Here is a 56,640-nt window from a genome sequence, read left to right on the forward strand (position 1 = left end):
GCGCGCTTTGCGCCCATCTTCCAGCGTCATGGAGCCAGAAGCGCTGCATGAAATCATGGTTAGCTTATGCGTCCAGTCCCAGCGGCTAATTTGCCGCGCTTTTGAAAAATAGCGCCGCACTGTAGCGGCGTCCGGATGAAATGTATTGCAATCCGGCTCCCCTATTCCCTTTTTGCTCTCACTATAACGTTCCACCTGAATTGTCTTGATGGGCGGCAGTGACGAAGGGCATAGCGTGATCCTATCGTCAGCAAAGTCCTCTTCCAAGACTTTTACACAGGAATCATGAATAGTCATTTGCTGGGCCAAAGATATGTTGCCAGACGCCAGAATGAAAGGCAGGAAAGCTAGCCATTTGAAATTCATGACGATTTATCTCCATCGAGTTGTCAGCGCTTCCGAACCTGTTTTGCGAGAAACCGTTGAATGAGCAAAAACTTCCGATTCTGGTATTGAATATTCACCGTGCGGATTTCTGGCGGGGCATTGGGGCTTATGTGTCTCATCGTCTCCAAAATAAATTGCCTTCATGCACTGCGCATGAAGGCCATGGTTGAAATAGCCGCTTGTTACCAGAATGGCGGAAAACCGCAATCCGCTTTCGAGCAAAAGAGGAAGAATTTCTGGTATGGCTCTCCTTCAATAGTGACGAGTGCCGAGCGGTTGGGGCTAAGGCCCCAGCGCGCTTTGCGTCCATCTTCCAGCGTCATTGAGCCAGAAGCCTCGCATGTAATCCAAATGAGCTTATGCATCCAGTCCTGGTCACTGATTTGCTGCGCTTTCGAGAAATAGCGCCGCACTGTAGCGGCATCTGGCCTGAATGTATTGCAGTCTGGCTCTTGCGCCTTTGCATCACCACTGCTGCCTTCCACGTGAATGGTCTTGATGGGCGGCAGTGACGAGGGGCATAGCGTGATCCTATCGTCAGCAAAGTCCTCTTCCAAGACTTTTACACAGGAATCATGGATAGTCATTTGCTGGGCCAAAGATATGTTGCCAGACGTCAGAATGAAAGGCAGGCAGACTAGCCATTTGAAATTCATGACGTTTTATCTCCATCGGGCTGTCAGCGCTTCCGAACCTGTTTTACGGGAAACCGTTGGATGAGCAAAAACTTCCGATTCTGGTATTGAAAATTCGCTGCGTAGCTGCTGCGTCAGCCATTGAAGGGACTCATTCTGCTGGGCTGTAACTTGCTCAAATACCAAATATTTGTCCTTGGTTTTACTTTCTTTAATTTCGTGCCTCATCTGGCTAGCAGCATCAGCCGACAGATTTTCATATTTCAGCGTCTTCCCGTCTGTGGTGGTGGTAATCAGGAAGTTGAAACTGCCATCCGGATTACGGGTTTCCTGATGACTTTTGGCCTTGTAAGCCATGCCTACCAGTTCAATTCCAATGGAGTCGCTATTGGAGGGGAAGCGCTCCCCCGCCGGTTTCTTGCTTTCCCGCTGGTTTTCTTTTGTAGGGTTGTGTTTTTCATTCAGCTTCGTTTCTTCAGGCGAGCAACTCTTTTCTTGTGCGCAGCGGCTTCTAAGTGGCCCCACATGGTTTGTTTTCCGCTTCAGCGAAGCCGTCTGATAAATGGTTCCGTCCTTGTCAATCAGAAAGTGCGCGCCATTGGCCTCGTCCTGTGCATAACTATTCAGGGTGGAAGAAACCGATGGCGAGTTCGTCTGGTGGACAATTAACCCATTCACCTTTGGCATTTCCATACGCTCAATCTTCGGGCTGATGGTTTCGCGCCCTGCCGCCGTTTTCAGCAGCACCCTTTCATGCTGGACGTGGCCTTTGTCGTCAATGTTGAGCTGGGAGGCGCCGGTTGCCGCGCCTTTGGCGTTTGCCGCTGCGGCTTGCTGCTGGGCCAGGGGCGGGCGGGCATCGCGCGCCATTCGTGTGAGCGTCTGGCTGTTGCCGGGCGTGGAAGTGCTGGAGGCTGGCTGCGGGCTGGCTGCGCCGGTGGGCTGCGGCTGGGGCGCATCGGGCAGGGATTGAAGGCTGCCGCGGGAGGCAGTGCTGGATATTCCGTTCATGGCCATGATTGCTCCTTGATGAAAAACCCTGACATTCGGGCAGGCTGAAGGTTATACGTAATATTTATTCCTTGCAATATGTATGTTTCATTTATTGTTTATTTGTTTGTGAAGTTTGTTAACCGTCATTTTTTGCAAGCCATTCTGGCATTCAGCTTCTTTGCCACCGCTTTTGTGGAATTCGATTTCAAGGAGAAAAGGCGAAGGACTTGAATGGCAAGGCGGAAGCCGGACGGAACGCGCGCTGTCTGGCTCCATGTCGGGTGCCCCGCATCAATGACGCAAGGAGCGCCGGATAGCCGCGCGCAAGGCTGGCCTCACAGGCTGCCCTTGGTGGAAGGCACGCTGCCTGCCGCGCGAGGGTCAGGGGCCACGGCCATGCGCAGGGCGCGGCCAAAAGCCTTGAACACGGTTTCGATCTGGTGGTGGGCGTTGTCGCCGCGCAGGTTGTCGATGTGCAGGGTGATGAAGGCGTGATTGGCCAGGGCCTGGAAAAACTCGCGCACCAGCTGCGTGTCGAACTGGCCCACCATTGCACTGGTGAGCGGCAGGTGGGCGAAAAGACCAGGGCGGCCTGAAAGGTCGATGACCACGCGGCTCAAGGCTTCGTCCAGCGGCACGTAGGCATGGCCGTAGCGGGCAATGCCGCGCTTGTCGCCCACGGCGGCCTTGAGCGCCTGGCCGATGGCGATGCCCACGTCTTCCACGGTGTGGTGGCCGTCAATGTGCAAATCACCCACGCAGTCCACGTCCAGATCAATCAGGCCGTGGCGGGCGATTTGATCAAGCATGTGGTCAAAAAAGCCGATGCCGGTGGCCAGCCTGGCGCGGCCCGTGCCGTCCAGGTTCAGGCGCACGGCAATGCGGGTTTCGGCGGTGTGGCGGGCGATTTCGGCGGTGCGGGCAGTATTCATGATTTCATCGTGATTCAGATTATTGAAAAATGCCGGTCAAAATATTCAGGCGGAAATTTATTTTGACGGCGCTCCATTTTGACGGGCTTGCGTTTTCAGCGGCAGGCGGTTTTCTTTTTTGGATTTTGCCTTGGGCGCAGGCAATTCATCATGCAGGGCGGCTGCCAGCCGGGCCAGAAAGGGCCGGTTTTCAAGCTCCTGCACCAGCAGCATGGCTTTTGCGCCCGGGTAAGGTATTTCACGCGGCGCATTGGGCATGAGCGATTGCGCCGATTTCGCCGGCTTGACGAGAAACCGGTTATCGTAAATGCCGCCGATAACCTTTCCCCGGCAGTAAATAATGTACTCTCCCATCATGGCCCGGTGGCTGATGCCTTCGGCTTCCGATAATTGGTCCAGCACAAAATCAAGATATTGCCTGCTTGATGGCATGTTGACGATCCTGCCGCGCTTTCATTCAGTTTTGCATTCATTCAGGCAGGCTGAATGGCCGCATTCAGGGCGTCAGCCAGCGCGGCCGTGAGGGCGGCGAGCATCCGCGCGTTGTCGCTGGCGCTGCCCACCGTCAGGCGCAGGCAGCCCGCCAGCATGGGGTGCATGGCTGATACATCGCGCACCAGCACGCCGCGTGCCTTCATGCCCTCGAACACGCAGCGGGCGAAGGCGGCGGCCTCGCTGGCGGGCGCGCCCTCAGGGGCCACGCGCAGCAGCACCATGTTGCCCTCACTGGGGTAAGGGCGCGTGCCGGGCAGGCGGTGCAGACTGGCTTGCAGGCGCTCGCGCTCCTGGCGAATCAGCCGGGCCTGCTCGTCAAACACGCTGGCGTGCTCCAGCGCGAAGAGCGCGCACTCAATATTCAGGCTGCCCAGGTTGTAGGGCGGGCGGGCTTTGTCAATCTGGCTGATCAGGCGCTCATCGCCCATCAGATAGCCCACGCGAACGCCGGCCAGGCCGAATTTGCTCAAGGTGCGCATCACCAGCACATGGGCGTGCTCGGCGGGGCGCTGGCGCGCGGCGTCCAGCCAGGTGCGCGCAGCAAAGGGCTGGTACGCCTCGTCAATGACTGCAATGCCGCCTGCGCGGCCCTGTGCCTCGATCAGGCGGGCCATCGCTGCCTCGTCCCACAGCGTGCCTGTGGGGTTGTTGGGGTGTGACAGCCACAGCAGCGCGGGGCGCAGCGATTCAATGGCGGCGAGCATGGCCGCTTCATCCAGCTGAAAGTCGGGCCGCAGCGGCACGGCGTGAAAGTCCATGTGATGCAGGTGCGCCGCCAGCGGGTACATCACGAAGCTGGGCATGGGCGCCAGCATGGCGGCGGGCTGCTCGCCGTCCTGCCGCGAGCAGCACAGCGCCAGCAGGGTGATCAGCTCATCCGAGCCATTGCCCAGCATCAGCGCCCAGCCCTCGGGCAGGCGTGCGTGGCGGGCCAGGGCCGCTTTCAGGTCATTGAAGCGCGTGCCCGGATAACGGTTGATGGCCACGCGCCCCAGCCGTTCGCCCAGCGCCTGCTGCAATTCAGGCGGCAGGCCGTAGGGGTTTTCCATGGCGTCCAGCTTCAGCAGCCCTTCGGAAGACTGAACCAGGTAGGCGTGCATGGCCTGCACGTCAGCGCGGATGCGCTCCAGCGCGGGCAAAGGGGCGGAAAGGGCGGCAGAAGAAGAAGGCGTGGGCGAGGTCATGGCAAGGCGCGCGAGACGGCAGTCAAAGAAACGAATGTTACAGAGGCAGCAGGCGCCAGCCGCCCAAAGGCGGGTTCAGCAGCGCTTGCGCCATCCGCCAAAACGAACCAAAAACAGGAGCAAATTTAATGGGGTTAAAAAGCCGTTCTGCGCAGGATTCACTAGGACCTCATGCTATTTATTACAGAGCAAAAAAAGGGCTGCGGCCTTGCGGCCAGCAGCCCTTGTGTGCGGGAGGAGATGGCGCGGCTCAGGCCAGTTGCGCGTGCATTTCCTGCACGGAGATGACGCCGAGCTTGTCCATGAATTTCATGCCTTCGACCACAGCTTCGGCGCCGGCGATGGTGGTGAAGGTGGTCAGGCGCGCCTGCAAGGCGCTGGTGCGGATGGCGCGGCTGTCGGCAATGGCGTTGCGGCGCTCTTCCACGGTGTTGATGACCATGACGATTTCGCCGTTTTTGATGGCATCGACGACGTGCGGGCGGCCTTCGGTCACCTTGTTCACGGTTTCGCAGGGCAGGCCAGCGGCTTCAATGGCGGCGGCGGTGCCGCGTGTGGCGATGAGGGCAAAGCCCATTTCGTGCAGGGCGCGGGCGATTTGCACGGCTTGCGGTTTGTCGTGGTTTTTGACGGTGAGGAAGACTTTGCCGGGGGCGCTTGCTTGTTGCGCGCCTTGTTCGCCGTGCGCGCGCGGCAGGCGTTCGCCCGCGCCGATTTGGGCCTTGACGTAGGCTTCGCCGAAGGTTTTGCCCACGCCCATGACTTCGCCGGTGGATTTCATTTCGGGGCCGAGGATGGGATCGACGCCGGGGAATTTGGCGAAGGGGAAGACGGCTTCCTTGACGCTGAAGTAGGGCGGCGTGATTTCGCGCGTCAGGCCCTGCTGCGCCAGGCTTTGTCCGGCCATGCAGCGGGCGGCCACTTTGGCCAGGGAGACGCCGGTGGCTTTGCTGACAAAGGGCACGGTGCGGCTGGCGCGGGGGTTGACTTCGAGCACGTAGATGACGTCGCGCAGGCTGCCGTCTTCGGTTTTTTGCTGCTGGATGGCAAATTGCACGTTCATCAGGCCGACCACATGCAGGGCCTGGGCCATGGCGCGGGTCTGGCGCTTGAGTTCTTCCACGGTGGCGGCGCTCAGGTAGTAGGGCGGCAGCGAGCAGGCGGAGTCGCCGGAGTGCACGCCGGCCTGTTCGATGTGTTCCATGACGCCGCCGATGAGCACCTGGCCGGCGGCGTCGCGCACGGCGTCCACGTCGCATTCGATGGCGTCGGAGAGGAAGCGGTCGAGCAGCACGGGCGAGTCGTTGCTGACTTTGACGGCTTCGCGCATGTAGCGCTCCAGGTCGCGCTGTTCATAGACGATTTCCATGGCGCGGCCGCCCAGCACGTAGCTGGGGCGCACGACGAGCGGGTAGCCCAGGGCGTCGGCTTTTTCCAGCGCTTCGCTTTCGGTGCGGGCGGTGGCGTTGGAGGGCTGGCGCAGGTCGAGCTGTTGGAGCAGTTGCTGGAAGCGCTCGCGGTCTTCGGCGGCGTCGATCATGTCGGGCGTGGTGCCGATGATGGGCACGCCCGCTTTTTCCAGGCCCAGCGCCAGTTTGAGCGGGGTTTGTCCGCCGTATTGCACGATGACGCCGGCGGGTTTTTCCTTGTTCACGATTTCCAGCACGTCTTCAAGCGTGAGCGGCTCGAAGTAGAGGCGGTCGGAGGTGTCGTAGTCGGTGGAGACGGTTTCGGGGTTGCAATTGACCATGATGGTCTCGTAGCCGTCTTCGCGCATGGCCAGTGCGGCATGCACGCAGCAGTAGTCGAATTCAATGCCCTGGCCGATGCGGTTGGGGCCGCCGCCGAGAACCATGATTTTTTTGCGGCTGGTGGGTTCGGCCTCGCATTCTTCTTCGTAGGTGGAATACAGGTAGGCCGTGTGGGTGGCGAATTCGGCGGCGCAGGTGTCCACGCGCTTGTAAACAGGGCGCACGCCCAGCGCGTGGCGGCGCGCGCGCACGGCGTGCTCATCCGAGTGCAGGAGCTTGGCCAGGCGCCGGTCGGAAAAGCCTTTTTGCTTGAGGGCGCGCATGGCGGCGGCGTCCAGCGAGGCGAGGGCGGCCTGGCCTTTTTCGGCCACGAGGCGGTCGATGTCCAGCTCGATGCGCACGATTTGCTCGATTTGCACGAGGAACCATTTGTCGATTTTGGTGAGCTGGTGCACTTCGTCCAGCGTCCAGCCGGCGGCGAAGGCGTCGCCCACGAACCAGATGCGCTCCGGGCCGGGTTCGCCCAGCTCTTTTTCCAGCGTTTCGCGGTCTTTGGTTTTTTCGTTCATGCCGTCCACGCCCACTTCCAGGCCGCGCAGGGCTTTCTGGAAAGACTCCTGGAAGGTGCGGCCAATGGCCATGACTTCGCCCACGCTTTTCATTTGCGTGGTCAGGTGGCGGTCGGCCTGCGGGAATTTCTCGAAGGCAAAGCGCGGGATTTTGGTGACGACGTAGTCAATCGCCGGCTCGAAGCTGGCGGGCGTGGCGCCGCCGGTGATTTCGTTTTTCAGCTCGTCGAGCGTGTAGCCCACGGCCAGCTTGGCGGCGACTTTGGCGATGGGAAAGCCCGTGGCTTTGGAGGCCAGCGCTGAAGAGCGCGAGACGCGCGGGTTCATCTCGATGACGATCATGCGGCCGTCTTTGGGATTGAGGGCGAACTGCACGTTGGAGCCGCCCGTGTCCACGCCGATTTCGCGCAGCACGGCAATGCTGGCGTCGCGCATGCGCTGGTACTCCTTGTCGGTGAGCGTTTGCGCGGGGGCGACGGTGATGCTGTCGCCGGTGTGCACGCCCATCGGATCGAGGTTTTCGATGGAGCAGATGATGATGCAGTTGTCCGCCTTGTCGCGCACCACTTCCATCTCGAACTCTTTCCAGCCCAGCAGCGACTCTTCAATGAGCAGCTCGCTGGTGGGCGAGGCTTCCAGCCCGCGTTTGGCGATGGTTTCAAACTCTTCGGGGTTGTAGGCCACGCCGCCGCCCGTGCCGCCCAGCGTGAAGCTGGGGCGGATGATGGTGGGAAAGCCCACGCTTTTTTGCACTTCCCACGCTTCGGCCATGCTGTGGGCGATGCCGCTGCGCGCCGATTCAAGGCCGATGCGCGTCATGGCGTCCTTGAACTTCAGGCGGTCTTCGGCCTTGTCGATGGCCTCGGGCGTGGCGCCGATCAGCTCGCACTTGTATTTGTGCAGCACGCCGTTGCGCCACAAATCCAGCGCGCAGTTGAGCGCCGTTTGCCCGCCCATCGTGGGCAGGATGGCGTCGGGACGCTCCTTGTCGATGATTTTTTCCACCGTCTGCCAGGTAATCGGCTCGATGTAGGTCACATCGGCCGTGGCCGGGTCGGTCATGATGGTGGCGGGATTGCTGTTGATGAGGATGACGCGGTAGCCCTCCTCGCGCAGCGCCTTGCACGCCTGCACGCCGGAGTAGTCGAACTCGCACGCCTGCCCGATGACGATGGGGCCTGCGCCGATGATGAGGATGCTTTTGAGGTCGGTTCTTTTGGGCATTTTCTTTGGGGAACGTGGTTTTTCAGGTTTCTGACATCAGTTTCCGGATTCTCGGAATATCGCCGTCCTGGCTCGTGAATTCGAGGCGGTTGTTTTCGGCGCAAACGCAGTGGAAAAGATCGAATTGCCGCTTGTCCAGCGACACATTCTGTTTTCTGGCCAGCCGGAATATTTCGGCTGCGCGCGTGGCATCACGCTCGCGAATGTCGAATTCCTCGAAATCGTTGAGAATGGCGGTCAGCGTTTTGGCATCAATGTTTTTGATGCCGCGCAAGACTTCATAGCGAATCAGCGGGGTAATGGCGAGCCTGATTTCCGGGTCATTCAGCAATTGCGCCATGTGCTGCCGGGCCTGAACGTGGCAGGGGTTTTCGCAGTCATGGTCAAACGCGCCAATCAGCAAATTGGCGTCCAGCAGCACCATGCGCTTCATGAATCCACTCCGGAATGTGGTTGCTGCATCAGCTTGAGCAATTGGCGCTTGGCATGATGCTGGTCGCTGTTTTCCATGCGGTGGCGTTTGAGCACGTTCAGATTCACGTTCAGCGCATCGTCCAGCACGTCGGCAAAAGCGCGGCGGTCGGGCGAATCAATCATGCTGCTGCGCACCACGCCGTCTGCGTCGCGCCGCAGCAAATAGGCTTCGCCTTCTTCCAGTTGCGACAGCACGATGGGCGAATGGGTGGCAACGTAAAAAATGGTGTTGGGCAACAGCCGCTTGAGCGTGGGAATGATGCGCGCCTGCCAGCTGGCGTGCAAATGGCTTTCGATTTCGTCAATCAGCACGATGCCGGAAACTTCATGCAAATTCGGCGTGTTGATGAAATGGGCATAACCGGCGACGATGGCCTGAATCAGTTTCACGAGCGAAGCAAAGCCGGAACTCAATTCATCCAGTGCCCGAAATTGATTTCCGATTTTCAGATAAACCCGCTCGCTGGCGTCAATCTGCATGGTTTCGGCATCGATGCTGTCATCAAATGCATGCAGCATGCGCAAAACGGCATGGATTTCATGCTTGAAATTGTCTTGCGCTTTCTGGTAGGGATTGACGGTTTGCGCGCGGCGCACGAGCCATTGCTGCACATTGCCATCCATGTGGAGCGTAAGCAAATTTTCTTGACGGAGAAAATTTGCGATTTTCTCGAAATAAGCCAGCTGCCGTTTTTCAAATGAACCAAGCGCAGCTGGATTTTCATGGTCGACTGCATTCATTGAAGCGCGCGCCTGTGCTCCGATGAACAGGACGGGCATTGAATGCAAAGGCTGCGCCTCAAGCCAGTCGCCTCCGGCTTTCAATGCAGCAGGCAATGGCGGAATGTTTTTCGGCGAGAAAGCCATGTTTTCCGCCAGAAAACACCGGGCGGGAATGACAAAATGAGATTCGGATGCGCAAGCCTGCTTATTCGTCATCACCAGCGCCTGATAAATGGCTTCCAGACACTTGGTTTTGCCCACGCCATTGGCGCCGAACAGCGTGCGCACGCGGCTGCCGGGTTGGAATTTCAATTCCACCCGGCCCGTGCCGCGCAGGCCGTCCAGCGTCAATTCGTCAAACATGCGCCTGGTTCACTCATGCAAATCGCGCGTGAGCTTTTCCAGCAGTGCCTTGGCGCGTTCGGCGGGCATGTTTTTCTGCATCAGTTGCAGCAGGCCGTCGCCTTCCACCAGCGGGCGCAGCACCTGGGCTTCGGCTTCGTAGAACTTCACCGTCCAGGCGGCCAGCTCGGCGTTGAATTCCTCGTCCGTCCAGCTCTTGCCTTTGGCCAGCAAGGTGATCAGGGGCATGGCCTTGTGCTCGATGAAGGACTTTTTGTAGGGCTTTTGCGCCCAGCGTTCGGAAAACCATTCCTTGTGGGGCGAAGGCAGCGTGAGCATGCGCTTGGCAATGGCTTTTTCAAGCGGGGCCTGGGGGAAGGGGTAGAGCTTCATGTTGTTGTGACTCCCTTGGGATGGTGGATGAAAACCGGGCGTTCAGGCCGCCGCCTGGCGCGCCTGCCGCATGCTGGCCGTGAAACGGTCAAACAAATAGGCGCAGTCGTGCGGGCCGGGCGAGGCTTCGGGGTGGCCCTGAAAGCAGAAAGCGGGCCGGTCGGTGCGCTCCAGCCCCTGCAAAGTGCCGTCAAACAGGCTGATGTGGGTGGCGCGCAAATTGGCGGGCAGCGTGGCGGCATCCACTGCGAAGCCGTGGTTTTGGCTGGTGATGATCACGCGGCCCGTTTGCAGGTCTTTCACGGGGTGGTTTGCGCCGTGATGGCCGAATTTCATCTTGAAGGTGCGCGCGCCAAAAGCCAGCGCCATGAGCTGGTGCCCCAGGCAAATGCCAAAGGCGGGCACGCCCGCTTCAACGATTTCGCGCGTGGCGGCAATGGCGTAGTCGCACGGCTGCGGGTCGCCCGGGCCGTTGGAGAGGAAAACGCCATCCGGCTTCATGGCCAGCACTTCGGCGGCGGGCGTTTGCGCGGGCACCACCGTCACCTTGCAGCCGCGCGCGGCCAGCATGCGCAAGATGTTGTATTTCACGCCGAAGTCATAGGCCACCACGCTGAACTGCGGCTCTTGCTGCGTGCCGTAGCCGCTGCCGGGCTGCCATTCGGTTTGCGTCCAGCCGTAGGGCTTGGCGGCGCTGACTTTTTGGGCCAAATCCAGCCCGGCCATGCTGGGGGCGCTGCGGGCGGCAGCCAGCGCCTTTTGCGCATGTTCGGCGCTCAGGCTTTCGCCGGGGGCCAGCGCCAGCACGGCGCCGTTTTGCGCGCCCTGGGTGCGCAGCAGGCGGGTGAGCTTGCGCGTGTCAAGGCCTGCAATGGCAACCGTGCCCTGGCGCGCCAGGTATTGCGGCAGCGTTTCGCTGCTGCGGAAATTGCTGGCCAGCAGCGGCAAGTCTTTGATCACCAGACCGGCGGCCTGCACGCGGGCGCCTTCCACGTCTTCGGCGTTCACGCCGTAATTGCCAATGTGCGGATACGTCAGGGTGACGATCTGCTGGCAATAGCTGGGGTCGGTGAGGATTTCCTGATAACCGGTCATGGCGGTGTTGAACACCACTTCGCCCACGGTCATGCCGGCTGCGCCAATGGCCTGGCCGGTGAACACCGTGCCGTCGGCAAGCGCAAGAAGGGCTGGGGGGAATTTCGCCTGAAGGGAGGCTAGCACTGGGTTTTCTCCGTTGAATGGGCACAGCAGACGCCCAGGCCAGATTCAAAAAAAGCCCTTGACGGGCTTTCGGATGATGCGGCGGGGATCGACAACGGGAAAATTGCGCTGGGCGGCCAAGTGTGCTGAAACAGCTGCCGATTATATGCGTGGGGTATATGCGTGAAGGCCTTGCGCTTCATCAAGCGCCGGCCTGCGGGCTGCTACCAGAATCGCCCGCAAGCCTTGGCGCAGCCAGCGCGGGCAGCTCTCTTTTTTGAAGTGACCGCGTTCATTTCCGCCTTCTCTGCCTTCTCCGCCGCTCCATGTCCGAATCCGCTTCCGAAGTTTCCTTGTCCGCCCTGCCGGCCCACGCGGCCCGCTTCTTTGGGCAGGCGCCGCACTGGCATTTGCTGGCGGCCCTGCCCGCAGGCGATGCCGCTGGCGGCGCGCGCGCCCTGGCCCGCCTGCTGGCCTTGCTGCCCGCCGCGCGCCGCCTGCCGGAATGTCCTTCGCGCCTGACGCTGACCGCCGTGCTGCCCGCCGCTCCGGCGCTGGCGCAGGTGCGGGAGGCAGGCGGCGCGGCCATCGCCCCGCTGCTGCACCGCCTGGCGCCGCAATGGCATGGCCTGCTGCCGGGCCTGCATGCGCTGGACTTGGGCGGCGGCGACCGCCTGCTGCTGGCGCTGGGCGCGGCGGCGGATGCGCTGGCCGAGCTGCACGGCGCGGCGCATGGCCTGGCGCTGCTGGGCCACGGCTGGCCCGCCCTGCTGCCCAAGCTGCCGCCGCTGTGCCAGCCGCAAGCGGGCCTCTGGCTGGAAAACGCCGCTCAACCGGGGCTGCAACAAGCCCTGCGCGCCTGCGGCATGCAAGAGGCCGCTGATGGCTTTTGCCACTACGCCCCGCAATGGCGGCCGCGCCCGCGCGTGGCGGACCGCATGGCCGCTCCCATGCCGCATGCTGCTGCGCCCGCGCGCTGCTTCATCGTGGGCGCGGGGCTGGCCGCCGCCAGCCTGGCGGGCAGCCTGGCCGTGCGGGGCTGGCAAGTGGCCGTTCTGGGCGCGGGCGCGCAGCCTGCCGATGGCGCAAGCGGCCTGCCAGCGGGCGTGGCCGCAGCGCATGTGTCGCCGGATGACTGTCTCCTCTCGCGCCTCACGCGCGCGGGCGTGCGCGCCACCCTGGCCCGCGCCGCCTGCCTGCTGCCCGATGGCGAAGGCGCGAGCTGGGCCGTCAGCGGCGTGCTGGAGCGCCACGCCGCGCAAGACCGCCGCCTGCCCGAAAGCTGGGCCGCTTTCCTTGGCCCAGACGATCCGGCCAACCCCGGCGCGGCTCCCGCCAGCGCCGCGCAGCTGGCGCAGGCGGGCCTGGCCGGCGCGCCTGCCGGAGCGCCCGCCCAAGACCTTTCTGAAGCCCTCTGGCACGCCCATGCGGGCTGGATTCGCCCGCCCGCGCTCATCGCCGCGCAGCTGGCCGCGCCGGGCATTGAATGGTGCGGCGGCCAGCGCGTGGCCCGCATCCGCCGCGCGCCGCATGGCTGGCAGGCGTTGAACGAGCAGGGCGAACTGCTGGCCGAGGCTGATCTGGCCGTCATCGCCGCAGGCTTTGACACCCGCGCCCTGCTGGCCGCCTCTTTTCCGCAAGCCGCCGCCGTGCCCCTGACGGCCCTGCGCGGGCAGGCGGCCTGGGGGCATGCCGCAGACCTGGCGGCGGGCGCGGCCGAAGGCGCGCTGCCGCCTTTTCCCGTCAATGGCCACGGCAACTTCATTCCCGATGCCGCAGGCATCTGGGTCACGGGCAGCACCTTCGAGCGCGGCAGCGCCAGCGCCACCCCGACCGACGAGGGCCACGCCGCCAACTGGCAGCGCCTTGCCAAGCTGCTGCCTGCCGCCGCCGCCCGCTTGCAGGCGCAGTGGCCCCAAGCCAGGCGCTTTGCCGCCGTGCGCTGCGCCGCGCCCGACCGCCTGCCTTTCATCGGCCCGCTGGCTCCCGCCTTCTGGCAGACGGCCGAAGCGTTTGAAGCGACCGCCCCCGCCTTTGAAGCGCCCTGGGTCTATGCGGGCCTGGGCGCGCGCGGCATTGCCCTCTCGGTTCTCGGCGCCGAGGTGGCCGCCTGCTGGCTGCATGGCGAGCCGCTGCCCATTGAAAAAAGCCTGGCGCGCCATTTGCTGGCAGAGCGGCTCAAGGCTTCAAGGCAGCAGACGGATTGCGCGGCCTGATGAATGGAGCCGCGCTTTCGGGCTGACTCTGGCGGCATCAAAAACAGGAGCGAATTCAGAGTGCAGAAAAGTGGGGTATGCGCAGTTTGCACTAGGACCTAATGCTACGAATAAAAGAGCGAAAAAAGTGCATCTGCGCCAGCCGGCCCCGCTTCCCCTCATGCATTGCCTGCACCTGGCCCAGCCCGGCCTGGGGGGTTCGCGGCCATTCGCGTGCAGCTTGCGCACGGCTTGAATTGAGCGGGCTGGCGCTGAGCGGGCAGGACAGTCAAAGCGCTGTTTTTGCCAAGGCTGGCTGCCTGAAGTTCAGCGGACTATGGCTTGCGGCGCTTTGGGAGTCTGTTCAAAGCCCGTCCGTGGGTGCGAAAAGCGAGGCCTTTGGCTTTGCAAATTCTCAATGGGCCGCAGGACTCCCGTTTGCGGCTTGCGGCCCATCCCGGTCTGAGGCCCTCGCGGCCAGGTCATAAGCAGGCTCTTATGGCTGGCGCTGGTGCCAGACGGTGCGGTTCAGGGCAGTGGGCCAGCCTTGGGCGTCGCGGGGCAGGCGGTCGTCCACGTTGTCGCCAAAGCCGGTGATGTAGAGGCGGTCGCCCTCAATGCGGGCCAAATCTTTGTCGCGATTGTTATCCGTGGTTTCCCATATATAGAGGCGGTCGGCCTGCGTGCCGTCGGACAGGGTAACGCGGCCGGCAATTTGCATGTAGCCGGTTTCCGTTTCGGTTTTCACGGGCTGGCCCTGACAGGCTTGCCCCAGATATTCGCGCTCGGTTTCCGTCCACGCATAAAGGCCGTCGGGGCGGCGGGTAATGGTGACGTCGGAAATGGAGGATTTATAGGTGACCTGGCCCGCCTGCACGCTGGAGGATGAAATATGGCAGGCCATTTGCCACCGGCCTTCATAGGCAAAACTGGCAGAGGGCGTTGAAGGCGTAGGCGTAGGCGCGGGCGTGGGTGTAGGCGCGGGCGTAGGCCTGGGTGCAGGCGTAGGCGTGGATGTAGGCGCTGGAGTGGGCGCATCGGACGAATCGCTGCCGCCGCAGCCTGCCATCAGCGCGGCGATGACGAGCGGGGCGAGGAAAAAGACTTTTTTGTTCATGGCGCAACCTTTGCTGCATTGAAATGATTAAATGGATAATGAACAGGTTTTTCCATTCGTGGGCGAAATGGCTTCAACCTGCGGCGGCGGATTCTATGGATAAAAATATTAAATGCACATTTATTTTTGTTGAGTCGTCCGTGGTGCGCCAAAAATGAAAAAGGGCGCCTGAAAGCGCCCTTGCAAATTCATGCGGCTGGCCGCGCGCCGCTTACGGCGCGGCTTTTTTGCCGGTTCTGGCGGTTTTGCCGGTTTTGCCGGTTTTCGCGGCGGTTTTTTTCACAGCGGCTTTCCCGGCAGTTTTTGCAGCGGTTTTCGCAGCGGGTTTTTTGGGCGCGGCGGCCTTGGCGGCGCGCGGCTTGCGCGAGCGTTTGGCTTTGGCGGCGCGCTGCTGGATGTGGGCGAGCGCTTCTTGCACCTGGTCGATGAGGATGAGGCACAGATCGCCCGCTTGCAGGCGGTCGAGGGCGTGGTCGATGGCGGTGAATTCGCCGTGGATTTCTTCCACGTGGCTGGCGCGTTCGGCGCCTTGCAGGCCCTGGCGCAGCAGGGCGAGGACTTCGCCGTCGGCGCGGCCGCGCTGGCAGGCGTCCTGGTAGAGGATGACGTCGTCGAAGGCTGCGCCGAGGATGCGGGTTTGTTCGCGGATGTCTTCATCGCGCCGGTCGCCCGCGCCGCTGATGACGACGCTGCGGCGGCGCGCGGGCATGTTGCGGATGCCGCTGACCAGGGCGTTGATGGCGTCGGGGTTGTGCCCGTAGTCGGCGATGACGGTGGCGCCGGCGTAGTCGAAGATGTTGAAGCGGCCGGGCACGGCGCTTTGGTCGCTGGTGAAGGAGGCCAGGCCGCGCCGGATGGCGTTCCAGGGCAGGCCCAGGCTCCAGGCTGCGCCTACGGAGGCCAGCGCGTTTTCCACCTGAAAGCCGATGAGGCCCTTGTGGGTGATGGGCACGCGCGAGAGGGGCAGGCGTTTTTCAAAGCCGCGTTCGGCGCAGACGATGTCGCCGTCTTGCACATAGACCACGCGCTTGCCTTGCGCGAGGTGGGTTTTGATGACGGGGTGCTGGCCGTCTTGCGCGAAGAAGACGACGCTGCCGGGGCAGCGGGCGGCCATGGCGACGACGTTGGGGTCGGCGGCGTTGAGCACGGCGCTGCCGGTGGGAGCGACGTTGAGCACGATGACGCGCTTGAGCACCATCAGGTCTTCGAGCGTGGTGATGTAGTTCAGGCCCAGGTGGTCGCCCGCGCCGAGGTTGGTGACGATGGCAACGTCGCATTTGTCAAAGGCCAGTCCTTCGCGCAGCAGGCCGCCGCGCGCGGTTTCGAGCACGGCGGCGTCCACGTCGGGGTGGGCGAGCACGTTGCGGGCGCTGCGCGGGCCGGAGCAGTCGCCGGAGTCGATTTGGCGGCCGTTGGCATAGACGCCGTCGGTGTTGGTCATGCCCACGCGCAGGCCGTGGGTGGCCAGCAGGTGGGCCGTTAGGCGCACGGTGGTGGTTTTGCCATTGGTGCCGGTGACGGCCACGAGCGGGATGCGGCCATTGGCGCCGTCGCTGCCGCTGGGGAACATGTGCTCGATGACGGCTTTGCCCACGTCGCGCCCTTTGCCGAAGGAGGGGCTGACGTGCATGCGCAGGCCGGGGGCGGCATTGACTTCGACGATGCCGCCGCCTTGCTCTTCCAGCGGGCGCAGCACGCTTTCGCAGATGACGTCCACGCCGCAGATGTCCAGCCCCACGGTGAGCGCGGCTTCAATGGCGCGGGCGGCCACGTCGGGGTGCACGTTGTCGGTGACGTCGGTGGCGGTGCCGCCGGTGGAGAGGTTGGCGTTGTGGCGCAGGATGACGCGCTGGCCCCGGGGCGGCACGCTTTCGGGCGTGAGGTCTTGCCCCTTGAGGCAGGCGGCGGCGATGGCGTCGATGCGGATTTGCGTGAGCGAGGTGCCGTGGCCTTTGCCCCGGCGCGGGTCTTTGTTCACTTCGGCCACCAGTTCGCGCACGGTGTGCTTGCCGTCGCCGATGACCAGCGGCGGCTCGCGGCGGGCGGCGGCCACGAGCTTGTTGCCCACCACGAGCAGGCGGTAGTCGTTGCCGGAGAGGTATTTTTCGACCATGACGTCGCCGTACTGGGCCGCTTCCTGCCAGGCCAGCTCAAAGTGGGCGCGGCTGCTGATGCCGACGGTGACGCCTTTGCCCTGGTTGCCGCCTTGCGGCTTGACGACGACGGGCAGGCCCACTTCCTGCGCCACGGCCCAGCCGTCTTCCAGATCGGCGGCGGGGCGGCCCAGGGGCACGGGCACGCCGGCGGAGTGCAGCACTTTTTTGGTCAGGTCCTTGTCTTGCGCGATGGTTTCGGCGATGGCGCTGGTGCCGTCTTCTTCAGCGGCCTGGATGCGCCTTTGCCGCGCGCCCCAGCCCAGTTGCACAAGGCTGCCGCGCGTGAGCCGCCGGCAGGGAATGCCGCGCTTGAGGGCCGCTTCGACGATGGCGCCGGTGGAAGGCCCCAGGCGTTCGTCTTCGTCCAGATCGCGCAGCTCGGCCAGCGTGGCGGCGATGTCAAAGGCTTCGCCCGTGCAGGCGGCGCGGCACAGCTCTTGCGCGCGGGCGAAGGCCAGGCGCCCCACGGCTTCTTCGGTGTACTGCACTACCACCTGGAACACGCCCGGCTCTTCGGTTGGCGTGGTGCGGCTGAAGGTGACCTGGCAGCCCGCTTGCGTTTGCAGCGCCAGGGTGGCTTGCTCCAGCACGTGCGCCATGGATACGGGCTTGCTGGAGCGGGGCACGTGCAGCGCGCCCACGCGGGGAAAGCGCTCGCGCAGGCGTTTTTCAAACGCTTTGTCCAGGTTGCGCTCGGATTCGTCGCATGACACCACGGCTTCAATGGCGGTGTGGCGGCTCCACAGGTTCGGCCCGCGCAGGGCGCGGATGCGGGTGACTTCCATGAGGGGTTCCTCGAAAAAAACGGGGGCGGGGCGGAATGGACGCGGGGCAGGAACGATCAGGCCGGGGCGGGTCAGAAAAGCATCAGAAAGAGGAGCAAATTCAAGGGACTGAAAAGCGGCCTTGCGCTGTTTCCACTAGGACATCATGCTATGGATTAAGGAGCGAATACGGCTCTTCCAGCTTGTCCGGCGTGGGCCTTTGATTCTTTGCTTTGACCTTTCGCTTTGACCTTTCGGGTTTCTGCTTTCCGGTTTGTCAGTGATAGGCCGACATGGCCACGCTCTTGCGCATGTGCAGCAGGCCCGCGTGCACCAGTTCAATGGGCAGGTTCAGCGCCCAGGCGGCGGCCACGGCGGCCAGGATATGGCGGCGCACGTCGTCAGGCGCGTCGCAGCCGATGCGCGTGCGCGTGGAAGGCGGCACGGAAAGCATTTGCTCCGGCCCGCTGCCTTGCGCCAGCACCACGCCTTGCGGACGGGCGAAGACCACGCGGCCGCCGCGCGCGCGGTGGGCGGTGAGCGCGGGGTTTTGTTCGTCCAGGCTGAAGAGCAGCACTTCGCCGTCGCTGTATTCGGCCAGCGCCAGCACGGCGGGGTCATCGGCATTGAGCACGGCCGCGCCCGTGGGCAGCACCACATCGACTTGCGTGCGCGCCACGCCGGGCATTTGCCGCGCCTCGCTCACGTAGTGCTCCTGCAAGCCTTCGTGCGAGGGCATGGCCAGCACCACGCCCACCTGGCAGCGGTCGTACGGCAGCCCTTCGGCCAGGATGTGGCGGGGCGTGGTTTCAAACACGGCGGCCTGCACGGTGCGGTTGATGAGCATGCGCTCGCCGGCGTCGTAACCGCGCGAGTCGCTTTTGGAGAGCTGGCGCGCGCCCAGAAACAGCCCTTCCTGGCAGGCCAGCGCGGTGCGCAGCCCGTGCAGGTGCAGCCAGGAAGACACCAGGCGCGGCGCGAACGACGACGCGCCGCCGCCCAGCATGCCCACGATGGGGATGCGGCCGCTTTCGCCCAGCGGAAACAGGTGCTCCACGATGGCCTCGCCCACGGGCGGCGGGTCATAGACGCTGGGGCGCAGATGCATCCGCAGATCCGGCCCGGCGTGCACGCCCACGATCACGCCCTGGCCGGGCAGGGGCGCGGCCAGGTCTTGCGCCACCAGGTCCACGCCAGCAATGTCCAGCCCCGTCACGCGCACGGCCAGCGCGGCCAGCGCGGCGGTGCCGGGGTGAATTTGCGACGTGGCGTCGCTGCCGTTTTGCGTGCTGTGGGCTTCGGCGTAGCGCGTGGCGGCCACCACCCTGCCGCCGGCCACCAGCAGGCGGCAGGCGTGGCCGGGAATGAATTTCTCGACGATCACGTCATCGCCCAGCGCGTCGGCGGCTTGCCAGGCGGCCATGACCTGCTCGCGCGTGGAAAGGTTCAGCGCCAGACCGCGCTCGCGTCCGCCAATGGCGGATTTGACGGTGACGGGCAGGCCGATGTCTTCGGCGGCTTCCCAGGCGTCTTCGGCGCTGTTGGCCACGCGGCCTTCGGGCACGGGAATGCCCGCGCCTTTGAGCAGGCCGCGCAGCAGGTCTTTGTCGCGCGAGATGCCCGCTGCAATGGCGCTGGTACGGTCCGTGGTGGTGGCCCAGATGCGGCGCTGCGCCGCGCCGTGCCCGAGCTGCACCAGATTGCTCTCGTTCAGGCGGATGCAGGGAATGCCGCGCGCCAGCGCCGCGTCCACGATGCAGGCGGTGCCGGCGGAAAAGCAGCGCTGCTCGCCCAGCGCCTTCAGCCGGGCGATGGCGGCGGGCACGTCATACGGCGTGCCGTTGATGGCGGCCATGACCAGATCGCGCGCCGATTCCAGCGCCAGGCGGCCCACGGCTTCGTCAAACGCGCGGATCACCACTTTGTAGACCGCGTGCTCGCCCGTCATGCGGGTTTTGCCGAAGGCGGTGTTCATGCCCGCCTGCATTTGCAGCTCCAGCGCCACGTGCTCCATCACGTGGCCGGGCCAGGTGCCTTCGCGCAGGCGCTGCAGGAAGCCGCCGCGCTCGCCCACGCCGCACTTGTGTTCCACCAGCCCCGGCAGCCAGGCCGTCAGGCGCTCGTAGTAGCCGGGGATGGTGTTGGAGGGGAAGTCTTCCAGCTCGCCGATATCGAGCACCGCCTCGATGATGGAGCGGTAAGTCCACACGCTGGGGCCGCGCACCCAGTTCATGCGCAGAATCTTCATATCAGCGAATTTCCGTTGCGGCGCAGCCAGTTGCGCGCCATTTTCCGGTTTGCGCGCAGCGGCGGGAAGACCGGCGGTTTGGGCCTTGATCTGCAAAACGGGGCCAAAAACCGGGCCATAAAATGCGCCGCTTTCTTGCGGGCGGCCCTGGTCTGCATGCCGTTCGCCGCGCTGGGGGAGAAAACGCATTTCGTTCGTCCTTTGCCTGAGGTGTAGTTGTGTGCAAGGGCACGGATTGTCTCTATTTGCCGCGGCCGTGCCCTTGGCGGCTTTTGTTTCTTTTGTCACGAATATGTCTGCACACCAGCACGAAGCACGCCCCGGCGCCAGCATCAGCCTGACGGCGCTGGCGCAGGGCGCTTCCCTGCGGCCCGGCGAGAGCGTCTGGGCCGCCCTTGAAACCGATCTGGATGAGCGCCTGCGCTTTGGCAAAGGCGCTGTTTTGCTTACAAATGAGCGGATTCTGGCTTTTCAGGGCGATGAAAAAAAATGGCAAAGCCGTGACTTATTGCCCGGTCTGGCGCTTCAGCACACCGACCACGCGGGCGTAGGCACGCTGCAATTGCGCGATGCCAGCGAGCGCCTGGCCGTCTGGCGCTTCACGCTGGGCCGCAACCCGGCCGCGCTGGCGCTGCTGGCGCAGTTCGAGCACCTGATGCAGCAGCTGGACTTGCCGCCGCAAAAGCGCCAGCCCCTGCCCGCCGAGCCGCAGGAAGACGCGCCGGAGGCCGAAGACGAAAAACCGCCTTCCACCTGGACGCTGTTTCGCCTGTGGCGCTTTGCCCGCCCCTACAAGAGCCGTCTGCTGGCGGGCTTTGTGCTGACGCTGGCGGCCACGGCGGCCACGCTGGTGCCGCCTTACCTGACCATGCCGCTGATGGACAAGGTGCTCATCCCCTTCCAGAACGGGCAGGCCATCGACGCGGGCTACGTCGCCATGCTGCTGACCGGGCTGCTGGGATCGGCCCTGCTGGCCTGGGCGCTGGGCTGGAGCCGCACCTACATCCTCTCCGTCGTCTCTGAGCGCATGGGCGCCGACTTGCGCACCACCACCTACGACCACCTGCTGCGCCTGTCGCTCGAATACTTCGGCAGCCGCCGCACGGGCGACCTCATGGCGCGCATCGGCTCGGACACCGACCGCATCAACACCTTCTTGTCGCTGCACCTGCTGGACTTCGCCACCGACGTGCTGATGATGCTGATGACCGCCGCCATCCTCTTTTCCATCGACCCGAAGCTGGCGCTCGTCACCCTTGCGCCGCTGCCCGTCATTGCCTGGCTCATCCACACCGTGCGCGACCGCCTGCGCACCGGCTTTGAAAAAATGGCCCGCGTCTGGGCCGAAGTGACCAACGTGCTGGCCGACACCATTCCGGGCATTCGCGTCGTCAAGGCGTTTGCGCAGGAAGGGCGCGAAAGCGAGCGCTTCCGCACCGCCAACCGCCACAACTTCATCGCCAACGACCGGCTCAACCGCCTGTGGTCGCTGTTCACGCCCACTGTCACGCTGCTCACTGAAATCGGGCTGCTCATCGTCTGGGCCTTTGGCATCTGGCAAGTCAGCCGCCACGCCATCACCGTGGGCGTGCTCACGGCCTTTGTGGCCTACATCGGGCGCTTTTACACGCGGCTGGACTCCATGAGCCGCATCGTCTCGGTCACGCAAAAGGCGGCCACGGGCACGCGGCGCATTTTTGAAATCCTGGACCACGTCTCCAGCGTGCCCGAAGCGAAAAACCCCGTGCCGCTCGACAACGTGCAAGGCCGCATTGAAGTGCGCCACGCCGCCATGCGCTACGGCAACCGCTCCGTTATCCGCGACCTCAGCCTCACCATCGAACCGGGCGAAATGGTGGGCCTGGTCGGCCACAGCGGCTCCGGCAAAAGCACGCTCGTCAATCTCATCTGCCGCTTTTATGACGTGACCGAAGGCGCCATCCTGGTCGATGGCGTGGACTTGCGCCAGGTGCGCGTGGCCGACTACCGCCGCCACATCGGCCTGGTGCTGCAAGAGCCATTTCTCTTTTTCGGCACCGTGGCCGAAAACATCGCCTACGGCAAGCCTGAAGCCACGCGCGAGGAAATCGTGGCCGCCGCCCGCGCCGCCCACGCCCACGAATTCATCCTGCGCCTGCCGCAAGGCTACGACTCGCTCGTGGGCGAGCGCGGCCAGGGCCTGTCGGGCGGTGAGCGCCAGCGCCTGAGCATCGCCCGCGCGCTGCTCATCAACCCGCGCATCCTCATCCTTGACGAAGCCACCGCCTCGGTCGATACCGAAACCGAGCGCGAAATCCAGAAAGCGCTGGACAACCTCGTCAAAGGCCGCACCACCATCGCCATCGCCCACCGCCTCTCCACCCTCAACAAGGCCGACCGCCTCATCGTCATGGACAAAGGCCAGAAAGTGGAAGAAGGCGCCCACGACGAACTCATGGCCCGGCGCGGTCACTACTGGCGCCTCTACCAGGCCCAGGCGCGACAGGAAAAAGCCGAGCGCGAACGCATGCTGGCGGGCGCCGATCACGCCCATTTGGCCGCCGTTTTGGCCACAGACGCGCCCCCCGGCACATTCCCCAACCCACCCCAAGAGGCCGAGCAATGAGCGCTGACTTCACCCTGGAGCGCGACGCCTTTGGCCGCCTCATCCTCACCGACGCGGCAGGCCGCGCCCACACGGGCGTGGCCGCCGTGCGCGCCTTCCCCATCCACGCCCCCGAAGAAGGCATCAGCCTGCTGGACGCCGACGGCCACGAATGCGCCTGGATCGCCCGCCTGGCCGATCTGCCCCCGGCCGCGCGCGTCCTCGTGACCGAAGCGCTGGAGCAGCGCGAATTCATGCCAACCATCCAGCGCGTGCTGGCCGTCAGCAGCTTTGCCACCCCCAGCCACTGGCACGTGCAAACCGACCGGGGCGAAACCTGGCTCACCCTCAAAGGCGAAGAAGACATCCGCCGCCTGGGCGCCGACCTGCTCATCATCAGCGACGCCCACGGCGTGCAATACCTCATCCGCAAGCTGCAAGACATGGACCGGCAAAGCCGCAAGCTGCTCGACCGCTTCCTCTGAGCGCGCTCCGAACCACCTGCCGGGATGCCCCAAAAGCAGGAGCAAATTCAAAGGGGCTAAAAAGGCATCTCGCGCCCAGTCCACTAGGACATCATGCTCTGAATAAAGGAGCGAATTCGGGGTATATCTGCTGCCTGCTCCATGCCCTCTTTCCCCTTGCAGCCGGGCGCTAGGCAAGCCTTGCAGCAGCCCCAACCACGGGCCTGCCCTGCTTCACCGCGCCCTCATGAGATGAGGCCAGCTTCCTTGCGCATCTGTCAGCGCCAGACCGGCGCGCGTTCAATGGCGCGAAAACACCGTTTCCAGTGGCCGATACACACGCCCCTTCGTGCTGACGCTCACCTTGTCCCAGGCTGCAATGGCATAAAAGCGCTTGGTAGCGTTCAGCGTTAGTCCGCTTCACACGCCATTTGCAGCGGATTTTTTGTGCTCATTGTTTTGACAACCATGAAAATATTTTTCCTGCTGAATGGCGTGAAAATACCGATCGCATTGGACGGTACCGGCGGCCTTCTATATCAGAATAAACTTCATCCCAGGTTGCAATAGCATAAAAACGTTTATACCATCCCGTGGTTTCCCAGACCATGACGTGAATATGCGGCCTGCTGGAATCAAATCCCGCGCTGCGTTTCCAGCCTGGCCCCAGCAATTCATCCACCGAGCGGGCAATGTCTTCGTCGGTGGTTGTGGCATTGGTAATCAGCGACTGCCCATTAATGCCGCGCTTGGCTCCTCTGTCAATGAAATTTTCAGCCAGTTCGGTTGCTGCTTTCAGAAGCGGCGTTGAGCTTTCGTCCTCGTAGGATTGAATTCCACATTCGGCACAGACACGGACAGGGACACAGACACGGACAGGGACAGCAAGTCAGTTTTGTCGGGCGGCGAACATGCGGGCAGAGCCATTGCAATCAGGCGATGTGCAAGGCTGAACATGATCAATGGCTAATGGCGCGAAAACACTGACTGTATTGGGCGATACGGACGGCCTTCCGTGCTGACGCTGACTTCATCCCAGGCTGCAAGCGCATAAAAACGTTTATGCCATCCTGTGGTTTCCCAGACCATGACGTGAATATGCGGCCTGCTGGAATCAAATCCCGCGCTGCGTTTCCAGCCTGGCCCCAGCCATTCATCCACCGAGCGCGCAATATCTTCATCGGTGGTTGTGGCATCGGCAGCCAGCACTTGTCCATCCGCGCCGCGCGCTGCGCCTCTGGCCACGAAATCATGAGCCAGCCGGGTTGTTACCAAATCCAGCGGCAGCGTGCTTTCATCGCGAGAGTCAAAAGGCTCCACACCTGGAATCTGCAAGGATTTTAAATCGGCCATATGTTTTGAGCACGCCAAAAGTGCCAATATAAGAAAAATGAAAACAAGCAAGAGTCGCAAAGAGTTAAACATAAATAGCAAGAAATACAGTTGAGCACATTAATGATATTAATAACGGAGGTTGCGCAAACGCAGCCTCCGTTATTCAAATACACCTATAATTTATTGGGCGCGTACTTTGGCCGCTATGGCATTAAAAGCGGCTGTGGCTGGGCCACGATAATATTTTCCATTTGAATCTAGCGGCACGGCCAAGTCTTCTAATTTTTGCGCAAGTTCTGTTCGATTGTTGTTTGCTGCATTCACAGCTTCATCTATCATGGCGTCAGTCAATACTGGAGCCACACTTCCCGTTGGTCCTAAGCCTGCTGCACCTATGCTAGCATTCAAAATACTCTTGACAATAGATCCTGTCTTGGTAGCGTCAGCACTAAGTTTATCAACACTTGCTCGCAAGGCACCGGCATAATACCCTAGTGTTTCAGCGTTCTTATAGTAGGGTGTTCCTAGAGTTCCCGGATCTGTTTGTTCAAAAAAATAAATAGGCAATTGTCCTGTGCCTGCTCCTTTTAATTGAGCCAACTGTTCACCCAGAACCTTGGCCCCATCTTCTTGATTATTACGTAGCACTTCCGATACATATGTACAGAGTCTTGTCCCATATCTATCTTCCTTGAGCGAATCTGTGATGCCTCGTGGATCCGTGTTCATCAAGGTCGTCATGCGCCCCGTAATGTCCTGGATATTGGGGTTGGCCGCCGAGCCCACGAGAAGGGCGTTTTGAACGGCGCGCATGCGGGATACGACATCTGCCGCAGATGAAAATATTTTTCCCTTGACAGCAGCCTCTCCGCTTTTCGCTGCCCGGTCCAGCAGCTTATTGACGGTTTCAGTCCTATAGAACACGCTATAGCTGCCTTGACCGGTGTAAGTTGTCTCACTGACTCCAGCTTTAACCACATTGTTCAGCACGGACTGGGGCAGATTGTTGATGGCCTGATCAAATGAAGCGCGGCCTTCGGACGTGCCCGTGTCAAAGCTGTTGAGCACGGTCAGGATGGCTTTGGCATCTTTGTCCACCTTTTCCGTCATGGCTCCGCCAAGGGCAAAGGAGTGTCCGTAATCATTGTCAGCCGTGCGGGGCGACATGGCTTCGATATAGGCCCTGCGGCTTTGCAGCGAACCTTTATTGGCAACTGACTCGGCCAGCATCTGCGTGTCGTCGCGGCTGTCAAAGGCGCTGGCCAAGCGGGCCAGGTCTTTGCCTGTGCTGCTTTCGGCCAGCGTGTCGAACAGGGTGCGCTTTTCATCATGCGACAGGCCGCCAGCGCCAAAGATGCCTGTGGCATTGACGTCACTGGCCAATTCATTGAGGTCGGTATCTCCTAGATGGGTCAGCACGCCTTCTCGCTGGTCAGGCGGGAGCTGCCGGAGTTCATCCAGCGTCTTGTGCAAATTGTCATTGCGCGACATGCCCAATGTGCCGTCATTCAGGCTGCGGATTTGAATGTTGTAAGTGGTCTGAAAGGTTTCTCTGGTCAGGGTTGCCATAGTGTTGCTCCTTGCTTGGGTTGAAAACGTGGCTATTCAAACATTTCACGTAGGTTTGCGATAGCTGGGGTAACTATGCAGATGGCCCGAAATGGAGGCGCGGATATAAGTGGATACCCTGGGTTTTGGCGCAGCGCCCGAGGAGCGGCCGAGGAGAAAGGGGCGGCTATCATGTAACAATTTAATGCAAATTGCCCTGTTTTCGCGCTAATTCGCATCAATTGACGGGCAACACGCCCTCAAAAGACCTGAGAAGCCGTCCTCAAAGAGGGAATATGCGGCAAACAATCGTCATGTTCATTCAAGTGGCATGAGCGATAAGCAGTGGCAAGTGCTGGCCAAACACTTTGCTGAAATGAACAAGAGAGGACGTCCTCGGGAGCACAGCGCCCGAAACATGATTAACGCCATCTTCCATATACAAGCCACGGGTTGCCAGTGGCACGCACTACCCAAGGACTACCCGCCCTGCAAACAGGTCTGCAACACCTTTGCCCGCTGGCGTCGGCGCGGCGTGCGGGACGTTCTGCTGGCGCTGCTGCGCCAGCAAGTGCGCGCTAAGGCAGGAAGGCAGGCCAGGCCCAGCACAGCCATCATCGACTCTCAATCGGTCAAGACCGTCTCAAAAGGGGGCAGCGCGGATATGACCGCAGGCAAAAGAGTCAAAGGGCGCAAGCGCCACATAGCCTCAGACACAATGGGGCTGCTGCTGGCCGTGGTGGTGCACTCGACTGGCATCCAAGACCGGGCAGGAGTCAGGGCTTTGCAGATCAGGCTGTTCTTGTACTTTGAGAGTCTGAAGACCATCTTTGTCGATGGCAGCTACTCGTGCAGCCTGATCAATTGGGCACTGAGCATGTTGGGTTGGAACATGCAGGTGATCAAGCGCTGCCAGCAGCGCGTCTTCAGGGTATTGCCCAAGCGCTGGGTTGTGCAGAGGGCTTTTGCCTGGCTGAGTCAATCTAGAAGAATGAGCAAGGACTACGAGGTCAGCGTGGCTTCAGCCGAAGCATTTATCAAGATTGCTTGCATTCGGCGCATGGTCAGGCCCTTGAGATGATTTTGGGGACAGCCTCTCAGGCGGATCACGCCAAGGTATCTCAGCACGGCAGCGATAGAGTGCAGCATCGACAAACAGGCGAGATTGACTGCAGGGCATCCCATATGGCCAGCCCTGCCGGACAAAAGGTCTTGGACGTGTGCCCATTGGACATCTGTCAAGGCGTGTCACGCTCCTGATCATGTTACATGATCAGGATTTGAGACACGCCCTAAATATAAGAAAGCCTAACGAATAAATCCCCATAAATTATAGTAACCATTCCTTAGAATTCCTCCTGATGTTTCAGTAGGCAACTGCTCATATGCAGAAGAAACAACTAATGCTGCTTCACCATTATTGTTGTATGCAGCAACCATTCTAGGTAGAACTTGAACAGGATCGAATCCATTACGGCCATTAAGAGAGGGACCCGAAAAAGATCGAATTATCTTATTTGTTGCTGCACTGTACACACTCCAACGCCCCTCACCACTGATCGTAAGCAAATCTCCATTCCGATTAAATGTATTAACAAAAAAACCCGACCATTTTCCCAAGCAAGGAACGCCCTTAGGCAATTCTTGTTGGCTCCATTGGCCACCAACCCCATCTTTTACATAAACATAACATTTGTCACTATTAGCATCCGCAAACTCACCCCCTGGCATCAAGTTGTATGCATAAACGCGCCCGCCATCCCCTACGACCAAGGGAAAGACTTTGGCTGTATTCGCAATAAAACCTGCTGTATTATTGGCGCTTCCATCAAACCACGCGCGTCCAATATCGTTAACTTGCCAGTCATTTCCTACATCAGCAACCGCAACGAATCTAATATCTGATGAACCAATAGTTTGCACCCATTGTACAGCAGCATATCCTTTGTTAATATGTGCAGCGCTTAAACTACCTCCGCTTTGGCGCGAGTCCATAATTCGTACATCTTCAAACCCACCATCAAATGTTCCTCGAGAAACCATGACATTGACTCTACCAGTTTTTTGCTTAGCAGAAGAGGCCCAAATCATATTTCCGGAATTATCCATACTAAAAACTGATCGGTCTGCAACATTAATATTCTTGAAAATATGTCGTTGCCATTGTGTATGTCCCGCAGGCCGATAGCTAATCGCACGGCGCTCTACGATTTCACCTTTATCACTACCCTCCTTGGGTTCCCAATAAAGATGATGAATAGCAATATTTCCCGCATCATCTATAGCAGGCTCATGCACTTGAGAAAATCCTAATAGATCAGGAAAGTCTGTTAACGGTTCTGGAGCAGACCAAGTGCCTGTCGTGTTTTCATACCGTGAAAACATAAGAAATGTACATAAAGCAGGAGGTTTCTCATAGCTATCTGATAAACAGTTATTTTTTCCAAGCCAAGTAACAATAACATTCCCATTTGGAGATCCCGCGATACTTCCAACAATGAATCGCGAATGACTACTCGTACTCTCTCCTAATAACAGAGGGGTGCTCCACGTAGCTACGCCATCAGCATTTACCTTGCCGCGTATCACATAAACAGACGATGCCATTCCTTGCGTATTTGATCTAGTGGCATAAAGCATAGTAGCATTTCCAGCGTCATCCAATACAACGCCACTCCCTATTGTTGGCGTGTTTTGAGCTGTCTCTGCAGTAGCCGCAACTAATAATCGGCTGCTCCGCCACTTTTCAGCAATAACGGGCGCTTGAGGTTCAGGTGTTGGCGTAGCCGTTGGCGTTGGCGTAGCCGTTGGTGTTGGCGTAGCCGTTGGTGTTGGCGTAGCCGTTGGTGTTGGCGTAGCCGTTGGTGTTGGCGTAGCCGTTGGTGTTGGCGTAGCCGTTGGCGCAGGAACAGAATCTCCGCCACCGCCACAAGCAGCTAAAGCTGCAATCGCAGCAAGCATTAATAAATGCTTAGTACCAGGAATAGACTGAATCAACATTTTTCTCCTTCACAATATGCAATACAATAGAGTCGCTAACTTAGCGCAAACTGAATTTAAAAGCAAGATTAACATACTCTCTCATCAATCTGCTATCGATAATAGCATTTTTGTCTACATGTCACCGATTGAGTGACTACAATCCTGCACATGATCTCCTGCGCAGCTGGTACCGTGAATGTGAGATGCATGGACTGGAGGCTGATGTTGAGCGAGCGTTAGCAGTTTCCCCACACCTTCCAGCTCTTCTCCAGCTAGATGAAGCTGTGTTCAACATTTTGCATGAGCCTAAAGGCGCGAAGTCCGTGTCTCTTGATACGCTGTTACGTGCTCGCCCAAGACGTCCTCCAACCCCAAGCGCAAAGGTCGGTTCAGCGTAGCGACATCGCACAGCAGGTTTTGCTTTTGGTTCAAAATAGGTTCGCAAAGCTTGATACATTCTAACAATTGCTTGCCTTAACTTTCAATGCCTCGACGTGGGGCAAGCCTTGGATAGCTACCACAATGTGATGTTTGACGTTTAAAGACTGTCCTCAAAGCCATTCCAGAAGCCTGCATATGCCGAATGCAAGCGATCTTGACGAAGGCTTCAGCTGATGCCACGCTGATCTCGTAGTCCTTGTACTGCTTTCCCAATTGACTTATCTTGAGACACCAAAAGTACATAAACAGCCTGATCAGCAAAGCCTTGGCTCCCACCCGATCCTGAATACCTGCTAAAGGCGCCACCACGGCCAGCAGCAGTCCCATTGTGTCTACGGCAATATGGCGCTTGTGCCTTTTTGAGACGATCTTGACGGATTGGGAGTCGATGATGACCACGCTGGGTCCGGTCCGCCTGCTCGTCTTGGCGCGCACCTACTGGCGCAGCAGCGCCAGTAGCACGTCCCACACGCTGCGCTGGCACCAGCGAGCAAAGGTGTTGTAGACCCGTTTCCAGAGCGGATAGTTCTTGGGCAGCGCGCTACTGACAGCCAGTGGCTTGCATATAGAAGATGAGAAGATGGCGTTGATCATGTCTCGGGCGCTGCGCACCAGCAGCCTACCTGCGCGTTTACCTGCCGGAAAGTACTTTTGCACAATCTCCAACTGTTCATCGCTCATGTCGCTTAGGCACATGACAATCGTTTGCCGCAAACTCCATTTTTGAGGACAGCCTCTAAAGAGGTGCCACGTCTTGATGAAGAAGCATGCCCAGGATTTGATGGCGGCGCTACCGGGCGGCGGCGGTGAGCTTTACATACACCTGTGTGAGCGCGCGGGCGAGTTGCTCGGGGCGGTGGATGAGGGCAAAACCGCGTGAGCCGAAGAGATGCGGCAGGTAGCCGTGCGCCTGCTGGTCGATGGTGACGCAGAAGGGCACGAGGCCGGCCTGGCGGGCTTCGTGCACGGCGTGGCGGGTGTCTTCCAGACCGTAGCGGCCTTCGTATTGGTCCAGGTCGTTGGGTTTGCCGTCGGAGAGGATGAGCAGCAGGCGCTGGCGTTCGGGCCGCTGGCTGAGGCGTTTGGTTCCGTGGCGGATGGCCGCGCCCATGCGGGTGTAGTAGCCGGGTTTGATGGCGGCCACGCGCTCTTGCGCGGCGGTGTCCCAGCTTTCGCCAAAGCGTTTGAGTTCGTGGATGCGCACGTTGCGGCGCACGGACGAAAAGCCGAGCATTTCAAAGGGGTCGCCAACGCTGTCGAGCGCGCCGCCGAAGACAAGCAGGCTGTCGCGGATGAGGTCGATGACGCGGTCGTCTTGTGTGGCGTAGGCGTCGGTGGAGAGCGAGATGTCGGCCAGCACGACGCTGGCCAGGCTGCGCTCGGTGCGCATGCGCTGCGAGAAGATGGGGGGCGATTCGCTGTGGTGGCTGCCGTGGTGGTCTACGCGGAAGCGCACCCAGGCATCCAGGTCCAGTTCCTCGCCTTGCAGCAGGCCGTGCAGCCAGCGGGGGCCGGCGCGCAGGGCTTCAAAGCGGCGGCGCACCTGGCGTTCGGTAGCGCGGAGTTTGTAGCGGTCGATGGCGCTCGGTTCGCGTTTTTTGGGGTCGTCGCCGGATTGCGCTTGCGCCGCCTGCTGGGCGGTGTCGGCTGTTGTGCCGCTGGCTTTTTCTGCGCTGGCTTCTGCGATTTTGTCTTCGGAGCGGGGGCGCAGGCGCTGTGCGCGGCATACGTCGGGGCGCAGTGTGTGGGCTTTGAAGTCCCATTCGGGCAGGGGTTCGCCTTCGCCCACGGGCAGATCGTCCCAGGCGGCGCTGGGCAGGTCGAGGTCGAACTTGACGCGCGCGGCCAGCGTTTCGCCGCCTTTGGCGATGGCGAGTTCGTCCATGTCGTCGGCCACTTTGGTGGCGTCGTGATCGTCTTGATCGTCGCCCGCGCGATTGACGCGAACGAATTCGCCCCAGCTCAAGATGGATTCGGCGCGGAAGAACATCATCAGCCCGTTGCGGTTGCTGGTGTCTTGCGTGCGGCTGGCGCGGCGGCGCTTGTTGTCTTGCTGGGTGTGTTTGTTGTTGCGCGGGCGGGCGGCATCAGGGTCGTCGTCGCGCGCAGGGCCGGCGGGCGGGGGGGCGGCATGAAGCAGCCAGAGCCAGACGGGCGCGGTATCGACGGCGTGGACGATAGCCGTGTTTTCCGGCACGCCGGGCAGCGGCTGGGCCGGGTCGCTCCAGGCTGGCGATTGGGGGCCGGCGGCGGCAAAGTCGCGCAGGGCCTTGAGCGTTTGCACGATGGCGCGCTCGGCCCGCTGGCCTGCCGTGCTTTTTATTTTTTCGGGCGGGGTGCGCTGGGCCAGGTGGGCATCGACCAGGCGGCAAAAGCGCACGCGCAGGCCGGGGTAGGTGCGCAGGGCGCGGCGGGCAGCAGCCACGTTGTCGGCCAGCCAGCCCGCAGACGTGGTTTCATGACTGGCGGCAAGAGCGGCCAGCCACAGGTAAAGGGCACGGTTGAGTTCGCGGCTGTCGAACACGGCAATGGTTGGCGGCAAAGCCAGGGTTTCGCCGTCCAGCGAGGTGACGGCGGCGCGCTCGCCATAGCCCGCGATTTTCTGAACCCAGCTGCGCCGCCCGCCGATTTTTTGTGCCGAAGCGGTCGCCACGCGCACGGCAGCGTCGCCCCCGGCTGCGCGAAACAGCAATTCAACGGCACGGGTCACGTCCTCCAGCGGCACGGCCGCTTCCATGAAGGAAGGGTCCGCCACGCGCATGATGAGGCGGTGCCAGCGTTCGCCCACCCACTCTTCCATGATGCTTGCTCCGTTGTTGCGGCTTTTTTGAACCCGTTCAGTCTTGCGGCGCCCACACGGCCTGCACGACTTCATCGAGGGCGGCGGCGGTGTCGTGGTCGTCGGTGAGGGCATCGACGATGGCGGCGCGGCAGGCGGTGCGTTCGTCCAGCCCGGCCACGATCAGGCGGCCTGCCACCACCAGCAAGCGCGTGCTGACGGTTTCTTCAAGGTCTTGATCCGTCAGGCGGCGCAAGGCCGTGGCCAGCCGCACCAGGCGCGTAGCCAGCTCAGGGCTGGCATGGGCTTCTTTTTCGATGATGCGCTGCTCCACATCAGCCACGGGGTAGTCAAAGCCCAGGGCCACAAAGCGCTGGCGCGTGCTGGGCTTGAGGTTTTTGAGCAGGTTCTGATAGCCAGGGTTGTAGGAGACGACCAGCATGAAGCCGGGCGGCGCTTGCAGCAGCTCGCCCGTGCGCTCGATGGGCAGGATGCGGCGGTCGTCAGTCAGCGGGTGGAGCACGACTGTGGTGTCTTTGCGGGCTTCCACCACTTCGTCCAGATAGCAGAGGGCGCCCTGGCGCACGGCGCGCGCCAGCGGGCCGTCAGACCAGACGGTGTTGCCGTCGCCGATGAGAAAGCGCCCAACGAGGTCGGCGGCCGTCAGGTCGTCATGGCAGCTCACGGTAATCAGCGGGCGGCCCAAGCGGGCGGCCATGTGTTCCACAAACCGCGTTTTGCCGCAGCCCGTGGGGCCTTTGAGCAGCACTGGCAGGCGCTGCCGGAATGCGTGTTCAAACACGCGGCATTCATCGGCCTGTTCGGCATAAAACGGAATGGCGGCCTGGGCCTGATCGGTTGCGGACATCGGCTTTCTCTCTTGGTGAAACGACAAAAGGCTGAAAAAAAATCGCCGCTCCCTCTTGCAGGTTGCGGCGATCGGGATCGTCAGACAGATGGGGGGCGCATCACGGGTTTTTCAACGCTCCGCGCATCTGTCATTGCTGGCGCACTGCGGTTTTATTCACCGTGGCGCACGCGTTGGGCCACGCCGGGCATCACGCCGCCACGGCGGCCATACCAGTTGCCTTCCACCGGCTCGCCGCCGATGAAGAAGCTGGCGAGATACAGCACCAGACCGATCAGGAAGGCTACGCCGCCAAACAGGCGCACCCAGTAGAAGAAGACGATCTGGTCTTGCGCGGCCATGAAGGCCATGGCGCCATCGGTCGGGAAGCGTTGCAGGTAAATCTGCACCGCGCCGGCCAGCGTCAGCGCCAGGGTAATCACGCCCATGCCGACGCTCATGATCCAGAACGACCAGATTTCCACCGTCTGCGAAGCGCGGCTGTTGGCCACGCGGCCGCGCAAGGTGGGCATGGCGTAGCTGATCAGGCAAATCACCACCAGCGCATAAGCGCCATAGAAAGCCAGGTGGCCGTGCGAAGCCGTCAGCTGCGTGCCGTGCGAGTAGTAGTTCACCCACGAGAGCGTGTGCAGGAAGCCCCAGATGCCAGCGCCCAAAAAGCCCAGCACCGTGCAGCCCAATGCCCACACCACGGCAGCCTGGTTGGCGTGGTCACGGCGGCGGCGCTGAACCATGCGGTAGGCAAACAGCGTCAGCAGGAAGAAGGGAATCGGCTCCAGCGAGGAGAAGATGTTGCCGACCAAGTGCCAGTAGCCCGGCAGGCCGATGAAGTAATAGTGGTGAGCCGTGCCCAGAATGCCCGAGAACAGGGCCGTGGCCATGATCACGTAAATCCACTTGTCCACCACTTCGCGGTCAGCGCCAGTGGTCTTGATGAGCACGTAGGCCAGCAGCGAAGCCAGAATCAGCTCCCACACGCCTTCCACCCAGAGGTGAACCACGAACCACCAGTACATCTTGTCGCGCACCAGATCGTGCGGGTTGTAGAACGAGAACAGGAACATCAGCGCCAGGCCCCACAGCCCAATCATCAGGATGGTGGTGACAGTGGTCTTGCGGCCTTTCAGATAGGTCATGCTCAGGTTGAACAGCATGGCCAGCGCCACGATGACGATGCCCACCTTGGTCGGCAGCGGCTGCTCCAGAAACTCGCGGCCCATGGTCATGAGCAGGTCATTGCCGGTCAGCTCCGCCAGCCGGGCGTAGGGCACCAGCAGATAGCCCAGGATGGTGGCTGCGCCTGCTGCCAGGAAAATCCAGAACATCAGCAGCGCAAGTCCAGGGCTGTAAAGCTCGGTTTCCGCTTCTTCGGGCACCATGTAATAGGCTGCGCCCATGAAGCCGAACAGCAGCCACACGATCAGCAAGTTCGTGTGCACCATGCGGGCCACATTGAACGGAATGTGCGGGAACAGAAAGTCGCCGTAGATGTACTGCACGCCCATGACCAGACCAAAAATGATCTGGCCCACAAACAGGCCCAGCGCCGCAATGAAATACGGCTTGGCAACCGCCTGCGACTTGTATTTGAGGGTAAAGGTGGTATTGCTCATGATGGATGAATCCTCTCGTGCGGCGATCAGCCTTCGATATTGGGCGGCCAGCTTTCAGTATCGATTTCGCCGGTCCATTTCAGGAACTCGACGAGGTCGTCGAGCTGCTCATCCGTCAGGTTGAACTGCGGCATCTGGCGGCGGCCCTTTGCGCCCAGCGGCTGCGCCTGCATCCAGCCTTTGATGAACTCGGCGCCGCCATCGTCGCCGCCTCGGCGCTTGTAAACGTTGCCCAGCTCCGGCGCGAAATACGCGCCCTCGCCCAGCAGCGAGTGGCAGCCCACGCAGTTGCGCGTTTCCCAGATTTTCTTGCCGCGCACCACCGCTTCGCTCATTTGCGACTGGTTGCTGCGCTCCGGAATGCGGCGTTCGGAATCAAACACCAGCCCGATGAAGATGAAAATGAAAAACAGCGACCCACCGTAGAAGATGTTGCGGGCCATCTGCTTGGTGAACCCGCTTGATGCTCCTGAACTCATGGTTCAATTTCTCCGAGGTTGAAAAACGACGGTGGAGCATAGCGAATCTCAAAAACCCATCCTTGAAACAAGTCAAATACGCCGGATTTCCATCGGCTCGGTCTCTGAAGGGGAAATTTATATTGATAATAACAATTCTCATTTGTGAATAAAAAGATGAATTCCTCCCGCCGCGATATACGCATTTGTGGCGCTTTTTTCGCGAAAGGCCATGCGCCTGGCCTTCCTGCCTTCCTGCCTTCCTGCCTTCCTGCCTTCCTGCCTTCCTGCCTTCCTGAGCAGCATGCGCCGGACCGATACGCCAGCGCCCTGCCCTGCTAGCATGCCCGCCCCTGTTTCACTCGCAAAGGAGATTTGCCATGACCTCATCCCCAAGCCCCTGCGCCGCCCGCCTGCTGGCCGCCGCCTGCACCGCCGCCGTGCTGGCTGGCTGCGCCAACGTCACTGAAGGGCAGCGCAACGTCATGATCGGCACCGGCGTGGGCGCGGCGGCGGGCGGCCTCATTGGCGATGGCCGGGGTGCGGCCATTGGCGCGGCCGTAGGCGCGCTGGGCACCTACGCCTGGACGCAGTACATGGAAAACAAGCGCCGCGACATGGAGCGCGTGACCGCAGGCACCGGCGTCAGGGTGGAGCAGACGGCCGACAACCAGCTCAAGCTCAGCGTGCCCAGCGACATTTCCTTTGCCACCAACAGCGCGCAAATCGTCTCTGGCCTGCGCCCTGTGCTGGACACCTTTGCCAACGGCCTGAGCCAGCAGCCGGGCCTGGAAATCGTCATCGTCGGTCATGCCGACAGCAGCGGCAACGACGCCATCAACGACCCCCTGGCCCGCAACCGCGCCGCCAGCGTGCGCGACTACCTCGTTTCTCGCGGCGTCAGCAGCGCCCGCATCCAGACCGAAGGGCGCGGCTCGCGCGAACCCATCGCCAGCAACGCCACTGCCGAGGGCCGTGCGCGCAACCGCCGCGTGGAAATCTTCCTGGCCGAACGCGCCCAGCAGCAACCCGCCTACCAGCAGCCAACACATCAGCAACCCGCGTATCAGCAGCAGCCCGGCTACTCCACTCCCGTCGGCACTCCCATGAATTGATGAGGCCTCATGAGCCGCCTCCCGCTGCCCGCAGACTGGCTCGTGCCGGACTGGCCCGCCCCGCCCGGCGTGCGGGCCGTCTGCACCACACGCTCTTGCCCAGCAGGTGACGCGCCGTCGGCCGCGCCCTGGGGCGGCTTCAACCTGGCGGATCACGTCGGCGACGCACCGCAGGCCGTGGCCTCACACCGCGCCGCGCTGGCCGCCTGCACGGGCGCGCGGCCTGTTTTTCTGAAGCAGATGCATGGCTGCCACGTAGCGGAACTTGATGCGTACGCGCCTGACGGCCAGCCTGCTGATGCCGCCGTTACCGCCAGCTCCGGCGTAGCCTGCACCGTCATGGTGGCCGACTGCCTGCCCGTGCTGCTGGCCCGCGCGGATGGCGCGGCAGTGGCTGCCGCCCATGCGGGCTGGCGCGGGCTGGCGGGCGGCGTGATCGAAGCTGCGGCGCAGGCCGTGCGTCGCCTGGGGCCGCACCCGCCCGCATCTGCAGCGTCCGCCACATCCGCCGTCGAAGTCGTGGCCTGGCTAGGCCCCTGCATCGGCCCTGACGCCTTTGAAGTCGGCCCCGAAGTGCGCGCTGCCTTCACCGCCGCCCGCCCTGAAGCCGCCGCCTGCTTTTCCCCCCGCCCCGGCGGCAAATGGCTGGCCCATCTGCCCGCCCTCGCCCGCCAACGGCTGGCCGCGCTGGGCATTCCCACCTGGGGCAACGACGGCAGCCCCGCCTGGTGCACCTTCAGCCAGCCGCAGCTTTTTCACTCCTATCGCGCCCGCCCCGTTACGGGCCGCATGGCCGCCTGCGTCTGGCTGCAAGCCGGGCACCCCTGAATTCATCCCGCTCAGGTAACAACCGTGCGGCCCAGTGCCGCTCAGGCGTATTAAAAACCGGAGCAAATCTAGCGGGTATAAAAATCCCGCTTGCGCCCGTTCCACTAGGACCATCAGCTATGTATTTGATAGCTGATTCAGGCTTCTTTCAGCGCCCGCCGCCTGCAATAACGTCCGCCGTTTACCAGTTTGGGTTGTTGCTGCCTACAAGATCGCAGAGACTCAATTGTTTGAAAGCATGCTGCCTCTGAATTCGCATCATGCAGCCGGCCTCCAGACTGGCTCATTAGGTGACACAGCAATCTGTTTTGTAGGCGAGAATTCAGTCATTACAACCTGCGAAATGAAAATGAAGCGCGTCACGCAAGACGACATTGACGCGGCTGCAGCCAAGATAACCAGAGCGCCAACCAGAATTCACAACTGTCTGTTTGTCACCACGGATGCAATCAACCCTATGGTGACTGAATACACCGCAACGTTTTGCGAAAAACTGGCAGCATTGAGATTGTCATTTTTGATTGCATCGAATGTCTGCAGCACTTTCTGCACCATTCCATCGCATTCGAAAGAATTACCTCAACGCTTATCAGAAACTGGTTTTAGACGAGCCAGATTCATCTGCCGGCCAAACGTTACAAGAAGCATTTCCGGGATTGCGCCAGACTGCGAAAGCAGTGAATGAATTCAGCAGATTCAGAAATCTGCAAGGCAATAAAAGAGCTTCGTCCAACCATTACGCAAATCCCAAAACACAGATTTGCTGCATATGCAATAGCAAGCTATCCAGCCCGTACCCGGACGTCTCAGTCGTCAGACTCCTCAAACTCGCTCCAGAAACTGAAGCAAGATCAGTGTTTCCCTGGTTCACGCCTGCGCCTTGCGCGGGTCCAGCGCGTCGCGCAGGGCGTCGCCCGTGAAGGTGAGCAGCAGCAGGGTGACAACCAGCACGCCGAAGGTGGAGAGGGAAATCCACCAAGCGTCGATGTTGTTTTTGCCCTGGCTAAGCAGCTCGCCCAGCGAAGGGGTGCCGGGCGGCACGCCCAGGCCCAGGAAGTCGAGCGAAGTCAATGCCAGAATGGCCGCGCTCATGCGAAAGGGCAGGAAGGTGACTACGGGCGTCAGGCTGTTGGGCAGCAGGTGCCACCACACCAGCCGCCAGCGCGACACGCCCAGCGCGCGGGCGGCGCGCACGTAGTCCAGCTGGCGGTTGCGCAGGAATTCGGCGCGCACGTAGTCCGACAGGCCCATCCAGCCAAACAGGCCCAGCAGCACGATCAGCAGGCTCACGCTGGGCGATAGCACGGCGCTGAAGATGATGAGCAGATACAGCTCCGGCATGGCGCTCCAGATTTCAATGAAGCGCTGGCCCGCCAAATCCACCTTGCCGCCAAAAAAGCCCTGCGCAGCGCCTGCCGCCACGCCCAGGGCCACGCCCAGGGCGGTAAGCGCCAGGCCAAAGAGCGCGCTGACGCGAAAGCCGTACAGCAGCTGCGCCAGCAAATCGCGTCCGCGATCATCGGTGCCCAGCCAGTTTTCGCGCGAAGGCGCGGCGGGCGCGGGCGCGTCTGAAAAGTAGTTGATGGTCTGCGCGCCATACGGATTGGGCGGATAAATGGCCCAATTTCCGGGTTTTTCAAATTGCTGGCGAATATAGGGATCAAGATAATCAGTTTCCGTGTGGAAATCGCCGCCAAAAACCGTTTCCGGATAGCTTTTGAATATTGGAAAGTAATAAGCGCCTTCGTAGCGCAATATCAGCGGCTTGTCGTTGGAAAGCAGCTCCGCCAGCAGGCTGAGGGCCACCAGCACGGCAAAAGCCATCAGGCTCCAATACCCCAGCCGGTGGCGCTTGAAGCGCAGCCATGCGCGGTGGGCAGGGGAAAGCGAGGCGAAATCAGGCATGAGTCAAATGCGGGCCGCTTATTCCTCAAGACATTCTTATCCGAATTATCCAAAACGGATTCAAGGTTTATTTTCAGACTGTTTTATTCAATTGTGAAGATGCCATGATTGCTCATGATGCCTGCCAAGCTCATCAAATAGTTTGCTCAAACTGGCATTGATAATCGTTGTTCCGTTTTGAAGCGCTGGCAGCATTGCGCCTTTTAATAAAAAGGCAGGAAACCGCCCTGCAAGGACTGGCTTCCTGCCTTTTGGGTGGAGCGGTTTACAGCAGATTCATCTTCTTGGCCGCTTCGGTCAGTTCATCGCGGAATTTGGGGTGGGCGATGCTGATGAGCGCCTTGGCGCGGTGCTGGGCGCTCTGGCCGCGCAGCTGGGCGACGCCGTATTCGGTGACGACGTAGTCGATGTCGTTTTTGCTGGTGGTCACGTGCGTGCCGGGCGTGAGCGTGGGGGCGATGCGGGAGATGGTGTCGTCCTTGGCGGTGGAGGGCAGCACGATGAAGGCCTTGCCGCCACGGCTGCGGTTGGCCGCGCGCACGAAGTCGGCCTGGCCGCCAGTGCCCGAATAGGGCTTGATGCCTTGCGATTCAGAGCCGCACTGGCCCAGAAAGTCAATCTGCATGGTGGCGTTGATGGCAATGAGCTTGTCGTTTTGCCCGGCCAGGTAGGGGTCGTTGGTGAAGTCCACGGGGTGCATTTCCACGGCGGGGTTGCGGTCCATGAACTGGTAGAGCTTTTTGCTGCCCAGGCCGAAGGTGGCGATCATCTTGCCGGGCAGGTAGTTCTTGCGGCGGTTGGTGATGACGCCCGCTTCCACCAGGGTCATGATGCCGTCGCCGATCATTTCGGTGTGCACGCCCAAGTCTTTCTTGTGGGTGAGCTGCATCACCACGGCGTCAGGAATGGCACCGTAGCCGATTTGCAAGGTGGCGCCGTCTTCGATCATGTCGGCCACGTATTTGCCAATGGCTTCCTGCACGGGGCCGATCTTGGGCAGGCCCACTTCAAGCACCGGGTCCTCGCTTTCGGTCAGGGCCGTGACTTGCGAGATGTGGATGTGGCAGTTGCCAGCGGCGAAGGGCACGTTGGGATTGACTTCCAGCACCACCGCGCGCGCTTTCTTGATGGCGGCCATCGTGTAGTCAGGCCCCAGGCTCAAAGAGAACCAGCCGTGCTTGTCCATGGGCGAGGCCATGCTGAACACCACGTCGGACTTGACCAGGCCCTGCTCGATCAGCGCGGGCAGCTCGGAGAAGTAGGCCGGCACGTAGTCAATCCAGCCCGCCTGCGCGCCTGCGCGCGAAGGGCCGCCCACAAAGTAAGCCAGGTGGCGCACGTTGCGGCTCGTTTCGGGATCGAAGTAGTCGTATTTCTGGATGGGCAGGATCTGGCCCACCGTCACACCTTCAAACTCGCGGCGCTGATCGCTCAGCGCTTTGAGCAGCGTGGGCGGCTCGGCCACGCCCGTGGGCACGACGATGGCGTCGCCGTTTTTCACAACGCGCACGGCGTCATGGGCGGAAAGGCGTTTTTGGGCATACAAAGCTTCAAAGCTCATGGTTGTCTCCTTGAAAGGTTATGGAAAAAACAATCCTTGCCTTCATCAACTCAGTCGAATTTGACGCGCGGATCCACCCAAACGTAACACAGGTCAGACACCAGCCGCGTCACCAGGCTGATGAGGGTAAACAGATACAGCGTGCCCAGCACCACCGGGTAGTCGCGCCGAATCACGCTTTCATAGCTCAGCAGCCCCAGGCCGTCGAGCGAAAACAGCGTTTCAATCAGCAGCGCCCCCGTGAAAAACGCGCCGATGAACGCCGCCGGAAAGCCCGTGACGATGGGAATGAGCGCATTGCGCAGCACGTGTCCATAGAGCACCTGCCGCTCGCCCAGCCCTTTGGCGCGCGCCGTGAGCACGTATTGCTTGCGGATTTCTTCCAGAAAGCTGTTGCGCGTGAGCATGGCCGTGGTGGCAAAGCTGCCCAGCACCATGGCCGTCACGGGCAGGGTCACGTGCCAGAGGTAATCGGCCACCTTGCCCCAAAGAGACAGCTCGTCGAAGTGGGCCGACGTCAGCCCCCGCAGCGGAAACCACTGCAACTGCCCGCCAAACACCACCAGCAGCGCCACGCCCAGCACAAAGCCCGGAATGGCGTAGCCAGCCAGCAGCAGCACGGTGGTCGCCAAGTCAAAGCGCGAACCCGCGCGCACCGCCTTGGCCACGCCCAGCGGCACGCTCACCAGGTAAGAGATGAAAAACGTCCACAGCCCCAGGCTGGCCGAAACCGGCAGCTTCTCGCGGATGAGCTGCCACACATCCTTGTTCTGGAAAAAACTCGTGCCCAGATCAAAGCGCGCGAACTGCCGCAGCATGATGAAAAAGCGCTCGTGCGCGGGCTTGTCAAAGCCATAGAGCTTTTTGATCTGCGCCAGCCGCGCCTCATCCACGCCCTGGCCGCCCCGGTAAGTGAGCGCGCCGCCTTCGGCCGCGCCGCCCGCCGCCTTGGCCTCGGCCAGGTACTGCTCCACCGGCCCGCCCGGCACGAACTGCAAAACGATGAAAGTCAGCAGCAGCACGCCCAGCAGCGTGGGCAGCATCAGCAGCAGGCGTTTGGCAATGTAGGCAGGCATGGCAAGGCTGACGGCCCGCCGCAGCGGCAGGCCTTGAATCCATCATGCCCCTAGCCTACTCCATTTCACTTCATTTTTGATAGCTGCCCGCGCTGATTCCACGGGGACTTGCGGCCGGTTTGGCCTTGAAACCCAGCGCCAGAGCCAGCCTTGCCGACAGCGCGGCCCATCCGCCCTGCTCCGCCTGCACGCCGCATCCGTTAAAAACGCCGTTTTGCCCCGCCCTGCCCGCGCCATGCGAATCGCCACCTGGAACGTCAATTCACTCACCGCCCGCCTGCCCCACGTGCTCGACTGGCTGGCCGCCAACCCCGTGCAAGTGTTGGCGCTGCAAGAGCTGAAGATGGCCGACGAAAAATTCCCGCACGATGCGCTGGCCGCCGCTGGCTACAGCGCCGCCGTTTACGGGCAAAAAACTTACAACGGCGTGGCGCTGCTGCTGCGCCAGCCGCTGGCGGCTGAAGACGTGACGCGCGGCATCAGCGGCTTTGCCGACGACAACGCCCGCCTCATTGCCGCCACCGTGCCCGCGCCGGGCGGGCCGCTGCGCCTGGTCAATGGCTATTTCGTCAATGGGCAAGAGCCAGGCTGCGACAAGTTTGATTACAAAATGCGCTGGCTCACCGCCCTGCACGGCTGGCTGCAAGCGGAGCTGGCGCGCCACCTGCGCCTGGCGCTGGTGGGCGACTTCAACATCGTGTTCGAAGACCGCGACAGCCATGACCCCGTGGGCCTGGCGGGTGCCATCCTGCACACCCCGGAAGAACGCGCGCACTTTCGCAGCCTGCTGAATCTGGGCCTGCAAGACGCCTTCCGCCTGTTCGAGCAGCCGCCACAAAGCTTTTCATGGTGGGATTACCGCCAATTGAGCTTTCAGAAAAACCGTGGCCTGCGCATTGACCACATTCTCATCAGCACGGCGCTTGTGCCGCAAGCGCGCGCCTGCGCCATTGACCGCGCCCCGCGCAAATGGCAGCGCCCCAGCGACCACGCGCCCGTGGTGCTCACGCTGGAATGAAAAACGGTTTTCTCCCCTTTTTCCGCTTATTGCCCGCCTGGCATTCGGCCCCGCTAAAATCCGCCCCCATTCACTATTGCCTTTCGGAAAACACCATGAAAAAAACACTGGCGCTCGCCCTGCTGCTTTCGCTGCCCATGCTGGTGCAGGCGCAGGATGGCGAGAAAAACAGCGGCCTCATCAAAAGCGTTTCCGGCGCCGTCTCTGGCGCAGTGCAAAGCGGCAAAGACATCATCAAGGGCGTCAAGCAAGGCTGGGACGAAGGCCGCCAGGGCGGCGCCAGCCTGGACGACGCCGTCATCATCCACGACCGCAAATTCAAGGATTACGTGGAAATCAGGATTTTCTCCGTCAATCTTGACGCCGGCGTGTACACCGTGAATATCGGCATCAAAAATAAAACCGACCGTATCGTCCGCCTCACCAACCTGATGGAACAGAAAAACCTGCAATTGCTGGACCAAGACAAATACGTGGCTTATTCCGGCTCCGTGGACAATGACATCACGGTGCCCAAAAGCGCTGCCATCAAATACACCTTTTATTTTCCCTCCAGCGCCCTTGTTTCAGCCGCGAAAACCCTGCGGCTGTACGAAGAAGACATTCCCCTGAATTAAGCGCCAGAAAACCGGGCGCCAAAAACCTTCATTTTCCCGCCTCAAACATCAAAGGAGAAACGCCATGAGCACCTGCGCCTGCGCCGCCGCTGCGGCCGCCGCCGCTGCCGCCAACCAGCCGCCCCACCAGCACGGCCCCGGCTGCGGTCACACCGCCATCCGTCACAACGGCCACGTGGACTACCTGCAAGAAGGCCACCTGCACCACCCGCATGAAGGCCGCGTGCAAGAGCACTCCATCGCCGTCTCCGACACCAACCCCGAAGGCTGCACGCCCCCTTGCGCCGGCCACGAGCCGGGCCACGTGCACGGCCCCGGCTGCGGCCACGAAGCCGTGCCGCACGGCAACCACATCGACTTTCTCGTCAATGGCCGCCTGCACCACCCGCACGGCGACCACTGCGATGACCACGGCCCCGTGGAAGTTGTCCAGGGCTGACCCTCGCCTCATCGCCCAAGCACGCAAGCCAGCGCCTTTCATCGCGAAGGCGCTGGCTTCTTTCTTTCCGGCCCCGCCTTCGCCTGCTCTCCTGCGCTCCTTCAGGAGCCTGTCCGCCAGCTCTCTTCACCCATCAATTCATTCGCTTCTTTTTCGATAGCTGCCCGTGCACGTTTCACTAGGACTATCGTCATTTCCGAGGCTGATTTTTCGCTATTCAAACGAAAGCAAAATCCGGACGAACGCCGCCGCATGCGCGCTGGCGCGCTCATCCGGGAACCTGTTCAGAGTCTGGCCGTGAGGGGCAAAAGAGCGTGAACGGCGCGCGAATGGCATCGCCAGCCCTGCGGCGGCAAACAGCAGCGCCTGATCCTGGCTCGCGCCCTGCTGCGCCGCCCTGCCCTGCTCTTTCTGGATGAAGCCTCCGCCCTGATGCGCAGGCCCTGTCTGGCAAACGCGCCAATCTGAGCCGCCTCATGCCAAATGCCCGCGCGGCGCTGCCCTTCAAAATGCAAAATGCGCGCGCCCGATGAACAAGGCGCAGCCTGCAAGCCGCTCCGCATGTCTGGCCACACCTGAAAAAGGAGCAAATTCAGGGGGTCGGAAATGCCATACCTCGCACATTCCATCGGGACTTCATGCTATCAAGAAAATAGCGAAATAACGCCGCCTGTTCCATGCCTTGCGCGCCCACGGACGGACTCTGAACAGGCTCTCAAGCCATCAAAAAGCGATACAGGTTGCGCAGCATGCCTGCCGTTGCGCCCCAGATGTAGTGCTCGCGCCCCGCTTCGTCCGTGTACGGCATTGAAAACCACTGGCGGCCATCGGCCATCTGGTGGCGGCGGTGGTGGGCCGGGTTCATCAAAAAGGCCAGCGGCGCTTCAAACACCTGCGCCACTTCATCCGGGTTGGGCCGCAGCGCAAAGCCTGGCTGCACCAGCCCCACCACGGGCGTGACGGCGTAGCGCGTGCCCGTCACGTACGCCGCCAGCTCGCCCAGCACCTGTACGTGGCGGCGCGCCAGGCCCACTTCTTCCTCGGCCTCGCGCAGCGCCGTGGCCGCCGCGCTGGCATCTTCCGCATCCGCCTTGCCGCCCGGAAAAGCCACTTGTCCGGCGTGGCTGGACAGGTGCGCCGTGCGCTGCGTCAGCAGCACTGTCATCCCTTGCGGGCGCTGTACCAGAGGCATCAGCACCGCCGCTGCCGCCAGCGGGCGGCTGGCGCCGGGCAGGTCAGGTTCGCGCCGCACTTCCGGCTGCCAGGCGGGCGGCGCGGCAAAGCGCTGGCGCAGCGCCTGCGGCGTCAGCCGGGCGGCTGCCACGGCGGGCAGGTGCGTGTCCACCCCACACACCGGAATCTGGCGCGGATCAAACAATGCATGCATGACGGGCTGTGTGACAGGAGCGCGGCACAAAGGGTGTGCGGAGCGCGGGCGCCGCCCCGCTCAAGCACATGGCAAGGCGCTGCGGCAATGGCTGGCTGGCGCGCGCCAGCGCTCAGTCTTCAGGCACCAGGCAGGCTTGCACCACCTGCAAGTCATTGTCCCTGGCGAAATTCATCACGAAATCCCAGGCCATAGGTTCATGCTGGCGCAGGGCGGCGCTCAGAACCACGCATTTGATGTTGTTCATGGTGGTCGGCACGCACCAGGGCGAGTAGCAAAGGCGCGCGTCAGACGGCGCGCTGCCCTTGGGGCGGAACTGGCTCATCACGCCAGCCAGGCGTTCGGCCCAGTCGCTGGGCCTGAAAGCGCGGCCCGAGCTGGTGATGCCCTGAATGAAAACCTGGCTGTCGGGTGAGCGGGGGGGTGCCATTGCGTATGCGGTTGCGGCGGCAAACGGGCGCTGCCGCCTGTTGTTCGCCTGTTGTTTTATGTGGCGATGGGTGTAGCAGAGGTGCAAAACCGGCGGATTTTACGCGGCAAGCCAAGGAATCGGGCCTGCCCTAGAATTCACGCGCCGGGCCGCGCTGCAAGCGGCCTGGCATCTTTTTTTGCAAGGAATCGTTGCCATGTCTGCCCCTGCCGAAGCGGCCTCGCCTCACACCATGAACACCTACGCCCGCCTGCCGGTGGCCATGGAGCGCGGCGCAGGCTGCCGCCTGTGGGACGTGAACGGCAACCGCTATCTGGACGCGCTGGCCGGCATTGCCGTGAACACGCTGGGCCACGCCCATCCGAAGCTGGTGCCCGCCTTGCAGGAGCAGGTGGGCAAGCTCATTCACTGCTGCAATTACTACCACGTGCCCGATGCCGAGCGGCTGGCGGCGAAGCTGGCCGCGCTTTCGGGCATGACCAACGTCTTTTTCTGCAACAGCGGGCTGGAAGCCAACGAGGCCGCCCTCAAGCTGGCGCGCAAATACGGCCACGACAAAGGCATTGCCAATCCGCAAATCGTGGTGTGCGAAAAAGCCTTTCATGGCCGCAGCATCGCCACGCTCAGCGCCACGGCCAACCCGAAAGTGCAAAAGGGCTTCGAGCCGCTGCTGCCCGGCTTCATCCGCGTGCCGCTCAATGACATTGAGGCGCTGAAAAAAGCCACTGACGGCCATCCGGATGTGGTGGCCGTGTTTTTTGAAACGATTCAGGGCGAAGGCGGCGTGAACCCCGCGCGCGCCGAATACCTGCGCCAGCTGCGCCAGCTTTGCGACGAGCGCGGCTGGCTGATGATGATTGACGAAGTGCAGTGCGGCATGGGCCGCACCGGCAAGTGGTTCGCGCACCAGTGGGCGGGCATCACGCCTGACGTGATGCCGCTGGCCAAGGGCCTGGCCTCGGGCGTGCCCGTCGGCGCGGTGGTGGCTGGCCCCAGGGCCGCCCACATCTTCCAGCCCGGCAACCACGGCACCACTTTCGGCGGCAATCCGCTGGCCATGCGCGCGGGCGTGGAAACCATCCGCATCATGGAAGAAGAGGGCCTGGTGGCGCATGCCGGCGAGGTGGGCTCGCATCTGAAAGAGGCGCTGCAAACGGCGCTGGACGGCACGGCGGGCGTGAAAGAAGTGCGCGGCCAGGGCTTGCTGATCGGCATCGAGCTGGACCGCCCTTGCGGCGCGCTGGCGCTGCGCGCCTTGCAGGCGGGCCTGCTCATCAGCGTGACCGCCGAGCGCGTGGTGCGCCTGGCGCCGCCGCTCATCCTCACGCAGGCCGAGGCGGACGAAATCGTCTCCATCCTCGTTCCGCTGATCAAAACCTTTCTGAAAGAAAAAGCCGCGCCATGACCGCACCCGCCCCCATCAGGCACTACCTTCAGTTTTCCGATTTCACGGCGGACGAATACGCCTACCTGCTGGAGCGCGCCGCGCTCATCAAGCGCAAATTCAAGGCCTACGAAAAACACCACACGCTCACCGACCGCACGCTGGCGCTCATCTTTGAAAAAGCCAGCACCCGCACGCGTGTGAGCTTTGAGGCGGGCATGTACCAGCTGGGCGGCAGCGTGGTGCATCTGACCTCGGGCGACAGCCAGCTGGGCCGCAGCGAGCCGGTTGAAGACACCGCGCGCGTCATCAGCCGCATGGTGGACGCCGTGATGATCCGCACCTTCGAGCAAGAGCGCCTGCAGCGCTTTGCCGCGCACTCGCGCGTGCCCGTCATCAACGGCCTGACCAACGAATACCACCCCTGCCAGATCCTGGCCGACATCTTCACCTACACCGAGCATCGCGGCTCCATCTGCGGCAAGACCGTGGCCTGGATAGGCGACGGCAACAACATGGCCAACACTTGGGCGCAGGCCGCCGCGCTGCTGGGCTTCGAGCTGCGCGTGTCCACCCCGCGCGGCTATGAAGTGGACACCGCGCTGGCCGCGCTGGACGGCGGCGGCAAGGGCTGGCAGAACTTCGCCGACCCCCGCCAGGCCTGCGCGGGCGCTGATCTCGTCACCACCGACGTGTGGACCAGCATGGGCTACGAAGCCGAAAACGAGGCGCGCCGCAAAGCCTTCGCCAACTGGCGCGTGGACGAAAGCCTGATGCGCATGGCCAAGCTCGACGCCCTGTTCATGCACTGCCTGCCCGCGCACCGTGGCGAAGAAGTCACCGCCGAAGTCATCGACGGCCCGCAATCCGTGGTGTGGGACGAAGCCGAAAACCGCATGCACGTGCAAAAGGCCCTGCTGGAATACCTGCTGCTGGGCCGCCAGTAATTTCTCTGCCCTTCCCCGCTCTCATGAGTTCCGCCGCCCTCGAAATCACCGCCGACACCCCGCCGGCCGCGCTGCTGGCGCACTTCGCGCCGCATCTGAAAATCGCCCACCAGCTTCCCGGGCGCGTGCGCCTGAAACTGAGCATGAAAGCATTGGACGGCATCAATTTCAGCGCGCTGGAAAGCAGCGCCGACGCTTTCTCCGCCGTGCTGGGGCAAATTCGCGGCGTGCGCGCCATCAAATGGAACCTGCTGGCGCGCTCCTGCACCGTGGAATACGACACGGCCATCATCCCTGATGCAGCCTGGCCCGACCTGCTCGCGGGCGCGGACAGCGCCGCCGCCCAGGCCCTGCACGCCATTCTTGAAGAAACCCATGCCAGCCTTCGCTGCGCCGCCAACGCCTGATGCAGCGGCCTGGCCGGCCACCGCCGCCGCGCTGCGCGCCGCCCTGCAAGACGAGCAGGCCGCCTACGCCTACTACAGCGCCGCCCTGGCCGCCTTTGGCAGCTACGCGCCCTGGCCCGCGCTGCACCAGGCGTGCGGGCAGCGCATCCAGTCGCTTGCGGCGGCCCTTGCCGCGCTGTGCCAGCCTGCGGGCATCGCGCCCATGACTGCGCCCATCGCCCCGCCTCGGCTGGGCGCGGGCTGGCGCGCCAGCATCGAGCGCGCCATGAACGGCTGCATTGCCAGCGCCGGCCTTTACCAGCGCCTGCAAACGGCGCCCGTCAGCAGCGCAGCCGCCCGCCTGTTCCAGCGCGCGCAGTCTGATCTGCTCACGCGCCACCTGCCCGCCTTGCAGCGCGCCTGGCAGGCCGCCGCCGACCTGGAGCGCTACCACGCCCTGCAAGGCATTGCGCCCGCCCAGGCCCACACCCGCCACGGCCTCATTGGCGACACCGTGGAGCAGCTGCTGGCCCTGCTTTCCCGCCAGGGCGGCCTGTTCGGCCTGGCGGGCGCCTTGTTGCGCGCCGCCCATCCGACGCTGCTGGCGGGGGCGTTCACCGGCAGCGCCGCCGTCCAGGGGATGCGACACGCGCGCACCCCAACCCACCCACCGCAACCCCACAACCAGGAGAACTGACTCATGTTGCCTTTGATTCCCTTCATCGCAGGCGCAGCCGCCGGCGTCGCGGCCACCGAGCTGTGGCGGCGCGGCAAAGTGCAAAGCGCCGTTCAGGCCGCCAGCGGCAAGCTGCGCGCCAGCGCCGCCAGCGGCCTCGAAAGCGTGCGCCAGAGCAGCGCCAACCTGCGCGAAACCGTGGCCGACGCCCTGCACGACAAATGGCAGGCCCTGCGCGGCGGCAAGCACGGCCAGGAGCAGGCCGGCCAGGCCGCTCCGGCCCAGCCCGCTGTCATACCCGCCCTGCCTGCGCCCGAAGACCAGGCCCGCCAGCCCGCCAAAGCGGACAAGGCGGCGCGGCCCAGCGCCCGCAAGCCCAGGGCGGCTGGCAAGCGCGCCGCCAAGCCCGCAACGAGCGCCGCCGAAGCCAGCGCGCCCGAAGCCGCCAGCGAACCGGCGCGCGCCGCCAAGCCCGCCCGCCGCCGCCCGCCGCGCAAAAAGGCTGCCGCCCCGGACTCTGCTGCTGAATGATGGCCGCCGCCCCGTTTGCCCCCGCCTTCGCCGCGCCCTGGCCCGCTGCGGATGCCGCCGCAGGCGCGCCCTGGCCCGCGTCTGCCTTGCCCGCATGGCCCGCGCCGTGGCAGGCCCAGCCTGCGCAGACAGGCGGCGCGCCCGCCGCCGTCGAGCAGCGCACCCTTGCCGATGAATTCGTGCGCGGCTTCGTCACCAGCGGCCTGCTCGCCGCCCTGCAAAGCCAAGGCTGCCAGCCCCGGCTGGACCGCCGCACGCTGCGCTTGGCCGTGCAAGGCGGCGCGGCGCTGGCCAGCGGCGTGGCCGCCATGCGCGCCCTGCGCGGCGCGCAATATGCCCAGGCGCTGCTCAGCGTGGCCGCAGGCGCTGCCGCCGTGGCCGCTGCCGAATACTTTTTGCAAACACCTCACCCTTCCAACCAGGAAACCGCTCATGGCCAAGAACCAGACTAACCGCGACAACACCCAGCAAACCTTCCAGAACAACGCCCAGCAGGGCGACTGGAACCAGTGGAGCGCCGGGCAGCAAGCCGCCGCGCAACAAGCCGCCCAACAGGCCGCTTACTGGGCCGCCCAGCAAGGCCAGATGCCCTGGGGCCAGCCCCAGCAGCCGTGGGGCCAGCAGCCCTGGGACGCCGCCTGGGCGCAAGGCGCACCCGGCTACGCCCCGGGCGCTTTCCCCGGCGCTTATCCGGGCGCTTTCCCCGCTGGCGCGGCCGCCCAGACGCACGGCACGGGCTGGCTGGGCTGGCTCAGCAACCGCCAGATGGAGCAATTCATCATCGGCCTCGTGCTCGGCGGCGCGGCCGCCTACGTGCTGGGCGACGCGGACAAGCGCGCGCGCCTGCTGCGCATGGTGATGAAGCTCTATGCCGGCGTGGCCGGCAGCGTGGAAGAGTTCAAGGAGCAAATCGCCGATCTCAAGGCCGAAGTGGCCGCCGAGCATGGCGGCTTTGCCGACGAAGACTGATCCTGCCCGCCCCGCAGGCGGCCTGCCGCATCTGGCCCGCTGCCTGCGGCCCGGCTCCAGCCCGCCCCCGCGCGCGCCGCCGTTCCACGCAGGCGCATCGCTGGCCCTGGCAAGGCCTGCAAAGGCAAGGCAAAGGCTGTTTTCGCTCCTTGATTGATAGCATGACCTCGCCGCCAATAAAGCGGCAACGGCCTTTTGGGCGCCCCTGAATTTGCTCCTTTTTTGGTGTCCGTTTCGCCCGCCTGAAAGGCCGCCGCCGCTGGCCCGCGCCTTCCGCCTTCTGCCACCCCGCCTGCGCGGCCCTCACCCACCCCTGCCGACCCGCCCCCGCCATGCCTTCCAGCCCCGCCTCCCGAAACCTGCCCGCGCAAGCCGCGCGCCTGTTCGCCTCGCTCACGCCCGCGCACCAGGGGCGCGGCCGCGTGCGCTACCGCTACCGCCTCACGCCCGGCCTGCCCGCGCTCGCGCCGCACGCGCTACGGCGCATGGCGCAAGAAATACCGGGCGTCACCCGCGTGCGCCTGAACACGGCGGCCCGCTCCATCGCCCTGCACTATGAGCCGGGGCGCACCGGCCCCGAGGCCATCGCCCAAGCCCTGCTGCGCCTGCCCGCGCTGGCTGCCACCGGCGCTTGCGGCACGGCGCTGGCGGCCGATTGCAGCCACGGCGAAGGCGGGGGCCTGATGGGCGCGGGCGGCGAAGTGCTCGCCAGCGCTGCCCTGCTGCTGACCACGCGCAAGATGCCCCAGTCGCTGGGCCGCCCCGCCACCCTGGCCGTCTCCCTGCCGCTGTATGCCGACGCGCTCAAAGACCTGTTCACCGAAGGGCTGAACTCCCACGTGCTCGAGGCCCTGGCCGTGGCCATCTCCACCGCCAGCGGCGATCAGCTCGCCGCCAACACCACCCTGTTCATGCTGGCGCTGGGCGAATACCTGGAGCACTCCATCGCCCGCCGCTCTGATGATTTGCTCAAGCACCTGCTGCACCCTGACGCGGGCAGCGTCTGGGTCGAGCGCGAAGGCAACGAAGTGCAAGTGAGCGCTGCCGACGTGCAAGTGGGCGACACCGTCATCTGCGCCGCCGGCAACCTCATCCCCGTGGACGGCACCGTGCTCGGCGGCGAAGCCACCGTGAACGAAGCCAGCATGACAGGCGAAAGCATGCCCGTCGTGCGCCGCCGGGGCGACACCGTGCTCTCCGGCACCGTGGTCGAAGAAGGCCGCGTGCGCGTGTACGCCGAGCGCGTGGGCACGGGCACCGCCAGCGCGCGCATCGCCAACTACGTACAGCACGCCCTGCAAGTCAAAAGCGGCACGCAACTGGCCGCCAGCCGCCTGGCCGACAAGCTTGTGCCCGGCGTGCTGGGCCTGGCGGGCGCGGCCTGGCTTTTCTCGGGCGACTGGCGGCGCGCCGCCGCCGTGCTCCAGGCCGACTACGCCTGCGCCCTCAAGCTCGCCACGCCCGTGGCCTTCAAATCCGCCATGTACGCCGCCGGCCGCCAGGGCCTGCTCTTCAAGGGCGCCGACGCGCTGGAGCGCCTGGCCGAAGCCGACACCTTCGTCTTCGACAAAACCGGCACCCTCACCACGGGCCGCCTGGCTGTTACCGACACCTTCGCGTATGACCCCAACTTCGGCCCGGCCGACCTGATCGACCTGGCCGCCTCCGTTGAAGAGCACTACTTCCACCCCCTGGCGCAAGCCGTGGTGGAAGCCGCCCGCCGCCAAAGCGGCCGCCATTTCGACCACGAAGAAGTGCGCTTCATCGCCGCCCACGGCGTGGCCAGCGTGGTGCAGGGCAAGCGCATCGTCGTCGGCTCGCGCCACTTCGTCGAAGAAGACGAAGGCATCGACATGAGCGCCTATCTGGACGACATCGACCGCCTCATGCAAGAAGGCAAAACGCCCCTTTACATCGGCTTTGGCGGCAAGCTGCTGGGCATCATCGGCCTGAAAGACACCGTGCGCGACAACGCCGCCGAAACCATCGCGCGCCTGCGCGCGCTGGGCGCCAGGCGCATCGTCATGCTCACCGGCGACCACGAAGACCGCGCCGCCGAACTCGCCCGCCATCTGCGGCTTGACGAATACCACGCCCAGCTGCTGCCCGAAGACAAGGCCGCCCTGCTCTCGCAAATGAAGGCGCAGGGCGCAAAAATCGCCTTCATCGGCGACGGCATGAACGACGCCCCCGCCCTGGCCGGCGCGCATGTGGGCATTGCCATGCAGCGCGGCGCCGACCTGGCGCGCCTGACCTCCGACATCGCCCTGCTCGAAGACGACGTAGGCCGCGTGGCCGACGCCAAGGCGCTGGCCGCCGCCACCATGCGCCGCATCGACGGCAACTTCAAATTCACCGTCGCCGCCAACACCGGCATCCTCGCCGCCGCCGCCGCTGGCTGGCTCACCCCCGTGGCCTCCTCCGTGCTGCACAACGGCAGCACCATCGCCATCTTGCTCAACGCCCTGCGCGGCGGACTGGCCAGCCAGGCCAAAAACGCCCAGGAAGCCAAAAACGCAGCCCGCGCCAGACGCGCAAAGCCAGCAGCCCCGGCCGCTGGCTGAACGCCGCAACGCCGCAAGGCCGCTGCCTCCTCCGGCAGCGGCCTTTTTCATGCCCGCCTCCGCCAGCCAGAGCCGCCCGCGTTGAAGCCGCTCAGGTGCTTGGCAACGTGTCTTTGAGGCGCCGGAAATGGCCGCAGAATCGGCGCCAAGCATGAAAATTGCATGCTTCACCGGCTTGACGCGCCATCGCCGTCTGCCAAAAACGCCCGACAACCGCCGCCCATGTCCTCCCGCCGCCTGGCCTTTCCCTTTCGCCTGCCCTGGCATCGCGCTTTCCTGGCCGCTGCGCTGCCGCTGGCGCTGGCCGGGCGGCAGCTGTGGCAGCTGCTGCAAGCGCCGCAGGAAGGCGAGGCGCCTGTTGCCGTGTCGCCCTGGAGCCTGCCGCTATGGGCGCTGGGGGCGGCTGCGGCCCTGCTGTGGCTGCTGTGGGTGCTGCGCTTTTGCCGCAAGGGCCGCGTCATCCTGGATGAAAACGCGCTCACCGTGCAGCACGCCGGTCAGACGCTGGTGGTGCCTTACGCCTGGATCCGCTCCATCAACTTGCTGCGCCGCGCGGGCTACCAGTGGCTGCGCGTGGAATACGAGGGCGGCATCGTGCGGCTGCCGCACGCCATGCTGCCCACCGGCAAGGCTTTCGACAAGCTGCGCCGTGGCCTGCGGCACATGGCCCGGCTCACGCGGCAGAGCACGCTCATGCAGGCCACCGATTCCTTCGTGGAAGTCGAAGACAGCCTGCCCGCTCCCGCCTCCACCACGCCGCCCCGGCGCGCGCGCCTGCTGCTGTGGCTGAACGCCTGGCTGGCCCTCACGGCCCTGCTGTGGTGGGTGGCGCTGGCCTGGCTGCCCACTGCGCCCAGCTTTGACAACGCCGTGCGCGAGACGCTGGCCCAGCAGTCCCGCCAAGCCTCGCCCTTCGGGCCGCAGTCGCTGGATGCCGGCCTGGGACCGGTCTGCCTGGCGCTGGATGACGAACCCCGGCCCGATGGCCGCTCCGCCAGCCCGGGCGGCATGGCCTGGCATGAAGACTTCATTGACGAAGCCGCCCGCCCGCAAGCCCAGGCCCAGGCCCGGCAAGCCGGCCAGACCGGCGCGGCCAGCGCCGCTGGCGACGGCGGCGCGGCCCTGCCTGATAGCGCCGCCGCCCCGGGCCGCCGCCTCCAGCAGCTGCGCGCGCTGGCCGACGCGGGCGTGCTGGAGCGCACCCGCATCAACATCCCGCTCAATGGCGCGCTCTACCCCGCCACGCGCTTTCGCCTCAGCCGCCAGGGCTGGGCCAGCAGCGGCTGGGACAGCCAGCCGCACTGCTTTGAACTCGGCTGGCGCCACTACCTGGGCCTGACCGGCTGGCACAGCGAAACGCCCGACAGCAACCTGGAGCGCAGCTACTACGCCGTGCGCGTGCGCACCGGCCCCAGCGCCAGCCAGACGCCCTACTGGGCCAGCCACCCCGCCGTGCAGCGCGCCTTTGCCGACACCCTGGGCCGGGCGCTGCGGCCCGAAATCCGGCAAATCGTCCTCGTGCGCGAAGCCAGCGGCTGGGCCGGCCAGCAAACGCGCGGGCGCGCCGCCCGCTCCGAAAGCGGCTGGAAATACTGGCAGCGCGAGCTGGAAATCCTCTACGGCAAGGCGCAGCGCCAGCTCCTGCTGGCCTGGATCGCCCTGCGCGGCGGCGGCGCGCCCAGCCAGACCGAGGCGCGCCAGGCCATCGAAAAAATCCACGGCGCGGCCGCCGCCAGCGCTGACGCCCAGAGCTGCCTGCACCTGCCCGGCCACCCTGACTGGCCGGTGGATGAAGAACTCAGCGCCCAGCCCGCGCGCTACAGCGTCGCCCTCTACGCCCAGGCCGAGCGCGCGCCCGAAAGCCGCGTCGTCACGCGCACCCTGCCCTACCTGCAACGCCTCAAGGAGCTGGGCGTGCTGCACAGCGAGCGCCGCAGCATCAGCGCCCGGCGCGGCCCGCAGGCCGGCCAGATGGTGGAAGCCGACGTGTACGAACTCACCCCCGCCATGCAGCCCGCCCAGCACCGCGACTACGCTTGGTGCCTGCCCCTGGGCGAACCCAAACTGGACATCATCGACCTTGACATCGCGCCCCCCAGCGCCTCTTACGGCCTGCTGCCGCGCTTTCGCTACCGCCTGCTGCGCACCTACCCCCACCCGCCCGACTGGGCGCAGCGCAGCGATTTGCAGGCCCGCTGGCCCGAGTTGCGCGACGCGCTTGCGCGCGGCCAGTTTTGCGAGGGCGAATTCACCTACGACATGGCCCGCCACGAAACCGCTGGCGGCGGCGCGCGCTGCCGCTGGGCGTATGACGCGGGCGCTTCCTGAAAACCCGTTCAAAGCCTTTCCGTGAGTGCGCGGCTCCGGACGCCCGCCCCAGGCCTGGCCGCGAAGGCTGCCGGAAGGCATCAGAAAAAGGAGCGAATTCAAGCGATCTAAAACGCCGCTTGCGCCCTTTCCACTAGGGCCTCATGCTATGAAACAAGGAGCGGAACAAGGGGCCAGCAAGGGAGGGAATGGCTTGCTGGCGGATGCCTGGCGCCGGGCTGTCATGCCCGCCCTGCCCCTGCGCCCTGCTCTCCCACGGGAGACGGCGTTTCAGCGGCCTGCCGGGCGGAGCTGGCCGCCCGGCGAGGATTGGCAAGGCCGCAGGATCTGCCCGGAGCCGCTTTTTTCGCGCTCACGGGCGGACGCTGCGAACAGAAGGGTTTCTCACGCCTTGCCTTCGGGCCAGTAGTGCGAGTCAGGCAGGCTGCGCGCGCCGAAGATGGCCTGGCCCACGCGCACGGTGGTCGCGCCTTCTTCAATGGCCCATTCAAAGTCGCCCGACATGCCCATGGACAGCTCGGCCAGGGCCGCGCCTTGCGGGGCGTCTTGCCGCAGGCGGTCGCGCAGATCGCGCAGCAGCGCAAAGCACTGGCGCACTTGCGGCTCGTCGGTGGTGTGCATGGCCAGCGTCATCAGGCCGCGCACGTTCAGGCTGGCGAAGGCGGGCAGCTCGCGCATGAAGGCCAGCGCCTCTTGCGGCGCCAGGCCGAATTTGCTGGCTTCGCCGGAAGTGTTGATTTGCACCAGCACGTCCAGGCTGCGGCCCAGCGCTTGCAGGCGCGCGTCCAGCGCCCGGGCCGCGCGCAGGCTGTCGAGCGCGTGAAATTCGCTGGCGAATTCGGCCACCAGCCGGGCCTTGTTGGTTTGCAGGTGGCCAATCAGGCACCAGCGCAAACCGGGCATGTCCTGGCGCATGGCCTGCCACTTGCCGTAGGCCTCCTGTACTTTGTTTTCGCCCATTTCGCGCACGCCGGCGGCCCAGGCCAGGCGTAGGCGCTCCTCGGGCACGGTTTTGCTCACGGGCAGCAGGCGCACGTCTTGCGGACTGCGGCCGCTGCGCTGGCAGGCGGCGTCCATGCGGGCGCGTATGGCGGCGATGTTGCGGCGCAGGTCTTCTTCGGTCAGGGCGGTTTCAAAGGGCATGGTTTTCGTGGGTGTTTTTGGGGAGAAGAAAGGCCGGGTTTCAGCCCAGCTCACGGTGGCGCGCCAGCGTGCTCCAGCGGGGGGCGAACTGGCGGGCCAGCTGCTCGGCCAGATAGACGGAGCGGTGCTGCCCGCCCGTGCAGCCAATGGCCACGGTGACGTAGCTGCGGTGGTCTGCGGCCAGGCGCGGCAGCCAGGTTTGCAAGAAGCTGGCGATGTGCTCTTGCATTTGCGCCACTTCGGGCTGGTGCGCCAGGTAATCGGCCACGGGCGCGTCGCGGCCCGTGAGCGGGCGCAGAGCCGGTTCGTAGTAGGGGTTGGGCAGCATGCGCACGTCAAACAGGTAGTCGGCGTCCAGCGGCGCGCCGCGCTTGAAGCCGAAAGACTCGAACACCAGCGTGAGGTGCGCGGCGGGCGCGGCGATCACGCTTTTGACCGCCGAGGCCAGCTGCGCGGGGCGGATGTGGCTGGTGTCAATCACA

Annotated in this window: 52 protein-coding genes and 1 pseudogene (1 of these 53 only partly in view); 21 read left to right on the forward strand and 32 right to left on the reverse strand. The window is 63.2% G+C overall.

All coding sequences use genetic code 11. The features are described from left to right. The 9 genes from QB898_RS07045 to QB898_RS07085 all read right to left on the reverse strand — a co-directional run. Window positions 1–366: hypothetical protein (locus tag QB898_RS07045; protein WP_279524372.1), on the reverse strand; the 366-nt coding region annotated here is incomplete at its 3' end. A gap of 203 nt (window positions 367–569) precedes the next feature. After that, a complete protein-coding gene (locus QB898_RS07050) occupies window positions 570–1,043 on the reverse strand; it encodes a hypothetical protein (protein ID WP_279524373.1) in 474 nt (157 codons plus the stop codon). Between the two features lie 6 nt (window positions 1,044–1,049). Next, window positions 1,050–2,039, reverse strand: coding sequence for a peptidoglycan recognition protein family protein (locus QB898_RS07055; protein ID WP_279524374.1), 990 nt, complete (start codon window positions 2,037–2,039; stop codon window positions 1,050–1,052). Window positions 2,040–2,350: 311 nt separating this feature from the next. Beyond that, window positions 2,351–2,947 (reverse strand): imidazoleglycerol-phosphate dehydratase HisB, encoded by a 597-nt coding sequence (hisB, locus tag QB898_RS07060; protein WP_279524375.1) that lies wholly within the window; start codon window positions 2,945–2,947, stop codon window positions 2,351–2,353. A gap of 57 nt (window positions 2,948–3,004) precedes the next feature. Next, entirely contained in the window at window positions 3,005–3,379 is a 375-nt protein-coding gene (locus QB898_RS07065; protein ID WP_279524376.1) for a TfoX/Sxy family protein, read from the reverse strand. A gap of 41 nt (window positions 3,380–3,420) precedes the next feature. Continuing rightward, a complete protein-coding gene (locus QB898_RS07070; protein WP_279524377.1) occupies window positions 3,421–4,626 on the reverse strand; it encodes a pyridoxal phosphate-dependent aminotransferase in 1,206 nt (401 codons plus the stop codon). A 250-nt stretch (window positions 4,627–4,876) separates the two neighbouring features. Then, window positions 4,877–8,170 carry a carbamoyl-phosphate synthase large subunit gene (gene carB / locus QB898_RS07075; protein ID WP_279524378.1) on the reverse strand — a complete coding sequence of 1,098 codons (3,294 nt, stop codon included), beginning with the start codon at window positions 8,168–8,170 and terminating at the stop codon, window positions 4,877–4,879. Between the two features lie 22 nt (window positions 8,171–8,192). Then, a complete protein-coding gene (locus tag QB898_RS07080; protein WP_279524379.1) occupies window positions 8,193–8,591 on the reverse strand; it encodes a type II toxin-antitoxin system VapC family toxin in 399 nt (132 codons plus the stop codon). Window positions 8,592–8,599: 8 nt separating this feature from the next. Beyond that, window positions 8,600–9,034 (reverse strand): AAA family ATPase, encoded by a 435-nt coding sequence (locus tag QB898_RS07085; RefSeq protein WP_346429802.1) that lies wholly within the window; start codon window positions 9,032–9,034, stop codon window positions 8,600–8,602. Between QB898_RS07085 and QB898_RS07090 the strand changes: the two genes are divergently transcribed. Next, window positions 8,972–9,346 carry a hypothetical protein gene (locus tag QB898_RS07090; RefSeq protein WP_279524429.1) on the forward strand — a complete coding sequence of 125 codons (375 nt, stop codon included), beginning with the start codon at window positions 8,972–8,974 and terminating at the stop codon, window positions 9,344–9,346. The two genes, QB898_RS07085 and QB898_RS07090, sit on opposite strands and share 63 nt — an antisense overlap. Window positions 9,347–9,739: 393 nt before the next feature. Here QB898_RS07090 and QB898_RS07095 read toward each other — a convergent pair whose 3' ends face one another. Both QB898_RS07095 and carA read right to left on the reverse strand, forming a co-directional pair. Then, on the reverse strand, window positions 9,740–10,102 hold the full coding sequence (locus QB898_RS07095; protein ID WP_102283981.1) for a hypothetical protein: 363 nt from the start codon (window positions 10,100–10,102) through the stop codon (window positions 9,740–9,742). 42 nt (window positions 10,103–10,144) lie between these two features. Continuing rightward, complete coding sequence (gene carA / locus QB898_RS07100) at window positions 10,145–11,323, reverse strand: glutamine-hydrolyzing carbamoyl-phosphate synthase small subunit (protein ID WP_050714631.1); 1,179 nt, start codon at window positions 11,321–11,323, stop codon at window positions 10,145–10,147. 305 nt (window positions 11,324–11,628) lie between these two features. Here carA and mnmC1 point away from each other — a divergent pair, with 305 nt between their 5' ends. Further along, window positions 11,629–13,518: an FAD-dependent 5-carboxymethylaminomethyl-2-thiouridine(34) oxidoreductase MnmC1 gene (gene mnmC1 / locus QB898_RS07105; protein ID WP_279524380.1), complete on the forward strand. Its 1,890-nt coding sequence runs from the start codon at window positions 11,629–11,631 to the stop codon at window positions 13,516–13,518. Between the two features lie 475 nt (window positions 13,519–13,993). Here mnmC1 and QB898_RS07110 read toward each other — a convergent pair whose 3' ends face one another. The 3 genes from QB898_RS07110 to QB898_RS07120 form a co-directional block, all read right to left on the reverse strand. Then, entirely contained in the window at window positions 13,994–14,614 is a 621-nt protein-coding gene (locus QB898_RS07110) for a hypothetical protein (RefSeq protein ID WP_279524381.1), read from the reverse strand. 211 nt (window positions 14,615–14,825) lie between these two features. After that, window positions 14,826–17,555: a cyanophycin synthetase gene (cphA, locus tag QB898_RS07115; RefSeq protein ID WP_279524382.1), complete on the reverse strand. Its 2,730-nt coding sequence runs from the start codon at window positions 17,553–17,555 to the stop codon at window positions 14,826–14,828. Between the two features lie 256 nt (window positions 17,556–17,811). After that, window positions 17,812–19,782 carry a cyanophycin synthetase family protein gene (locus tag QB898_RS07120; RefSeq protein WP_279524384.1) on the reverse strand — a complete coding sequence of 657 codons (1,971 nt, stop codon included), beginning with the start codon at window positions 19,780–19,782 and terminating at the stop codon, window positions 17,812–17,814. Between the two features lie 292 nt (window positions 19,783–20,074). On the opposite strand from QB898_RS07120, the gene QB898_RS07125 reads away from it, so the two are divergent. Next, complete coding sequence (locus QB898_RS07125; protein ID WP_279524385.1) at window positions 20,075–22,387, forward strand: cyanophycin metabolism-associated ABC transporter; 2,313 nt, start codon at window positions 20,075–20,077, stop codon at window positions 22,385–22,387. Beyond that, the gene (locus QB898_RS07130; protein WP_279524387.1) at window positions 22,384–22,851 is read left to right on the forward strand and encodes a cyanophycin metabolism-associated DUF1854 family protein; all 468 of its coding nucleotides are present in this window, start codon (window positions 22,384–22,386) and stop codon (window positions 22,849–22,851) included. Before QB898_RS07125 ends, QB898_RS07130 begins: the two co-directional genes overlap by 4 nt. Window positions 22,852–23,281: 430 nt before the next feature. On the opposite strand, the gene QB898_RS07135 is transcribed toward QB898_RS07130, so the two are convergent. From QB898_RS07135 to QB898_RS07145, 3 genes are all read right to left on the reverse strand, one after another. After that, window positions 23,282–23,512 (reverse strand): hypothetical protein, encoded by a 231-nt coding sequence (locus QB898_RS07135; protein WP_279524388.1) that lies wholly within the window; start codon window positions 23,510–23,512, stop codon window positions 23,282–23,284. 284 nt (window positions 23,513–23,796) lie between these two features. Beyond that, complete coding sequence (locus QB898_RS07140) at window positions 23,797–24,234, reverse strand: hypothetical protein (RefSeq protein WP_279524389.1); 438 nt, start codon at window positions 24,232–24,234, stop codon at window positions 23,797–23,799. A 111-nt stretch (window positions 24,235–24,345) separates the two neighbouring features. Continuing rightward, window positions 24,346–25,734 carry a hypothetical protein gene (locus tag QB898_RS07145; RefSeq protein WP_279524390.1) on the reverse strand — a complete coding sequence of 463 codons (1,389 nt, stop codon included), beginning with the start codon at window positions 25,732–25,734 and terminating at the stop codon, window positions 24,346–24,348. A gap of 310 nt (window positions 25,735–26,044) precedes the next feature. Between QB898_RS07145 and QB898_RS07150 the strand changes: the two genes are divergently transcribed. Next, window positions 26,045–26,794 carry an IS5 family transposase gene (locus tag QB898_RS07150; RefSeq protein ID WP_279524391.1) on the forward strand — a complete coding sequence of 250 codons (750 nt, stop codon included), beginning with the start codon at window positions 26,045–26,047 and terminating at the stop codon, window positions 26,792–26,794. 227 nt (window positions 26,795–27,021) lie between these two features. On the opposite strand, the gene QB898_RS07160 is transcribed toward QB898_RS07150, so the two are convergent. The 8 genes from QB898_RS07160 to QB898_RS07195 form a co-directional block, all read right to left on the reverse strand. Next, window positions 27,022–28,320: a hypothetical protein gene (locus QB898_RS07160; protein WP_279524392.1), complete on the reverse strand. Its 1,299-nt coding sequence runs from the start codon at window positions 28,318–28,320 to the stop codon at window positions 27,022–27,024. 163 nt (window positions 28,321–28,483) lie between these two features. Then, window positions 28,484–28,645, reverse strand: a complete 162-nt coding sequence (locus tag QB898_RS07165) for a hypothetical protein (RefSeq protein ID WP_279524393.1) — start codon at window positions 28,643–28,645, stop codon at window positions 28,484–28,486. A gap of 524 nt (window positions 28,646–29,169) precedes the next feature. Further along, a complete protein-coding gene (locus QB898_RS13335; protein ID WP_428982759.1) occupies window positions 29,170–29,535 on the reverse strand; it encodes a hypothetical protein in 366 nt (121 codons plus the stop codon). A gap of 36 nt (window positions 29,536–29,571) precedes the next feature. After that, window positions 29,572–29,817 (reverse strand): transposase, encoded by a 246-nt coding sequence (locus QB898_RS07175; RefSeq protein ID WP_279524394.1) that lies wholly within the window; start codon window positions 29,815–29,817, stop codon window positions 29,572–29,574. Between the two features lie 109 nt (window positions 29,818–29,926). Next, window positions 29,927–31,936 (reverse strand): nitric oxide reductase activation protein NorD, encoded by a 2,010-nt coding sequence (locus tag QB898_RS07180; RefSeq protein ID WP_279524395.1) that lies wholly within the window; start codon window positions 31,934–31,936, stop codon window positions 29,927–29,929. Window positions 31,937–31,973: 37 nt separating this feature from the next. Then, window positions 31,974–32,783 carry an AAA family ATPase gene (locus QB898_RS07185; RefSeq protein ID WP_279524396.1) on the reverse strand — a complete coding sequence of 270 codons (810 nt, stop codon included), beginning with the start codon at window positions 32,781–32,783 and terminating at the stop codon, window positions 31,974–31,976. A 152-nt stretch (window positions 32,784–32,935) separates the two neighbouring features. Next, window positions 32,936–34,396, reverse strand: coding sequence for a cbb3-type cytochrome c oxidase subunit I (locus tag QB898_RS07190; RefSeq protein ID WP_050714644.1), 1,461 nt, complete (start codon window positions 34,394–34,396; stop codon window positions 32,936–32,938). A 26-nt stretch (window positions 34,397–34,422) separates the two neighbouring features. Then, on the reverse strand, window positions 34,423–34,839 hold the full coding sequence (locus tag QB898_RS07195; RefSeq protein ID WP_279524397.1) for a c-type cytochrome: 417 nt from the start codon (window positions 34,837–34,839) through the stop codon (window positions 34,423–34,425). 395 nt (window positions 34,840–35,234) lie between these two features. On the opposite strand from QB898_RS07195, the gene QB898_RS07200 reads away from it, so the two are divergent. The 3 genes from QB898_RS07200 to QB898_RS07210 all read left to right on the forward strand — a co-directional run bounded on the left by QB898_RS07200 (window position 35,235) and on the right by QB898_RS07210 (window position 37,482). Continuing rightward, complete coding sequence (locus tag QB898_RS07200) at window positions 35,235–35,969, forward strand: YiaD family glycine zipper/OmpA-like lipoprotein (protein ID WP_279524398.1); 735 nt, start codon at window positions 35,235–35,237, stop codon at window positions 35,967–35,969. Window positions 35,970–35,978: 9 nt separating this feature from the next. Continuing rightward, window positions 35,979–36,797 (forward strand): purine nucleoside phosphorylase YfiH/LACC1 family protein, encoded by an 819-nt coding sequence (locus QB898_RS07205; RefSeq protein WP_279524399.1) that lies wholly within the window; start codon window positions 35,979–35,981, stop codon window positions 36,795–36,797. A gap of 238 nt (window positions 36,798–37,035) precedes the next feature. Continuing rightward, window positions 37,036–37,482: a hypothetical protein gene (locus QB898_RS07210; protein ID WP_279524400.1), complete on the forward strand. Its 447-nt coding sequence runs from the start codon at window positions 37,036–37,038 to the stop codon at window positions 37,480–37,482. A gap of 182 nt (window positions 37,483–37,664) precedes the next feature. Here QB898_RS07210 and QB898_RS07215 read toward each other — a convergent pair whose 3' ends face one another. The 3 genes from QB898_RS07215 to QB898_RS07225 all read right to left on the reverse strand — a co-directional run bounded on the left by QB898_RS07215 (window position 37,665) and on the right by QB898_RS07225 (window position 41,339). Then, window positions 37,665–38,702, reverse strand: a complete 1,038-nt coding sequence (locus QB898_RS07215) for an ABC transporter permease (RefSeq protein WP_279524401.1) — start codon at window positions 38,700–38,702, stop codon at window positions 37,665–37,667. 265 nt (window positions 38,703–38,967) lie between these two features. After that, the gene (locus tag QB898_RS07220; RefSeq protein ID WP_050714649.1) at window positions 38,968–40,263 is read right to left on the reverse strand and encodes an acetyl-CoA hydrolase/transferase family protein; all 1,296 of its coding nucleotides are present in this window, start codon (window positions 40,261–40,263) and stop codon (window positions 38,968–38,970) included. A gap of 50 nt (window positions 40,264–40,313) precedes the next feature. Continuing rightward, on the reverse strand, window positions 40,314–41,339 hold the full coding sequence (locus tag QB898_RS07225; RefSeq protein WP_279524402.1) for an ABC transporter permease subunit: 1,026 nt from the start codon (window positions 41,337–41,339) through the stop codon (window positions 40,314–40,316). Between the two features lie 235 nt (window positions 41,340–41,574). Here QB898_RS07225 and xth point away from each other — a divergent pair, with 235 nt between their 5' ends. The 4 genes and pseudogenes from xth to QB898_RS07245 all read left to right on the forward strand — a co-directional run. Further along, window positions 41,575–42,357 carry an exodeoxyribonuclease III gene (xth, locus tag QB898_RS07230; protein ID WP_279524403.1) on the forward strand — a complete coding sequence of 261 codons (783 nt, stop codon included), beginning with the start codon at window positions 41,575–41,577 and terminating at the stop codon, window positions 42,355–42,357. Between the two features lie 95 nt (window positions 42,358–42,452). Then, window positions 42,453–42,974: a hypothetical protein gene (locus tag QB898_RS07235; protein WP_279524404.1), complete on the forward strand. Its 522-nt coding sequence runs from the start codon at window positions 42,453–42,455 to the stop codon at window positions 42,972–42,974. A gap of 64 nt (window positions 42,975–43,038) precedes the next feature. Next, entirely contained in the window at window positions 43,039–43,413 is a 375-nt protein-coding gene (locus QB898_RS07240) for a hypothetical protein (RefSeq protein ID WP_102283958.1), read from the forward strand. 357 nt (window positions 43,414–43,770) lie between these two features. Next, window positions 43,771–43,881: pseudogene (locus QB898_RS07245) on the forward strand (hypothetical protein); the annotation flags it as partial. A gap of 247 nt (window positions 43,882–44,128) precedes the next feature. Here QB898_RS07245 and QB898_RS07250 read toward each other — a convergent pair. Next, complete coding sequence (locus QB898_RS07250) at window positions 44,129–44,800, reverse strand: CoA pyrophosphatase (protein WP_279524405.1); 672 nt, start codon at window positions 44,798–44,800, stop codon at window positions 44,129–44,131. Window positions 44,801–44,912: 112 nt separating this feature from the next. Further along, the gene (locus tag QB898_RS07255) at window positions 44,913–45,230 is read right to left on the reverse strand and encodes a DUF3579 domain-containing protein (RefSeq protein ID WP_279524406.1); all 318 of its coding nucleotides are present in this window, start codon (window positions 45,228–45,230) and stop codon (window positions 44,913–44,915) included. 196 nt (window positions 45,231–45,426) lie between these two features. Here QB898_RS07255 and QB898_RS07260 point away from each other — a divergent pair, with 196 nt between their 5' ends. From QB898_RS07260 to QB898_RS07300, 9 genes are all read left to right on the forward strand, one after another. Further along, on the forward strand, window positions 45,427–46,635 hold the full coding sequence (locus QB898_RS07260; protein ID WP_279524407.1) for an aspartate aminotransferase family protein: 1,209 nt from the start codon (window positions 45,427–45,429) through the stop codon (window positions 46,633–46,635). After that, complete coding sequence (argF, locus tag QB898_RS07265) at window positions 46,632–47,561, forward strand: ornithine carbamoyltransferase (protein WP_279524408.1); 930 nt, start codon at window positions 46,632–46,634, stop codon at window positions 47,559–47,561. Before QB898_RS07260 ends, argF begins: the two co-directional genes overlap by 4 nt. A 23-nt stretch (window positions 47,562–47,584) precedes the next feature. Then, window positions 47,585–47,968, forward strand: coding sequence for a hypothetical protein (locus tag QB898_RS07270; protein WP_199170983.1), 384 nt, complete (start codon window positions 47,585–47,587; stop codon window positions 47,966–47,968). After that, complete coding sequence (locus QB898_RS07275; RefSeq protein WP_279524409.1) at window positions 47,937–48,644, forward strand: hypothetical protein; 708 nt, start codon at window positions 47,937–47,939, stop codon at window positions 48,642–48,644. Before QB898_RS07270 ends, QB898_RS07275 begins: the two co-directional genes overlap by 32 nt. Window positions 48,645–48,647: 3 nt before the next feature. Next, window positions 48,648–49,154 (forward strand): hypothetical protein, encoded by a 507-nt coding sequence (locus QB898_RS07280; protein WP_279524410.1) that lies wholly within the window; start codon window positions 48,648–48,650, stop codon window positions 49,152–49,154. After that, on the forward strand, window positions 49,151–49,606 hold the full coding sequence (locus QB898_RS07285) for a hypothetical protein (RefSeq protein ID WP_279524411.1): 456 nt from the start codon (window positions 49,151–49,153) through the stop codon (window positions 49,604–49,606). Before QB898_RS07280 ends, QB898_RS07285 begins: the two co-directional genes overlap by 4 nt. Further along, window positions 49,587–50,123, forward strand: coding sequence for a hypothetical protein (locus QB898_RS07290; protein ID WP_279524412.1), 537 nt, complete (start codon window positions 49,587–49,589; stop codon window positions 50,121–50,123). Before QB898_RS07285 ends, QB898_RS07290 begins: the two co-directional genes overlap by 20 nt. Before the next feature lie 332 nt (window positions 50,124–50,455). Then, window positions 50,456–52,687, forward strand: coding sequence for a heavy metal translocating P-type ATPase (locus QB898_RS07295; protein WP_279524413.1), 2,232 nt, complete (start codon window positions 50,456–50,458; stop codon window positions 52,685–52,687). A gap of 222 nt (window positions 52,688–52,909) precedes the next feature. Beyond that, window positions 52,910–55,015, forward strand: coding sequence for a hypothetical protein (locus QB898_RS07300; protein ID WP_279524414.1), 2,106 nt, complete (start codon window positions 52,910–52,912; stop codon window positions 55,013–55,015). A gap of 384 nt (window positions 55,016–55,399) precedes the next feature. Here the strand turns inward: QB898_RS07300 and QB898_RS07305 are convergent, their stop codons facing one another. Next, on the reverse strand, window positions 55,400–56,158 hold the full coding sequence (locus QB898_RS07305; protein WP_102283949.1) for a YggS family pyridoxal phosphate-dependent enzyme: 759 nt from the start codon (window positions 56,156–56,158) through the stop codon (window positions 55,400–55,402). 40 nt (window positions 56,159–56,198) lie between these two features. Further along, window positions 56,199–56,640, reverse strand: partial view of an RNase adapter RapZ gene (gene rapZ, locus QB898_RS07310; RefSeq protein WP_279524415.1) — the 3' portion only. It continues 440 nt past the right edge of the window; only the last 442 of its 882 coding nucleotides appear in the window; its start codon lies beyond the right edge, outside the window; it ends in the stop codon at window positions 56,199–56,201.

The sequence above is a fragment of the Ottowia cancrivicina genome (genome assembly GCF_029813755.1).
GTDB lineage: Bacteria > Pseudomonadota > Gammaproteobacteria > Burkholderiales > Burkholderiaceae_C > Ottowia > Ottowia massiliensis.

Bases quoted from the DNA above. Each gene is read 5' to 3' on its own strand.
- QB898_RS07050 (WP_279524373.1), bottom strand. From the start codon at position 1,043: ATGAATTTCAAATGGCTAGTCTGCCTGCCTTTCATTCTGACGTCTGGC.
- QB898_RS07055 (WP_279524374.1), bottom strand. From the start codon at position 2,039: ATGGCCATGAACGGAATATCCAGCACTGCCTCCCGCGGCAGCCTTCAA.
- hisB (WP_279524375.1), bottom strand. From the start codon at position 2,947: ATGAATACTGCCCGCACCGCCGAAATCGCCCGCCACACCGCCGAAACC.
- QB898_RS07065 (WP_279524376.1), bottom strand. From the start codon at position 3,379: ATGCCATCAAGCAGGCAATATCTTGATTTTGTGCTGGACCAATTATCG.
- QB898_RS07070 (WP_279524377.1), bottom strand. From the start codon at position 4,626: ATGACCTCGCCCACGCCTTCTTCTTCTGCCGCCCTTTCCGCCCCTTTG.
- carB (WP_279524378.1), bottom strand. From the start codon at position 8,170: ATGCCCAAAAGAACCGACCTCAAAAGCATCCTCATCATCGGCGCAGGC.
- QB898_RS07090 (WP_279524429.1), top strand. From the start codon at position 8,972: ATGCAAATTCGGCGTGTTGATGAAATGGGCATAACCGGCGACGATGGC.
- QB898_RS07095 (WP_102283981.1), bottom strand. From the start codon at position 10,102: ATGAAGCTCTACCCCTTCCCCCAGGCCCCGCTTGAAAAAGCCATTGCC.
- mnmC1 (WP_279524380.1), top strand. From the start codon at position 11,629: ATGTCCGAATCCGCTTCCGAAGTTTCCTTGTCCGCCCTGCCGGCCCAC.
- QB898_RS07110 (WP_279524381.1), bottom strand. From the start codon at position 14,614: ATGAACAAAAAAGTCTTTTTCCTCGCCCCGCTCGTCATCGCCGCGCTG.
- cphA (WP_279524382.1), bottom strand. From the start codon at position 17,555: ATGGAAGTCACCCGCATCCGCGCCCTGCGCGGGCCGAACCTGTGGAGC.
- QB898_RS07120 (WP_279524384.1), bottom strand. From the start codon at position 19,782: ATGAAGATTCTGCGCATGAACTGGGTGCGCGGCCCCAGCGTGTGGACT.
- QB898_RS07125 (WP_279524385.1), top strand. From the start codon at position 20,075: ATGTCTGCACACCAGCACGAAGCACGCCCCGGCGCCAGCATCAGCCTG.
- QB898_RS07130 (WP_279524387.1), top strand. From the start codon at position 22,384: ATGAGCGCTGACTTCACCCTGGAGCGCGACGCCTTTGGCCGCCTCATC.
- QB898_RS07145 (WP_279524390.1), bottom strand. From the start codon at position 25,734: ATGGCAACCCTGACCAGAGAAACCTTTCAGACCACTTACAACATTCAA.
- QB898_RS07150 (WP_279524391.1), top strand. From the start codon at position 26,045: ATGAGCGATAAGCAGTGGCAAGTGCTGGCCAAACACTTTGCTGAAATG.
- QB898_RS07160 (WP_279524392.1), bottom strand. From the start codon at position 28,320: ATGGCATCGTCTGTTTATGTGATACGCGGCAAGGTAAATGCTGATGGC.
- QB898_RS07175 (WP_279524394.1), bottom strand. From the start codon at position 29,817: ATGAGCGATGAACAGTTGGAGATTGTGCAAAAGTACTTTCCGGCAGGT.
- QB898_RS07180 (WP_279524395.1), bottom strand. From the start codon at position 31,936: ATGGAAGAGTGGGTGGGCGAACGCTGGCACCGCCTCATCATGCGCGTG.
- QB898_RS07185 (WP_279524396.1), bottom strand. From the start codon at position 32,783: ATGTCCGCAACCGATCAGGCCCAGGCCGCCATTCCGTTTTATGCCGAA.
- QB898_RS07190 (WP_050714644.1), bottom strand. From the start codon at position 34,396: ATGAGCAATACCACCTTTACCCTCAAATACAAGTCGCAGGCGGTTGCC.
- QB898_RS07195 (WP_279524397.1), bottom strand. From the start codon at position 34,839: ATGGCCCGCAACATCTTCTACGGTGGGTCGCTGTTTTTCATTTTCATC.
- QB898_RS07200 (WP_279524398.1), top strand. From the start codon at position 35,235: ATGACCTCATCCCCAAGCCCCTGCGCCGCCCGCCTGCTGGCCGCCGCC.
- QB898_RS07205 (WP_279524399.1), top strand. From the start codon at position 35,979: ATGAGCCGCCTCCCGCTGCCCGCAGACTGGCTCGTGCCGGACTGGCCC.
- QB898_RS07210 (WP_279524400.1), top strand. From the start codon at position 37,036: ATGCTGCCTCTGAATTCGCATCATGCAGCCGGCCTCCAGACTGGCTCA.
- QB898_RS07215 (WP_279524401.1), bottom strand. From the start codon at position 38,702: ATGCCTGATTTCGCCTCGCTTTCCCCTGCCCACCGCGCATGGCTGCGC.
- QB898_RS07220 (WP_050714649.1), bottom strand. From the start codon at position 40,263: ATGAGCTTTGAAGCTTTGTATGCCCAAAAACGCCTTTCCGCCCATGAC.
- QB898_RS07225 (WP_279524402.1), bottom strand. From the start codon at position 41,339: ATGCCTGCCTACATTGCCAAACGCCTGCTGCTGATGCTGCCCACGCTG.
- xth (WP_279524403.1), top strand. From the start codon at position 41,575: ATGCGAATCGCCACCTGGAACGTCAATTCACTCACCGCCCGCCTGCCC.
- QB898_RS07235 (WP_279524404.1), top strand. From the start codon at position 42,453: ATGAAAAAAACACTGGCGCTCGCCCTGCTGCTTTCGCTGCCCATGCTG.
- QB898_RS07240 (WP_102283958.1), top strand. From the start codon at position 43,039: ATGAGCACCTGCGCCTGCGCCGCCGCTGCGGCCGCCGCCGCTGCCGCC.
- QB898_RS07250 (WP_279524405.1), bottom strand. From the start codon at position 44,800: ATGCATGCATTGTTTGATCCGCGCCAGATTCCGGTGTGTGGGGTGGAC.
- QB898_RS07255 (WP_279524406.1), bottom strand. From the start codon at position 45,230: ATGGCACCCCCCCGCTCACCCGACAGCCAGGTTTTCATTCAGGGCATC.
- QB898_RS07260 (WP_279524407.1), top strand. From the start codon at position 45,427: ATGTCTGCCCCTGCCGAAGCGGCCTCGCCTCACACCATGAACACCTAC.
- argF (WP_279524408.1), top strand. From the start codon at position 46,632: ATGACCGCACCCGCCCCCATCAGGCACTACCTTCAGTTTTCCGATTTC.
- QB898_RS07270 (WP_199170983.1), top strand. From the start codon at position 47,585: ATGAGTTCCGCCGCCCTCGAAATCACCGCCGACACCCCGCCGGCCGCG.
- QB898_RS07275 (WP_279524409.1), top strand. From the start codon at position 47,937: ATGCCAGCCTTCGCTGCGCCGCCAACGCCTGATGCAGCGGCCTGGCCG.
- QB898_RS07280 (WP_279524410.1), top strand. From the start codon at position 48,648: ATGTTGCCTTTGATTCCCTTCATCGCAGGCGCAGCCGCCGGCGTCGCG.
- QB898_RS07285 (WP_279524411.1), top strand. From the start codon at position 49,151: ATGATGGCCGCCGCCCCGTTTGCCCCCGCCTTCGCCGCGCCCTGGCCC.
- QB898_RS07290 (WP_279524412.1), top strand. From the start codon at position 49,587: ATGGCCAAGAACCAGACTAACCGCGACAACACCCAGCAAACCTTCCAG.
- QB898_RS07295 (WP_279524413.1), top strand. From the start codon at position 50,456: ATGCCTTCCAGCCCCGCCTCCCGAAACCTGCCCGCGCAAGCCGCGCGC.
- QB898_RS07300 (WP_279524414.1), top strand. From the start codon at position 52,910: ATGTCCTCCCGCCGCCTGGCCTTTCCCTTTCGCCTGCCCTGGCATCGC.
- QB898_RS07305 (WP_102283949.1), bottom strand. From the start codon at position 56,158: ATGCCCTTTGAAACCGCCCTGACCGAAGAAGACCTGCGCCGCAACATC.